This is a genomic window from Marinobacterium sp. BA1 (assembly GCF_041155135.1).
In the GTDB taxonomy this organism is placed as follows: Bacteria; Pseudomonadota; Gammaproteobacteria; order Pseudomonadales; family Balneatricaceae; genus Marinobacterium; species Marinobacterium iners.
Genome location: NZ_BAAFHC010000001.1, coordinates 1,602,947 through 1,660,617, shown reverse-complemented (window position 1 = coordinate 1,660,617; position 57,671 = coordinate 1,602,947). Strand labels below are relative to the sequence as shown.

The 57,671-nt window shown below is 55.4% G+C and carries 39 protein-coding genes (1 of these 39 cut by a window edge); 21 read left to right on the top strand and 18 right to left on the bottom strand.

Translation table 11 applies throughout. The annotated features are described in order from the left end of the window. The first annotated feature begins 101 nt into the window (after window positions 1-101). Window positions 102-2,252, top strand: a complete 2,151-nt coding sequence (locus ACAM29_RS08050; RefSeq protein WP_369623811.1) for a methyl-accepting chemotaxis protein — start codon at window positions 102-104, stop codon at window positions 2,250-2,252. A 39-nt stretch (window positions 2,253-2,291) separates the two neighbouring features. On the opposite strand, the gene yaaA is transcribed toward ACAM29_RS08050, so the two are convergent. Further along, window positions 2,292-3,071 (bottom strand): peroxide stress protein YaaA, encoded by a 780-nt coding sequence (gene yaaA / locus ACAM29_RS08045; RefSeq protein WP_369623810.1) that lies wholly within the window; start codon window positions 3,069-3,071, stop codon window positions 2,292-2,294. 72 nt (window positions 3,072-3,143) lie between these two features. Then, on the bottom strand, window positions 3,144-3,374 hold the full coding sequence (locus tag ACAM29_RS08040; protein ID WP_091827066.1) for a DUF2789 domain-containing protein: 231 nt from the start codon (window positions 3,372-3,374) through the stop codon (window positions 3,144-3,146). A 229-nt stretch (window positions 3,375-3,603) separates the two neighbouring features. Between ACAM29_RS08040 and ACAM29_RS08035 the strand changes: the two genes are divergently transcribed. Together ACAM29_RS08035 and ACAM29_RS08030 are read left to right on the top strand one after the other, a co-directional pair. Further along, a complete protein-coding gene (locus tag ACAM29_RS08035; RefSeq protein ID WP_369623809.1) occupies window positions 3,604-4,881 on the top strand; it encodes a tryptophan--tRNA ligase in 1,278 nt (425 codons plus the stop codon). Window positions 4,882-5,067: 186 nt separating this feature from the next. Continuing rightward, window positions 5,068-5,271, top strand: coding sequence for a hypothetical protein (locus ACAM29_RS08030; protein WP_242530142.1), 204 nt, complete (start codon window positions 5,068-5,070; stop codon window positions 5,269-5,271). A 72-nt stretch (window positions 5,272-5,343) separates the two neighbouring features. Here the strand turns inward: ACAM29_RS08030 and cysK are convergent, their stop codons facing one another. Next, on the bottom strand, window positions 5,344-6,312 hold the full coding sequence (gene cysK / locus ACAM29_RS08025) for a cysteine synthase A (RefSeq protein ID WP_354409171.1): 969 nt from the start codon (window positions 6,310-6,312) through the stop codon (window positions 5,344-5,346). Window positions 6,313-6,471: 159 nt separating this feature from the next. On the opposite strand from cysK, the gene ACAM29_RS08020 reads away from it, so the two are divergent. Further along, the gene (locus ACAM29_RS08020; protein WP_369623808.1) at window positions 6,472-6,981 is read left to right on the top strand and encodes a tetratricopeptide repeat protein; all 510 of its coding nucleotides are present in this window, start codon (window positions 6,472-6,474) and stop codon (window positions 6,979-6,981) included. On the opposite strand, the gene ACAM29_RS08015 is transcribed toward ACAM29_RS08020, so the two are convergent. The 8 genes from ACAM29_RS08015 to ACAM29_RS07980 all read right to left on the bottom strand — a co-directional run bounded on the left by ACAM29_RS08015 (window position 6,956) and on the right by ACAM29_RS07980 (window position 14,298). After that, window positions 6,956-8,371, bottom strand: coding sequence for a DUF4139 domain-containing protein (locus tag ACAM29_RS08015; protein WP_369623807.1), 1,416 nt, complete (start codon window positions 8,369-8,371; stop codon window positions 6,956-6,958). The genes ACAM29_RS08020 and ACAM29_RS08015 overlap by 26 nt on opposite strands. An 11-nt stretch (window positions 8,372-8,382) precedes the next feature. Further along, window positions 8,383-10,788, bottom strand: a complete 2,406-nt coding sequence (locus ACAM29_RS08010; protein WP_369623806.1) for an SUMF1/EgtB/PvdO family nonheme iron enzyme — start codon at window positions 10,786-10,788, stop codon at window positions 8,383-8,385. An 84-nt stretch (window positions 10,789-10,872) separates the two neighbouring features. Then, entirely contained in the window at window positions 10,873-11,721 is an 849-nt protein-coding gene (gene kdsA / locus ACAM29_RS08005; protein WP_369623805.1) for a 3-deoxy-8-phosphooctulonate synthase, read from the bottom strand. A gap of 35 nt (window positions 11,722-11,756) precedes the next feature. Then, on the bottom strand, window positions 11,757-12,158 hold the full coding sequence (locus tag ACAM29_RS08000; protein WP_091827073.1) for a hypothetical protein: 402 nt from the start codon (window positions 12,156-12,158) through the stop codon (window positions 11,757-11,759). A gap of 69 nt (window positions 12,159-12,227) precedes the next feature. Further along, window positions 12,228-13,160: a GIDE domain-containing protein gene (locus ACAM29_RS07995; RefSeq protein WP_369623804.1), complete on the bottom strand. Its 933-nt coding sequence runs from the start codon at window positions 13,158-13,160 to the stop codon at window positions 12,228-12,230. Between the two features lie 3 nt (window positions 13,161-13,163). Then, window positions 13,164-13,736, bottom strand: a complete 573-nt coding sequence (locus ACAM29_RS07990) for a LemA family protein (RefSeq protein ID WP_369623803.1) — start codon at window positions 13,734-13,736, stop codon at window positions 13,164-13,166. Window positions 13,737-13,810: 74 nt separating this feature from the next. Then, window positions 13,811-14,020 carry a DUF2788 domain-containing protein gene (locus ACAM29_RS07985; protein WP_206840802.1) on the bottom strand — a complete coding sequence of 70 codons (210 nt, stop codon included), beginning with the start codon at window positions 14,018-14,020 and terminating at the stop codon, window positions 13,811-13,813. An 89-nt stretch (window positions 14,021-14,109) separates the two neighbouring features. Then, window positions 14,110-14,298 carry a CopG family transcriptional regulator gene (locus ACAM29_RS07980; protein WP_091827077.1) on the bottom strand — a complete coding sequence of 63 codons (189 nt, stop codon included), beginning with the start codon at window positions 14,296-14,298 and terminating at the stop codon, window positions 14,110-14,112. Window positions 14,299-14,418: 120 nt separating this feature from the next. Between ACAM29_RS07980 and dauA the strand changes: the two genes are divergently transcribed. Continuing rightward, entirely contained in the window at window positions 14,419-16,173 is a 1,755-nt protein-coding gene (gene dauA / locus ACAM29_RS07975; protein ID WP_369623802.1) for a C4-dicarboxylic acid transporter DauA, read from the top strand. On the opposite strand, the gene ACAM29_RS07970 is transcribed toward dauA, so the two are convergent. After that, window positions 16,094-18,739 carry an EAL domain-containing protein gene (locus tag ACAM29_RS07970; protein WP_369623801.1) on the bottom strand — a complete coding sequence of 882 codons (2,646 nt, stop codon included), beginning with the start codon at window positions 18,737-18,739 and terminating at the stop codon, window positions 16,094-16,096. The genes dauA and ACAM29_RS07970 overlap by 80 nt on opposite strands. A gap of 197 nt (window positions 18,740-18,936) precedes the next feature. On the opposite strand from ACAM29_RS07970, the gene ACAM29_RS07965 reads away from it, so the two are divergent. Beyond that, on the top strand, window positions 18,937-20,151 hold the full coding sequence (locus tag ACAM29_RS07965) for an NnrS family protein (RefSeq protein ID WP_369623800.1): 1,215 nt from the start codon (window positions 18,937-18,939) through the stop codon (window positions 20,149-20,151). 10 nt (window positions 20,152-20,161) lie between these two features. Here the strand turns inward: ACAM29_RS07965 and ACAM29_RS07960 are convergent, their stop codons facing one another. Beyond that, complete coding sequence (locus ACAM29_RS07960) at window positions 20,162-21,961, bottom strand: DEAD/DEAH box helicase (protein WP_369623799.1); 1,800 nt, start codon at window positions 21,959-21,961, stop codon at window positions 20,162-20,164. A 44-nt stretch (window positions 21,962-22,005) separates the two neighbouring features. Between ACAM29_RS07960 and ACAM29_RS07955 the strand changes: the two genes are divergently transcribed. Then, window positions 22,006-22,845, top strand: a complete 840-nt coding sequence (locus ACAM29_RS07955; RefSeq protein WP_369623798.1) for a sterol desaturase family protein — start codon at window positions 22,006-22,008, stop codon at window positions 22,843-22,845. Here the strand turns inward: ACAM29_RS07955 and ACAM29_RS07950 are convergent. Next, window positions 22,840-23,943: a DUF3524 domain-containing protein gene (locus tag ACAM29_RS07950; protein ID WP_369623797.1), complete on the bottom strand. Its 1,104-nt coding sequence runs from the start codon at window positions 23,941-23,943 to the stop codon at window positions 22,840-22,842. The genes ACAM29_RS07955 and ACAM29_RS07950 overlap by 6 nt on opposite strands. Before the next feature lie 107 nt (window positions 23,944-24,050). On the opposite strand from ACAM29_RS07950, the gene ACAM29_RS07945 reads away from it, so the two are divergent. From ACAM29_RS07945 to ACAM29_RS07905, 9 genes are all read left to right on the top strand, one after another. After that, entirely contained in the window at window positions 24,051-24,749 is a 699-nt protein-coding gene (locus tag ACAM29_RS07945; RefSeq protein ID WP_369623796.1) for an SDR family oxidoreductase, read from the top strand. A gap of 85 nt (window positions 24,750-24,834) precedes the next feature. After that, window positions 24,835-28,947: an EAL domain-containing protein gene (locus tag ACAM29_RS07940; protein WP_369623795.1), complete on the top strand. Its 4,113-nt coding sequence runs from the start codon at window positions 24,835-24,837 to the stop codon at window positions 28,945-28,947. Window positions 28,948-29,047: 100 nt separating this feature from the next. Next, window positions 29,048-31,900: an EAL domain-containing protein gene (locus tag ACAM29_RS07935; protein WP_369623794.1), complete on the top strand. Its 2,853-nt coding sequence runs from the start codon at window positions 29,048-29,050 to the stop codon at window positions 31,898-31,900. 102 nt (window positions 31,901-32,002) lie between these two features. After that, entirely contained in the window at window positions 32,003-35,833 is a 3,831-nt protein-coding gene (locus ACAM29_RS07930) for a PAS domain-containing protein (protein ID WP_369623793.1), read from the top strand. Further along, entirely contained in the window at window positions 35,833-39,462 is a 3,630-nt protein-coding gene (locus tag ACAM29_RS07925; protein ID WP_369623792.1) for a response regulator, read from the top strand. The genes ACAM29_RS07930 and ACAM29_RS07925 overlap by 1 nt, the downstream gene beginning before the upstream one ends. A gap of 149 nt (window positions 39,463-39,611) precedes the next feature. After that, on the top strand, window positions 39,612-42,674 hold the full coding sequence (locus tag ACAM29_RS07920) for a response regulator (protein ID WP_369623791.1): 3,063 nt from the start codon (window positions 39,612-39,614) through the stop codon (window positions 42,672-42,674). Window positions 42,675-42,824: 150 nt separating this feature from the next. Then, complete coding sequence (locus tag ACAM29_RS07915; protein WP_175527665.1) at window positions 42,825-43,976, top strand: hypothetical protein; 1,152 nt, start codon at window positions 42,825-42,827, stop codon at window positions 43,974-43,976. Beyond that, a complete protein-coding gene (locus ACAM29_RS07910; protein WP_369623790.1) occupies window positions 43,960-44,868 on the top strand; it encodes a metal ABC transporter substrate-binding protein in 909 nt (302 codons plus the stop codon). The genes ACAM29_RS07915 and ACAM29_RS07910 overlap by 17 nt, the downstream gene beginning before the upstream one ends. Next, window positions 44,858-45,637 carry a metal ABC transporter permease gene (locus tag ACAM29_RS07905; RefSeq protein WP_369623789.1) on the top strand — a complete coding sequence of 260 codons (780 nt, stop codon included), beginning with the start codon at window positions 44,858-44,860 and terminating at the stop codon, window positions 45,635-45,637. The genes ACAM29_RS07910 and ACAM29_RS07905 overlap by 11 nt, the downstream gene beginning before the upstream one ends. On the opposite strand, the gene ACAM29_RS07900 is transcribed toward ACAM29_RS07905, so the two are convergent. From ACAM29_RS07900 to ACAM29_RS07885, 4 genes are read right to left on the bottom strand one after another with little or no spacing between them, the layout of a single operon-like run. Further along, on the bottom strand, window positions 45,595-46,167 hold the full coding sequence (locus tag ACAM29_RS07900; protein WP_091827089.1) for a DUF3299 domain-containing protein: 573 nt from the start codon (window positions 46,165-46,167) through the stop codon (window positions 45,595-45,597). The genes ACAM29_RS07905 and ACAM29_RS07900 overlap by 43 nt on opposite strands. A gap of 11 nt (window positions 46,168-46,178) precedes the next feature. Further along, window positions 46,179-47,435 carry an ABC transporter permease gene (locus ACAM29_RS07895; RefSeq protein ID WP_369623788.1) on the bottom strand — a complete coding sequence of 419 codons (1,257 nt, stop codon included), beginning with the start codon at window positions 47,433-47,435 and terminating at the stop codon, window positions 46,179-46,181. Then, window positions 47,429-48,118 (bottom strand): ABC transporter ATP-binding protein, encoded by a 690-nt coding sequence (locus ACAM29_RS07890; protein ID WP_369623787.1) that lies wholly within the window; start codon window positions 48,116-48,118, stop codon window positions 47,429-47,431. The genes ACAM29_RS07895 and ACAM29_RS07890 overlap by 7 nt, the downstream gene beginning before the upstream one ends. After that, window positions 48,115-48,675, bottom strand: coding sequence for a DUF2796 domain-containing protein (locus ACAM29_RS07885; protein ID WP_369623786.1), 561 nt, complete (start codon window positions 48,673-48,675; stop codon window positions 48,115-48,117). Before ACAM29_RS07885 ends, ACAM29_RS07890 begins: the two co-directional genes overlap by 4 nt. Window positions 48,676-48,929: 254 nt before the next feature. Between ACAM29_RS07885 and ACAM29_RS07880 the strand changes: the two genes are divergently transcribed. The 5 genes from ACAM29_RS07880 to ACAM29_RS07860 form a co-directional block, all read left to right on the top strand. After that, the gene (locus ACAM29_RS07880) at window positions 48,930-50,246 is read left to right on the top strand and encodes a methyl-accepting chemotaxis protein (protein WP_369623785.1); all 1,317 of its coding nucleotides are present in this window, start codon (window positions 48,930-48,932) and stop codon (window positions 50,244-50,246) included. Window positions 50,247-50,330: 84 nt separating this feature from the next. Continuing rightward, entirely contained in the window at window positions 50,331-52,973 is a 2,643-nt protein-coding gene (locus tag ACAM29_RS07875) for a GAF domain-containing protein (protein WP_369623784.1), read from the top strand. Beyond that, window positions 52,970-54,706, top strand: coding sequence for an EAL domain-containing protein (locus tag ACAM29_RS07870; RefSeq protein ID WP_369623783.1), 1,737 nt, complete (start codon window positions 52,970-52,972; stop codon window positions 54,704-54,706). Before ACAM29_RS07875 ends, ACAM29_RS07870 begins: the two co-directional genes overlap by 4 nt. Before the next feature lie 19 nt (window positions 54,707-54,725). After that, entirely contained in the window at window positions 54,726-55,982 is a 1,257-nt protein-coding gene (locus ACAM29_RS07865) for a DUF2254 domain-containing protein (RefSeq protein WP_369623782.1), read from the top strand. Between the two features lie 188 nt (window positions 55,983-56,170). Then, window positions 56,171-57,671, top strand: partial view of an autotransporter assembly complex family protein gene (locus tag ACAM29_RS07860; protein WP_369623781.1) — the 5' portion only. It continues 242 nt past the right edge of the window; only the first 1,501 of its 1,743 coding nucleotides appear in the window; it begins with the start codon at window positions 56,171-56,173; the stop codon falls past the right edge of the window.

The following is a 57,671-nucleotide window of genomic DNA, read 5'->3' as shown; positions in this document are numbered from 1 at the left end:
TTTTATGGATCAAATGAGTGATTCTTTGATCCCATTCTGCACTGTTTTTTTGGCGCGTTTTTTGCTCCGGTCATTCTGTTGTTTTGTCTGGAGAGTTGTAAATGGCCGTTCTGAAAAGCACCGCAATGCAGTTGTCAGCTGCTGAACGTCACTGGCTGCCATGGTTCGGGCCGACCGGAAAGTTGGCCATGCGCCGTGCCTGCTGGCTCAACCGTCGGACTTTGCCGGTGGTGGAGCAAACCTTTGAAAGCATCGCGGAAATACGCGTTAGACTGCTCACCGGCTGGGCCCAGGCCAAGTGGGATATGCTGGCCGATCTGGCACAGCAAGTGGGTGAGTCTTTTCCGGACTGTGACAGGGCGCTACTGGAGCACAAACGGCGCCAGGCTCAGGATCTCTCAGAACTGGCATTGATCGATCTGGAAGGCCGAGTAATCTGTTCGACAACACCGGCCCGTTCAGGCTGCAAGGATCTGGACCCGAAAGCGGTCAGCGCAGGACTGCAGGCTCCTTTTCTGCACGGCCCCTATATCGACCCGGTGACGCTTGAGTTGGGTGCCAGCTCTTCTCGCTTCCATGACGAAGTGACATTGATGTTCTATCAGCCGGTTAAACAGGATGGCGTTGTCGTGGGCGCACTGTGTGCCCGTGTGCCCAACGATGTGCTGGGTGACCTGATACAGCGAGAGGCGGGCCACATCTTTCCGGAGTCCGGCGATAACTACCTGTTCATGGTGGAGTCGCGGTTTGATCCCACTATCGAAGCGGGAACGGCGCTGTCACGCTCACGTTTTGAAGATGGCACCTTCAGCCACGGTGAAAACCTTAAAAGCGGAATTCATACCGCCTGGGGAACTGTTAAGGTTAACCGTCATACTGAATTCGAAATCCGTTTCACCGATCCCGCCACCGGTCAGTTACACCCCGGTGTGCGGGAGACGATCCGTAAGGGTGGAAATCTGTTTGTGGCTTACCCGGGCTATTCCGATTATCGCCACATCCCCGTGATCGGTAAGGGAGTGACCTTCAGCATGCCGGGCTCGCAGGATCGGTGGGGCATGATGTGTGAGTCCGATCTGGAAGAGGTCTATCGCCGTCGTTCGCTCAGTGTGCGCATGATGACCAGCTTGGCGGGGTCGCTCGCAGTGGGACTTGGCGCCAGTTACGGTCTGCAGTATTGGCTGAATCTGCCGGCACTGCCGGGCATGTTGCTCAATTTTGTGTTTGTGATGCTGTCGGTAATGCTGTTCTGGCAGGTGGGAATACGTCCCCTGTCGCGCCGATTGGGAGCGATGACCGAAGTGATCCGAAATCTGGCGGAAGGACAGGGTAATCTTAGTCAGCGATTGGACAGTGACCGCATCGTGGCGGATGAAACCGGTGATATGGCCCGCTGGATCAACAGCTTCGTGGATAATCTGGATGGCATTGTGGCGCAGGTGATTCGGGCTGCCGATGATGTGGGTGAAAACAGCCAGACCATGCAGGCGCGCAACCGCATTGCACTGGATTCCGCAACCTCGGTTGATGAAGCCGCCGAGACCATGTTGAGTCTGGTTGAGTCGCAACTGGTGGCGATCAGTCAGGCCTCCGGTACGGCTGAGGTCATGAAGTCTGCCATGGAGGAGGTTGTCGCCAAGGCGCGAGAACAGTTCGAGTCGGTACGCTCGGGTACGCAGGCGATTCGCGATATCGTCCAGACCTCCGCGAGGCGAGTACAGGCACTGAACCAGCGCACGGTGGAGATCGATGAAATGGTAGCACTGATCACCGATATCACGGCCCAGACCAACCTGCTGGCACTCAATGCGGCCATTGAAGCGGCACGTGCAGGCGAACATGGGCGTGGATTCTCGGTGGTAGCCGATGAAGTCAGGGCGCTCGCGGCGCGCACTGAAACCGCCGCGCATGAGATCAGTGCCCGTATCGAGCGGATTCAGAAAGAGAGCGTCGACGCGGTACGTTTCATGGAGTCCGGTGTGGAAGACGTGGATCGCAGTCTGCAGCTGGCGGAGCAGTCCACTTCGGATAACACGGAGTTGCATGACAGCGTGGCGCAGATGTTTGATATCATCAAGCACATCGACCGTCACAGCCAGGAGCACGGCGGCCATGCGCGATCAGTTGCTGAAATCACCACACGCATGCATCAGGCGGTGGGAGAGTTGCAGCTAAGCTCAGATCAGGTCAAGGGAACGGCAGCCAAGCTGCAGCAGCTGGTGGGCGCGTTTGAAGTCAGCTCGGCCAAATAGCGCTCAGCCCGCTCGCCACCGTGGCGGGCGGGCAGCGTCTCAGCTGGCGGGCACTTCATCTCGCAGGAATACCCAGGTATCGCCCTTGCTTTGTTCAGGGCTGAAATAATATCCCTCCAGATCAAACGCCTTGATCGCTTCAGGCGCATCGATGCGATTCTGGATGATGTAACGGCTCATCAGGCCGCGTGCCTTTTTGGCATAGAAGCTGATGATCTTGTATTGACCGTTCTTGAAATCCTTGAACACCGGGGTGATCAGTCGGGCGTTGAGCGCCTTGGGCTGTACCGACTTGAAGTATTCATTTGACGCCAGGTTGACCACTACGTCATCGGATGCTTTCAATTCCTCGTTCAGTGCGGCGGTAATGCGTTCGCCCCAGAACTGGTAAAGGTTATCGCCGGAAGTAGTTTTCAGTCGAGTCCCCATTTCAAGGCGGTAGGGCTCCAGCAGATCCAGCGGACGCAACACGCCATACAGGCCTGACAGAATGCGCAGATGCTGCTGGGCGAAGCTGAAGTCAGCCTCGCTGAAGCTCTCGGCATCCAGGCCGGTGTACACATCTCCCTTGAAAGCCAATACGGCGGGGCGGGCATTGTCCGGCGTATGTTTGGGCTCCCAGCTCTGGTAGCGTGCCACATTAAGACTGGCCAGCTTGTCACTGAGTTTCATCAGCTCGGCAACATCCTGAACCGAAAGCTGACGCAGTGTCTCGATCAGCTGTTGTGACTGCTCGGTAAAGCGTGGCTGGGTGTAGGTATCGGTAGCGAGAGGGGATTCATAATCAAGCGTTTTGGCTGGTGAAACCAGTGTCAGCATGAGTTGGGTCTACCTTGCACAATAAAAGAGAAGGGGCCGCACCTGACCGGCCCCGGCGGATCTAAAAGGGAATTAATGCAGGCTGTTGTTCAGTTCGTCAACTATTTCAGCCCAATCAGAATCACTGCTGATCGCTTCACGCAGAAACTCGGCCTGGGTTTCGTTCCAAAATGACGCCTCATGCAGCTGAATTTCGCTGCTGAACAGCCGATGGGTGCGAATAAACTGCTCAATCGAGTCATTGTCTGCCGGCAGGCCGAGCTGTTCAAACAGGGCGCTGAAGGTGTGAGCGGATGTATCCATGTAAACCTCCTGTGGCAATATCAGACGTAGCCGTATCTGTCTCCATTATGGTCAAGCCTGCAGGATTGTCAAAACCTGACTATTTTGATTGGTTTTTTGTGTCGAGTCGCTTTTCCGGCAATGACAGCGATAACATGGGCTTGCAAGCCTCTCCGCGCATTCTGAGCGGCAGCGACTTAACAAGTTGTGTATCATAGCGTTTTAGGACAGACCGACTGACGAGTACGCAATGAGCAAACAGACCGTTCTGACCGGTATTACCACCACCGGTACCCCGCATATTGGTAACTATCTGGGCGCCATCAAGCCCGCCATTGAAGCGAGCGAAAACCCCGCTTTCAACAGCTACTTCTTTCTGGCTGATTTCCATGCGCTGATCAAGTGCCAGGAGCCTGACCGGGTGGCGCGTTCAACCCGTGAAATTGCCGCAACTTGGCTGGCATTGGGGCTGGACACCAATAAGGCGACTTTCTACCGTCAGACCGACATTCCTGAAATCACAGAGCTGACCTGGATTCTGACCTGTCAGACCTCCAAGGGACTGATGAATCGTGCCCATGCTTACAAGGCCTCGGTGGATGCCAACCGTGAGGCCGGTAAGGAAGACCTGGATGACGGTGTCACCATGGGTCTGTTCAGCTATCCGATATTGATGGCCGCCGACATCCTCATGTTCAATGCCGACACTATCCCGGTGGGCAAGGATCAGGTGCAGCATATCGAGATGGCGCGTGATATCGCCGGTCGATTCAACCATCAGTTTGAGCCCCTGTTCACCCTGCCGCAGGCGCAAGTGGATGAAGAAACTCAGCTGATTCCGGGGCTGGACGGCCGCAAGATGTCCAAGAGCTATAACAACACCATTCCATTGTTCTGTTCGTCAGATGAGCTGCGCAGGCTGATCAATCAGATCGTGACCGATACCCGTGAGCCGGGTGAACCCAAAGATCCGGACAATACCCTGATGCACCTCTATCGCTGTTTTGCGACCGAAGCGGAAAGTGCCGCCATGCGTCAGCGGTTTATAGACGGGATCGGCTGGGGGGCTGCCAAAACTGAACTCTTCGAGTACCTGGACGCCCAGCTGTCTTCGCCGCGTGCCCGTTACAACGAACTGATGAATGACCTGGGTGAAGTGGAAGCGGTACTGCTCAAGGGCGCTGAGCGTGCGCGGGAATACGCAACTCCGTTTCTCGACAAGGTGCGCCACGCCGTCGGTATCCGCTCACTGACCGATACCAGCAGTACGCAGCAGCAGAAAGTGGCGAAAGAAAAGGAAAAGAGTGAAGAAGAGCTGGCCCGCGCCGAGGAAGGGCGCCGTCGTGCCATCCTGATGCAGATTAGTCCCCTGCTGGAGCAAGTGAAACAGGCCGAAGACAAGACCGCTGCAGCGGTAACATTGATCGCTGAAAAGTCGGCTGAAGTTGAAGCGTTGAAGAAAAAGGCACGTCAGAAGGCTCAGAATGAGCTGGATCTACTCAAGGAGGAGCTGGCGGCCTATCTCTAGCCCCCTTCCCATATCTCTTCCTGCATGACCTGAAACAGCCTTTCCTGACCGGAAAGGCTGTTTCATTTCCGCTGTCCTCTCTTTGTCATCAAATGACAAAGAAAGCCTCACGCACTTGTTATATTCCGCCATTAGGCTATGCTTCTTGTAATAAAACTACAAAATAAAACCAACAGGAGGAAGAGCATGGATATTCAGGTAAAGGCAGAAGAACGGACTATCGCCATTCTGGGTGTGGATGGCGAAAATTTCGTTGTCAGCGGCGTGTACAAGGGCACCGCACGCAAGCCAAGCTCTTATATCGTAACCCGCAGCAGTGACCGCAGTGTCACTGTACGCGACCTTAGCACTTTCCCGAGCCATCAGCAGGTACGCGAATTAATGAGCTGATATCGACACCCGATTCAGCAAGAGAAACTGCCGCCTTGTGCGGCAGTTTTCGTTTGGGTGTGGTCAGGAGAGCTATTGCACCGTTTCGTTATCGCTGAACATGCCTTCAAACAGAATTGAAGACAGGTAGCGTTCACCCGAATCAGGCAGAATGACTACAATCTGTTTGCCTGTATTAGTTTCCAGTTCTGCCTGACGCAATGCTGCCGCCAGGGCGGCGCCACAGGAAATACCGCACAGAATACCTTCTTTCTGCATCAACTCACGTGCGGTTGTGATCGCATCTTCATTGCTGACCTGCTCAACCTTGTCGACCAGTGAAAGGTCCAGGTTCTTGGGTACAAAGCCGGCACCAATACCCTGAATTTTATGCGGAGCAGGTTTGACCTCATCACCAGCCAGGGTTTGTGTAATCACGGGGGAGTCGACAGGTTCAACTGCGACGCTGATGATCTGTTTGCCCTGAGTGCGCTTGATATAGCGTGAGATGCCAGTCAAGGTGCCACCCGTGCCGACACCGGCAACCAGCATATCAATCTTGCCGTCGGTATCGCGCCAGATTTCCGGGCCGGTGGTTTTCTCATGGATGTCCGGGTTGGCCGGGTTCTCGAACTGCTGCAGCATTAGGAAGCTGTCCGGGTTTTCGTCCACCAGTTGTTGGGCTTTTTCGATTGCGCCTTTCATCCCCTTGGCCGGTTCGGTCAGCACGATTTCGGCTCCAAGGGCCTTCATCAGTTTGCGTCGCTCCAGCGACATGGAGGATGGCATGGTCAGCATCAAGCGGTAGCCCTTCGCGGCTGCCACAAATGCGAGCGCAATACCGGTATTGCCACTGGTCGGCTCAATCAGAGTCATGCCGGGCTGCAGACGGCCATCCTGTTCTGCTGCCCAGATCATGCTGGCGCCGATGCGGCATTTGATCGATCCGGCCGGGTTGCGCGATTCGATCTTGGCGTAGAGATTGCCGGCTGGCCAGAGATTTTTGAGTCGTACCAGCGGTGTGTTGCCGATCGTCAGCGCGTTGTCTTCATATATATTCATCAGCTTTTCAACTCCATGACGGCTTGAATCAGGGTCAGCAGGCTACTCCAAGCTTGCTGACAACAGGTATAGTTCAGTGTACCGCCGACTGCGGTAAAATGTGAGACGATTTTTTCATATCTGTATAAAGATACGATTTCTAATGCCTTGGGGGTATATATGCATTGGCTGATGCGGCAACTGGCACCTTTGATCGCCTGGCTGGCAGATCGCCTGTTTCATTTGTCCCTGTTCAAGCGGTCCCGTCAGCGTCACCGGTTGGTCATGCGGCTGTTCCGGTTTGCTGCGGATAATGGCAGCCAGCGGGCACTTTCGGTATACGGTCATCTGCTGCACTTTCGCGGCGAAGATGTGGCCAGCCGCATTCAGGGCGGGATCTATCTGCAACGTGCGGCCGATGCCGGTGATCCCAAGGCACAGTATCAAATGGGCAGAATTTTCGAGAATGGATTCGAGCATTACTTCACGCCTGATCTCGGCAAGGCGTTACACTACTACCGCCAAGCGGCGGAACAGCTTCATCCTCTGGCTATTCAACGCATGATTGAGGTTTACGAAGAGGGCGCCCTAGGTGTTGCCATCGACCCGGCGCGGGCCAACTGCTGGCGTCAGCGCCAGCACCAGGTGCCCTCGGTCGAGGCGCTCAGCGTGTCGTCAGAGTCGCGCTGAAGCTTAGTTCCTCTTCACTTTCGGCAGGGATTTCCATCTGCCAGCTGGCAGATGCACCGCTGACCTGTGTGGTTGGTCTGCTGGTGAGTGTCAGCTTAAACGGCAGTGGAAAGTGAGCAGTCAGTTCCAGAGGTTTGCTCTGTTCCGAGCGGTTACGCACACTGATCCGGTACTCCACCTCATAGCCTTCAAACACCTTTCTGAAGCCTGTTTGGACCTGTTCGATCCCCAGGTCAAAGGCTTCACCCATAACCACTCTGACCTTTTCGCCTGCGGCGGTTGCTGGTACCTGAGTGCCCCCCACAAACTGCAGTTGGCCGTCGGCATCAGGCCGGAACACTCGCGCCTGTCCGCTGGGCAAGGGCAAGCGTGATCCGGATGTGGCCGGTGCGGTGAAATGCAGCTCAGTCAGAGCCTGATCCAGCTGTGGCGGCATCTGTTGATGGGCGTTCACCTGAAGTGCGTAGGTGTATTGAATGTTTGCGGGCAGCTGGGTGTTTGGAATCAAGGGCACCTGTTTCTGCTGCTGATCTTGCAGGTTGTGTAGCCCGGGCAGGGTGTAGAGGTGATAGTCCTGTACCGATCCAGTTTCAACTCCGCTGCCTTTCATGTCGGCTACGGCCGAGCGCATCAGCATGACTTCAGGTCGAGTCTGTTGAGGCTGGTTGACCTGTCCCGCCAGCAGCTTGATGTTTGCCTGGGGCCAGGCCAGGCCGCTGTGGTTGTTCAGAGTGGCGAGGCCTTCCAGGTCTAGCTGTTCACCAGCACTGTCGAGGGTCAGCAGGTAGTCCATCTGCCAGCTGAGGCCTTGTGTTAGATAGCTGATTTCGGCTTCGGCCGCATTGCGGGTGCCCTTGGTGCGAAATGAAAGGCGTGGCTGCAACTGATAGTTGGGACTGTCCGGTTTTACAATCAGTCGCCACTGGCCCTGGTGCAGAGGCAGGGTTTCGATCTCTCCTGCTTCGTTTGCTATCAGTGCCGTGTTGCCTTCAACACGCAGCAGACGCACTTCGGTGCGTGTTTCGGACCCTGTGACGGGGTTGAAGCGGGCGAGGGTAATTGTTTTGCCCATTTGCGTCTGCAGCAGGCTGCCAAGACTGAGCAGGTCTTGTTCCAGGTTTTGTTCCAGAATCTGGCCCATACCGCGCAGTTTAAGCGTTTGAGCCTGCATCTGTGGGCTCACGGCTTGCAGCAGAATCGGGGTATCAGCCGGAAGTGCCGGAACCTTGCGCTGTTCCTGAACCAGTGCGAGGTTCTGCTGGTACAAAGTGAGATCAAGACGGGTACGGCTGTCGTCCGCAATACTGATCTCGTCGGCAGCCTGTATCAGTGGGCTCACAAGCAAGCCACCGACCAGAGCGGTGGACAAAGAGAGTTGTCGAATGATCATGGGGGCTCCTGTTATTGCATGCTGGCCGGCAGATCCAGGGCAACCCTGAATCCCCAGCTGTTGCGGGAACTGGTGGCGGGGTGACGGTAGCGGCTTGCCGGGCGAGCGACCCGAGGAATGTCAAACCATGAGCCACCGCGCATGACTCTGTGTGTGCAGTCGCTGGTGCGCGTGGCGCTGCCATCATTCGGCGCGTTGCTGTAGTCGGGCTGGTAGCAATCCAGCACCCATTCATCCACATTACCACTCATGTCATGCAGCCCCCAGGGGTTGGGCTTCATCGAGCCGACCGGGGCTGTCTGCTGACCACCCCATTGGGTGTCACAGCCATCACAGACGGCATATCCCTGGCCCGGCTGGTTGCCCCACCAGTAAATCGATTCGGTCCCTGCGCGTGCGCTGTACTCCCACTCGGCTTCTGTCGGCAGTCGATAGGGTTGTCCTGTCTGTTCGGCCAGCCAGCGGGTGTAGGCATTGGCATCATTCCAGCTGACATTGATGACCGGCCGGGTGCCCCGTCCCCAGCCTTCATCATCCGGCAGGGGACGGTCGGTTGCGTTGGCAAAGCGGTCATATTCCTCGAAGGTGACCTCATGACGGGCCAGGGCAAAACTGCTGCTGATGAGAACTTCATGGACCGGGCGCTCGTTGTCATCTCCGTTACCATGCAGATCGCCCATGCGGAAGCGTCCGGCAGGAATGACGGCCATTTGCGGACCGCGACCGCCTTCCTGAAGCTCATCCTGAAACAGGGTCAGGTTGTCGACGGGGCGATTGGCTTCCCGCAAGGCGCTGGCCGATTCTACTCCGGCAGAAGGTTTCTCGTTGGTGGGCTGCTCTGCAGCTGTGTGCAGGCGATCAAGTTCCTGCTGCTGGCGCTGATGTGCCAGCTCAAGCGATTCGAACGCGGCCCGCAATTCACGGTTGTTTTTCATTTGCGTCAGGGCCTGAGAGCTGATTGCATCAAGCTGCCCTTGATAAAACAGCAGTGCCAGCCAGAAGCCGGCTACAAAACCAAGCGCAAAGATCAGGCCGCGCCTGGACCAGCGGCGAACCGGCTCGGGCAATTGTGTGAGTGAACGCAATCGAGTAATCAGAGAACCTGTGCCGGTTTCAGGCTCTTGTTCGGCATCGTTGGCACCGTCGTGTGGGTGTTGCTCTGGCGTGGGATTCTTCTTGTCTTTGGCAGCTGGCGTATTTTCTATGGTTTCAGCATCCGGTTCAGCCTCAGGTTTCGGTACCGGTTGGGGTTCCGGTGCAGATGTTGGCTCGGGGTCTGGCGTCGCTTCGCTTTGGGGCAGTTCCTCAGGAGGTGGGCCGACGCTGTTCTCGGTATTGTCAGAGGCAGGTTCTCGCACAACAACCGCGTCATCAGTAGCATCTGCTGCCGGCAGGTCTGGACGCTCAGTGACGGGCGCGGGTTGAGCTGGAGTGGGCTGAACTTCAGCTGCCGCCTGTTTGATCGCGGTCGCCGCTGGCGGGTCCGGCTCTACCGCTGGTGTCTCGCGGGGCGTCTCGCCGGGACTCTCGCTGCGCATGTCCGGAATCGTGCTCTGCTCCGGGCTGGTTTCGGTGGCAAACAGCTCCCGAACCAGCGCCATGCAGCTGGCAGGGCGGGGCTCTGTTTCAGGGCTCAGGGCACGGCTGAGGCTTGACCACTGTGCCTTGTTGAGCCCGCCAGGAGACTTGAACTCCTTGCGATAGCGCGCCGCTTCACCATCGGCAGGCTGAAAGGCACGCTTGCCGCTGTACAATTCCCAGGCGATCAGGGCCAGCGCGTACACGTCAGATCGGGCGGTCTGGTTCTGCGGGTGAAAGGCTTCGGGGGCCTGATAGCAGGGGTAGTCCGGCTGCTTCGGCAGCAGGGTTAGCAACGGATCGAGAATGCTGCGCCAGCCAAAGCCAGTCAGTTTGACGCCGCCGCCTGCATTCAAAAAAACCAGGTCTGGTGCCAATAGCGAGTGAGGTTTTCCCAGTTTGAGCTGGCCACTGTCCACGGCTTTGGCAAGCTGAATCAGCAACCCCTGTTTCTGGCGATCATTGAGCTTGCGTGCCTGATTGCGTTGAAACAGATCAGAGAGAGTTTGCCCGTCAAGGTGTTCCAGTGACATGAACTCCAGCCCGCGCCAACTGAAATAACCGTAGCAGGTGGCGATATGAGGGTGGCGCAGTGCCGAGCGCAGTTTTGTAACCAGCTTGCGCATCTGGTCGGCAACTCCTTCGTGGCGAACCAGCTCAGGGCGCAATATAAGCAGGCTGACTTCAGTGCGAGCAGCCGTGGATATATCTTCGGCCAGCCAGAGACTGCCCATAAAATGTTCGCGCTGCTTGCTGATCAGCTGAAAACGATGATGGCTGGGCCCAATGACCAGCTCTTCCTTGAGGCCTGCGTAGGCGGTTTCGATCGGGTTAGCCATCTTGATACCGGGTCCTTGCTGCAAACATCCTTATCATAGCCGACATGTGTGTGGCTTACAGCTGTGAGCTACACACTGCTTGAATCAAGCGCTGGTATCGAGTGGGTCAAATGATTTGACCAGCTCGTCTACCGCTTTCATTTGGGCCAGGTAGGGCTCCAGCCTATCCAGCGGCAGGGCGCAGGGGCCATCGCATTTGGCTTCGTTGGGGTTGGGGTGTGCTTCGAGGAACAGACCAGCGATGCCCTGAGAAAGGCCGGCCCGTGACAGTTGCGCCACCAGGGCACGACGGCCGTCGGCAGAGTCCGAGCGTCCACCCGGCATCTGCAGCGCGTGGGTGGCATCAAACATGACCGGATAGCCGAACTCCTTCATCACGCTGAAGCCAAGCATATCCACGACCAGGTTGTTGTAGCCGAAGCTGCTGCCGCGCTCGCACAGAATCAATCGATCATTACCGGCTTCTTCACACTTGTGCAGGATATGTTTCATCTCCTGCGGCGCAAGAAACTGGGCTTTCTTGATATTGATCACAGCTCCCGTTGCGGCCATTGCACTGACCAGGTCGGTTTGGCGCGACAGAAAGGCCGGCAGCTGGATGATATCGCATACCTCGGCGGCAGGGGCGGCCTGATGCGGTTCGTGCACATCGGTGATAAGCGGCACGTTGAAGGTGTTTTTTACCTCTTCGAGAATTCTCAAGCCTTCATCAAGACCCGGGCCACGAAAGGAGTGCAGAGAAGAGCGGTTCGCCTTGTCGAAAGATGCCTTGAATACATATGGAATGCCCAGTTTTTGGGTCACTTCAACGTAGTGTTCGGCGATGCTCAGAGCAAGATCACGCGACTCCAGTACATTCATGCCTCCAAACAGAACCATCGGCTTATCATTGCTGATCTCGATGGAACCGGCACGCACAACCTTCTGCTGCATAACACCCTCTCGTTACTGGCGAATCAAAACGAGGATTATAAGCCATTCGAGGGGAAATGTGCCGCTTGATGCGCAATCCACTCCAGGGCACGTTTTTCGGACTCTTCAGCAGGCGCCTTGCGCTGGTAAAGCGTAATCTGACACATCTGCTCAAGCATGCGAGCTCTGAAAAGTTGCTCCTGGGTCAGAAAAGCGAGTTTCAGTGTGTAGTGATCGCCCTCATGCGTGCATTCAGTGACGAGAGCATTGATGCAAAAATCAGATGAAAGTGCCGGGGCGCTGATGCGCAGCCATTCACCACTGGGATGGGGGCCTGGTGCCTTCAGGCTCAGGCCCAGTGGCAGGAGAGAGGTGCAGTCGGAAGGGGCTTTATCCAGCGGCAGCAACCTCAGCTCTATCTGATCCGGATGTTGCAGGTAGCGTTGTGGATTATGCATGATCCCAGCCTTTTGAACGGGTACAACGGGTCTGTCGGCCTTGATACCTGTATCTTGAGTGCTATTGCTTCATCCTGCCAGTAAAACCTCAAGAAAAAGCCAGAAGGCGACACCGGTCAGTGACAGGCACCAGATAGATATCCAGCGGTAGCGCCGCATCAAACGCTCTTCATCGTAAGTCGATAAGAGGTACGGTTGGCGCCGGCTTTGTGAGTCTGTCAGTACGTTCATGCTGGGTAGTTGGTGCAACTCGCGCTGCTGCGCCCTGGCTTCTTGAAGGGCTTCTTTCTGAGCCCGCTGCCACTCCTGAAGATCAATCTGGCCATCACCATTCTGGTCAAAGCGCTCGCGAAGCCGATCCGGGTTCTGCTTCCAGTCGCGCAAAAGATCACGGGCGGTGGCTTTCATATCCAGTTGATCGCGGCCACCGCCCACTGTGTGGAAACGTCCCAATGCGTAGAGTTGTTCGTGTTCGAAAATCAGACTTTCGGTATAACGGTAGTGACCACTGACACTGTTGCTGGTCAGAATCGCGGCAATCCCTTTAGCGGAAAGACCACTGGCATCAATGGAAGGAAGTTCGGTGTTGCCGCGCCAGCTTTGTTTGTGCAGGGTTGTTACTTCGGCGCCTGCTGGATCGACCAGGCAGGTGCCGGTCCCATCGTTGATCTGAAACCAGCTGTCGGAGCGGCCACTGCGGACGGTCTTCCACTGCTTGCGTTCGCCCCCGCTTTGCTTCTCTACTTTGTAGGTATACCAGACACAGGGTCGGCCCGACAGTGGGGCGCTCAGCATGCCGTTTTCACCGGCGATCACATGACCGATCAGCTCCACATATCCTTGCGGTGCTGACCGGATACGTGCGGTAGGGGTGTCTGCAATCAGACGGTAGTGGCCGAGTTTACGAAATACGAACCAGAGGGCCACCAAGGCGGCCAGTGCCAGTGCAAGCAAGGCGATCAGTCGTTCCGTGGAGCCCAGGGGGCCGATATCCAGAAGCATGGTTTAGTTGAACAGTTGCTTCATATCAACATCAGCAAGTTCTGCCTCGTCAAACTCAAGCAGCTCAGCCGCCTTGAAACCGAAACGGCGCGCAATGATGACGTCGGGGAACTGTTCGATACGAACATTCAGCCGGTTTACCGAGTCGTTGTAATACTCACGGCGGTCGGCGATACCGGATTCGAGCCCGGTGATGCGGCTGTGAAGATGATGAAAGCTCTCGCTGGCGGTCAGCTCAGGGTAGTCTTCCGCCACGGCGAACAGATTGCCGAGTCCTAACCGGAGCTGGGTTTCCGCCTTGCCTAAGGCCCCCACATTGCCTGCCTCACGTGCATTGGCAACCGCAGAGCGTGCCTGCATGACGGCTTCAAGGGTTTTCTGTTCATACTCCATGTGCTGCTTGCAGGTTTCCACCAGCTTGGGCAGCTCGTCATGACGCTGCTTCAGCAGCACATCGATGTTGGCCCAGGCACGCGATACACCATGCTTGAGCTGCACCAGATGGTTGTAGAGTGATATGAAATAGAAAACGGCAACAGCAAGAACGACCAGCGTAACAATGAACGAAATATCCATGTGTGAACCTCGGAAATGATCCTTTGGCTCACACTATAAACGCATTTCATCGCGGGTAGAAATGGTGCTGATGATCAGATGCTTCCGCCACCGATGATCTCGACTACTACTGTTTTGATCAGGAAGGCGACCAGCCCAAGTCCCAGTGCGAAAAACAGAATAAAGGTGCCGAATTTGCCGGCATTGGATTTTTTGGCCAAGTCATAAATGATGTAGAAAATCGCTGCTGCGAACAGTACCAGGCCAACGTTGAGCATGATGGCTTCGATTTCTGCCAGACGCATGGACGTATCTCCAGATTTTTAAGTTGTATAAATTATGCATGATTGTGAATTGGATAAACACAGAGACTATGTAGGGGAAAATGGCGCTTTTAGAGCAGATCGTCCTTGCCGTAGACCTTTTCCTGCCATTCAGGGCCCAGCTCCTGCTCGATAAAGTCGCGAATGAACTTGCGCACCATCTGGGAGGGGGTAACGTCCTGCTCATTGCACAGGCGTTCAAAGGTGGCTTTTTTCTTGGGGTCGATCAACAGGGTGAGGCGGGCAGTACGGTTTTCCATGAAGCAGTCATTACCTTAAAGTCGAGTATATGTTAATCATATTAACATTGAATCATATTTGAGCAACCGTTAATGTGGTTGAATTGTACTTATCGCTTTACTTTCTAAAGGGAACGCCACATGTCCAGACATGCCCGGTTGCACTCGCTTTCCTTCGCCAGCGCACTGCGTGAAGTGCTTCGTGAAGGTTATGATCGCCGAGCGCTTGGACAGGATCTGCTGGCGGGGCTGACTGTTGGGGTGATCGCGATCCCTTTGTCGATGGCGCTGGCGATTGCAAGTGGCGTGAGGCCTGAGTACGGCCTGTATACGGCGATTATTGCGGGCTTTCTGATTGCGCTGAGTGGTGGGTCGCGTTTCAGTGTATCCGGGCCAACGGCGGCCTTTGTGGTGATCCTTTACCCGGTAGCGCAACAGTTTGGGCTGGCAGGGTTGCTGGTAGCGACGCTGATGTCGGCCGTTATTTTGCTGCTGTTGGCATTTGCCCGGCTTGGCAGGTTGATCGAATATATTCCCGAACCGGTGACGCTGGGGTTTACCTCAGGTATTGCCATTGTGATTGCGACCCTGCAAATCCCTGACTTTTTTGGCCTGCAGCTGGCCGAGATGCCTGAAGCCTGGTTGCTCAAGCTGGCGGCGCTGGGGCAGGCCCTGCCTGCATTCGATGGCGCAACGCTACTGGTGGCGGCCCTGACTCTTGCCACATTGATTCTTTGGCCCCGTTTGCGTTTGCCGATTCCGGGTCACTTGCCTGCCTTGCTGATCGGGGTAGGCGTGGCGTGGATTGCATCAAGCCTTGGCTGGAGCGTTGAGACCATTGGCAGTCGCTTCAGCTACCTGTTGCCGGATGGTTCAACCGGACAGGGCATCCCTCCCTTCTTTCCAGAGTTTGTCTGGCCCTGGCAGCAGCCGGGTCCTTCCGGTGAGCCGCTGGACTGGTCATGGGCGCTGGTGCGTGAATTGCTGCCGGCCGCGTTTTCCATCGCCATGCTGGGTGCCATTGAGTCGCTGCTGTGTGCAGTGGTGCTGGATGGCATGACCGGCAAGCGCCACCATGCCAACGGTGAGCTGCTGGGGCAGGGGATGGGCAATCTGGTAGCCCCCTTCTTTGGTGGCTTTACCGCCACGGCGGCCATAGCGCGCTCTGCAGCGAATTACCGGGCCGGTGCTCGGTCACCCATTGCCGGCATGGTGCATGCTTTGGTGGTACTGGCAGGTCTGCTGGTATTGGCACCCTTGCTGGCATATCTGCCCATGGCGAGCATGGCCGCTCTGCTGCTGATCGTGGCCTGGAACATGAGTGAGGCACCCAAGGTGGTTCAGCTTCTCAAGCGTGCGCCGCGAGGTGATGTACTGGTATTGCTGACCTGTCTGTCGCTAACAGTGCTGTTCGATATGGTGATCGCCATTTTTACCGGCATCATGCTGGCTTCGCTGCTGTTCATGCGGGATCTGGCAGGCATGACGCGCTTCACCAATATCAGTCAGCAGCAGAAACATGTGCCGGGACAGCTGCGGTCAGGCTGGCAGGTCTACAAGCTGAGCGGGCCACTTTTCTTTGCGGCCGCCGAGCGGGTGTTCGACGAACTCCACGAGCAATGCCAAGGGGCGAAAGGCGTGGTGCTGTACATGGATGCTGTGCCGTTGCTGGACGCCGGTGGTCTGAATGCACTGGAGCACTTCATTCGTGCCTGTGATCGAGAGGGGATTGAGCTGGTAGTGGCTGACCTGCAATTTCAGCCGTTGCGCGCGCTGGCTAGGGCCGGCATGGTGCCGGTGCCCGGGCAGCTGAGCTTCACTTCGACTCTGGTGGAGGCGTTGCAACCCTTGATTGTTGAACACGCTGCGGCTGATAGCTCTCCAGCCACGCATTAAGCTCTCCAGCCGGCAGTGGGCGGCAGAACAGGTAACCCTGCATGAACTGACAGCCCTGTTGAGCCAGGGTGGAGCGCTGGGCTTCGGTTTCCACCCCCTCCGCGATCAGGCGCAACTCAAGGCTGGCTGCCATGGATATGATGGCGCTTACCAGTGAGTCACCGTAGCGGTCGGTGTTGAGGTCACGCACAAACTCTCGGTCAATCTTCAGCGTATCGACCGGGAAGCGCCTCAGGTAGCTCAGAGATGAGTAACCGGTACCGAAGTCGTCAATGGCCAGGTTAACGCCCACCTGCTTGAAACCGTTGAGCCAACCGATGGTTTCTTCCGAGTCTTGCAGCAACAGCCCTTCAGTGATCTCAAGTACCAGCTGAGACGGATTAATCCGGTTGCGTTCCAGAATGTCGCGCACCACTTCTGCTTCCAGTCCCAGCTCGCGCTGGCGCTCGGAAATGTTCACCGACAGATACAGGTTCATGCCATTGTCTGACCAGTGTCGCAGCTGGGCACAGGCCGTTTCCAGTACCCATTCACCGATGTTGCCGATCAGACCGGTCTCTTCTGCCAGCGGAATGAAAGCGTCCGGTGGTATCATTCCTCGTTCAGGGTGATGCCAGCGCAACAGGGCCTCTACCCCGGTGATGCGCCCACTGCGGCCATGAACCACAGGCTGATAGAACACTTCCATCTGTTCTCGGTCCAGTGCGTGGCGCAGGTCCTGCTCCAGTGTCATGCGCTGATTGGCATGTTCCTGCATGGCAGCAGTGAAGAAGTGAGTTTGATTGCGCCCGGACTGCTTGGCCTTGTACATCGCCAGGTCGGCGTTGCGAATCAGGGTCTCGGCGGTATTGGCGTCGCCTGGGTGCATGGCGATACCAATGCTGGCACCGATGATCACTTCCCGCTCAGCCAGCAGGAAGGGTTCACTCAACTGATCTATCAGCTTGGCTGCAACATGGGCCGCGTCGGCATCCGACTTGACGTTGTGTAACAGGATCACGAATTCATCTCCGCCGAAACGGGCAACTGTGTCGGTTTCGCGCACACAGTTGTTCAGGCGTTTTGCCACCTGTTTGAGCAGATCGTCTCCGTATTCATGGCCCATGGAGTCATTGACGAATTTGAACCGATCCAGGTCGATGAACAGCAGGGCGATCATCTGTTCGTCACGGTCGGCGGTGATGATGGCCAAATTAAGTCGATCCGACAGCAGGGTTCGGTTGGGGAGTTCCGTCAGCTCGTCATAGTAGGCCTGACGCACAATCTGAGCTTCGTCATTCTTGCGTTTGGTAATGTCCGAGAATACGGCAACATACTCACTGACCTTGCCTTCGCTGTCGTGAACCACCGAAACCGACAACCATTCTGGATAAATGGTGCCGTTCTTGCGCCGGTTCCAGATTTCGCCACTCCAGGAGCCGTGTTTGAGAATTTCCTGCCACATGTCTTGGTAAAAATGTTCGTCGTGGCGGCCGGAGCTGAGCATGCTCGGGTTCTTGCCCTGAACCTCTTCAGGGGCATAGCCGGTGATGCGGCTGAAGGCGGGGTTGATGGTCTTGATCAGACCATTCTGGTCGGCAATCATGATCGCTTCGTTACTGGTGCGGAACACCGTTTCGATCATTTGCAGCTGTTCTTCGACCTCTTTCTGCTGAGTGATGTCTTCTTTCACTGCAATGTAACTGAGGACTTTGCCTGCTTCGTCCCTTACAGCGGAGATGGAGGCTGATTCCCAGAAAAGGCTGCCATCCTTGCGTCGGTTCAGCAGCTGGCCATGCCATTCTTCACCCTGCTCCACGGTGGCCCACAGGTCACTGTAAACCTCGGGCGACATCTCGCCCGAGCTGAGCATGCCGGCACTCTGCCCCAGTGCCTCCTCGCGGTTGTAACCGGATATCTGACAGAATTTCGGGTTTACATACTCGATGCGGCCCTGGGTGTCGGTAATCATGACGGATGCAGGACTTTGTTCCATGGCGCGGCCCAGGTTGCGCAGCTTCTGCTCAATTTTCTGAGTATGAGTAATATCCGTACGCACGCAGGCAAGGCCGCCTTCACGGGTGCGACAATCACTGGCCATGATGGAGTGACCGCTGTCCAGATGTTCAATGTAGCTCTCGGCGCCGGGCTGCTCGCTGCCGATCTGCTCGCGTCGAAGCACATGGGGCTGCAGCTGGTGTTGAAAGTCGTCCCATTGCTCTAGTTGCAGCTCATCCATCCAGGGGTAGACCTGACGCCAGCGTCGGTTGCACACCATCAGGCGGCCCGCTGGGCTGAACAGGGCAAAGGCTTCCGACAGGCTCTCAACCGCATCGTGCATCCGGTCGCGGGAAGTTTCGGACTGGCGGCGCAGCAACATGAAGCGACGCAGCAGGTCACCCATAAGCAGGAAGACCAGCAGGAAAACTCCAAACAGAGCAACGCCGAGGGCACGGGCATCCATGTTGGCATCTGAGCCACTGAAGTGATTGCGATCCCCGCTCCATAGGATATAGAACAGCAACAGCAGGTTCATTCCGGTCAGAACCAGCATCAGCTTGAGTGCGCGGGAAGAAACTATTCTCATTTAATCCTGTAGTGAATGAAGGGTTAAAGGGGGCAAAGTGTAGCGCCTGGCAGACTCTTTGCCATAGCTAATTCTGCCTATTTACCTAATTGTCCGTCAGTTTTGGGTGCTTGTCAGATTTTTTCCAGCCTGAATCGACCTTAATAGTGTACAATAAATACATTTAAATAGTCGGATGACGCACCAGAGGTCCAGTCATGGCAGTTGTTAATCTCGAACATACACCGTGCAACCATTATGAAGTGATATTCAGCAACGGCTTTCGCCCCATGTTTACGCTGGTTGCTTTGCAGGCGTTGCTGGCACTTGGTGGCTGGCTCGCGTTCTGGAATGGCTGGCTGGCCGCTCCGGAAACACTGGGTACGCCATTGCTCTGGCACGGACATGAGATGCTGTTCGGTTTTGTCGGCGCCGCGATAGGCGGTTTTTTGCTGGCTGCAGTGGCCAATTGGACCGGGCGGCGACCGGTTCATGGCGGTGCGCTGGTGCTGCTGGTGCTGTGCTGGCTGCTGGCTCGCGCCGTTGCGTGGCTGGGTGCGGACTGGCCAGCGCTGTTCAATGCGTTGGCAGCCTCACTGTACTGGGTGGTGCTGGCAATTTTGTTCGGACGTGAACTGATAGCGTCAGGCAACCGTCGCAACTTGAAGGTGCTGGTTTTGATCGGTCTGTTTACCCTGTTCAGTCTGGCGTTTCATCTGCAGTGGCTGGCGCCTCTTGATATCCTGCACCTGACTCTGGTGCTGGTACTGATGCTGCTTACATTGATTGGTGGGCGCATCACGCCAGCCTTTACCCGTAACTGGCTGAATCGTCAGTCGCCGACGCCCGAACGGTTACCGGCAGCATTTGGTCCGCTGGATGCAGCTGCGGCTGTGATGACGGCGATTTCCGGTCTGGTCTGGGTATTCTGGCCCCAGTCGATGGTTGCCGCAGTGCTGCTGGCACTGGCGGGTGGGTTGCAGCTGGTACGGGTACTGCGCTGGTGTGGCTGGCAGACGCGCTCGGAACCGTTGCTGTGGGTGCTGCACCTGGGCTATGGCTGGATCGGTATCGGCCAGTTGCTGCTGGCCGGTGGCAGTGCCGGTTTCTGGCTCTCCAGCGCCGGTTTGCATGCGCTGACCATCGGTGCCATGGGCGGCATGATCATGGCGGTTGCGTCGCGTGCTGCACTGGGGCATACCGGCCGCGCGCTAGAGTCAACGCCGATACTGACTCTGGCGTTTTTCAGCCTGCACCTGGCGGCGCTCACGCGGATTGTTGCCGCGCTCTGGCCAGCCGTGATGCCACCGTTGATTACGTTGTCAGCGTTGCTGTGGCTACTGGCCTTTGCGCTGTTCAGCTGGCGTTATCTGCCGATTCTGCTGGGGCCATCGGTCAGCTTCAGTGACCGCCTCAAGGCGGGACAGGGCTGATCCTGCCGGCTTACAGGCAGTTGGCCTTGCGGTAGCTGCCCTGATAATCAAACAGGCGCTCACGGACCTGCCAAAAGCCACCCCCTTTTGCGGAGCGGCCTTTCTTGCCGCTCATGCGGGCGATTACGAAATCGGGTGCTGGCAGTAATGCTTCACTTGCGACGACCTCGGCTGCGGAGGTGAAGCGGCGGGGCTGTCTGCCCTGACCGCAGCGGCGACCGAACAGGTTATTGAACAGGGCCTTTTGTGCGGGACGATCCATGTGGAAGCGCTCCTGCAGTTCCTCTCCCTGTTCCTCGTGGTAGGTCAGCGTCAGACACTCGCCGCTGGCACTGACACTGATGCCGGCGCAGCGAATCACTTTGGCGTCCTTCAGCTGCAGCGCACGCTTGAGCAGGTCATCCGGGTCGATGATCGCTTCATTGCAGCTGTGACAGCGACGGGCGGCGATGTCGTTTTCAGCCCCGCAGTGGGGGCATTGCTTGAAGCGGAAGCGATAGTCGCACTGCTGTGGTTTCTCGCCTTCCATTTCCAGCAAACCCTGACAGCGGCGGCCATGGTGTTCGATCACCTGACCGCTGTCGTCTGTCTTGCCCCAGAAAATGTTGGCAAAACCGCAGCTGGGGCAGAACACCTGTACCGGCTCACTGTCGGTTGAGGGGCGCGGTGTGCCTACCTCCGGGTGGTGCAGGTTGAAGCCATTCCCTGCGTAATCGACCACCAGACAGTCCCGCTTGCCCTCGCTCAGGCGCAGGCCACGGCCCACAATTTGCTGATACAGGCTGACCGAAGCGGTAGGGCGCAGGATGGCGATAAAATCCACATGGGGCGCGTCAAAGCCGGTGGTGAGAACGGCAACATTGACCAGATATTTCAACTGGCGCACCTTGAACGCCCGAATCAGCCGTTCGCGCTCCTCACTCGGTGTGGTTCCGGTGACGATGGCGGTCTGCTCGGCAGGCAGATAACTCTGAATTTCGCTGGCATGCTCGACCGTGGCGGCAAACACCATCACCCCTTCACGCTGCGCCGCCAGTTCGATGATCTGCTCGCAGATGGCACGGGTAACACGCGGGTGTTTCAGCAGCAGGCTGTTCAGTTCTCGTTCTGGAAAATGACCGCTTGAAGAGGGTGTCAGGGCGGAAAAGTCGTAGTGGGCGATGGCGGCGTCCACCAGTTTGGGGGGGGTCAGATAGCCTTTGCGGATCATCCAGTTCAGCGGCAGTTCATAGATGCAGTGTTCAAACACACGGGGCTCTTCGCTGCGCACAAAACCGCGATAGTGAGTGCGGTAGATCCAGCCATAACCCAGTCGGTAGGGGGTTGCGGTCAGGCCGAGCAGTTTCAGCCCCGGGTTCTGTTGCCGCAGGTGGCCGATCACCTGCTGATACTGGGAGGTATCGTTTTCGCTGACGCGGTGGCATTCGTCGATGATCAGGAGCGAGAACTGATCCGTAAAGTCCTCCAGATTGCGCGCGATCGACTGTACACTGGCAAAAGTAACCTGGTGATTGAATTCGCGTCGGCCAAGACCGGCGGAGAAAATGCCCGCTTCCAGCCCCAGGGCGGCATATTTGGCGTGGTTTTGCTCGACCAGCTCGCGTACATGGGTGATTACCAGAATGCGCTTGCGGGCCAGTCGCGCAAGCTCGGCGATAACCAGGCTTTTACCGGCGCCGGTTGGCAGTACAATCACCGCCGGGTCATCGCCGGCGCGAAAGTGTTTCAGGGTGGCGTCGACCGCTTCCTGCTGGTAGTCACGCAGGGTGAACGCGGTGTTTGTGGGGCGTTTGGCTGTCATGGCGGCCATGGTAATGCGCGGCCTGAGCAAACTCCATCGGTAGGGGGAAATGAATGACCTTTGAAGTCTGGTTACGGCTGTCGGCTTTTCTGTTGGTGCTGCTGTTGTGTGCCCTGTTCGAGTGGCGCATGCCAAGGCGCAGCTGGCGTTTTCCCAAAGGCTCACGCTGGCTGACCAACCTGACTCTCACCCTGCTGAATACCGTATTGGCCCGACTGACGTTGGGTGCCTTTGCCATCACCGCCGCTATCTGGGCCAGTGATCAGGACATCGGATTGTTCAATCAGGTTGCCGCCCCCCAGTGGCTGATTCTGCTGATCGGGGCTGTTGTGCTGGATGCAGCAGTCTGGCTGCAGCACCGGGTTACCCATCGGGTGCCGCTGCTGTGGCGACTGCACAGGGTGCACCATACCGACCCGGAGCTGGATGTGACCACGGCGCTGCGTTTTCATCCGGTGGAGATCGGTTTGTCATTGCTGTGGAAGGCGTTGGTGGTGATTCTGCTGGGGCTGACACCGGCCGCAGTGATTTTGTTTGAGCTGTTGCTCAGTATCTCGGCCATTTTTACCCACGCCAACCTGCGCCTGCCTGCAGGGCTGGATCGGCGCCTGCGCTGGCTGATCTGCACCCCAGACATGCACCGCATCCATCACTCGGTGTATCAGCCGGAAACCGACAGCAACTACGGCTTTTTTCTGTCGATCTGGGATCGCGCCTTTGGCTCCTATCGCCACAAGCCCGCCGATGGGGTCGAACAGATGCGGCTGGGGCTGCTGGAATTTACCGAACCGCGTGAGCTGACGCTGGGACACTTGTTGCTGCAGCCTTTGAAAAATATCAAACGGATCAACGATAACGGGCCGTTTGAAAAGCCGAATCGGCCCGTGTCATAGAGACGGCGCGCCGCCTTGGGTCAGGGTTTCAATGACCCGACCCCAGCTCGCCTTCAGGGCAGGCCAGCCAAGATGTTCTACAGCAGGTGTCCTGATCGGCTCGCCGCGGTGTTTGGAGGCCGAAAGCTCGCCCAGCATTCGGGCCAGTGCTGAGGTTTCCTGCTGCTCGGCATAGCGATATTCGGCTGCAAACAGTTCACGGTAGGCCAGTCGATCCGGCACCACCGGGCGACAGCCTGCCGCGACCGCTTCTAAAACAGCAATGCCCTGAAAATCGTGCAACGCGGTCGACAGCACCACGTCAGAGCGTTGCAGCAACCGACGATAGGCTTCGGTACTCTCGATGTGCCCCCAGTACCCCAGCTGCCCGCCGGATTCAAGTCGCTGTTTCAGTTGATCGAACACTGGAGGCACCCGGCGAAACTGCTGCCCGACCACATGCAGGCGAAAATCGACGTGATCGGTCTGCAGGCGCTCCACTGCGGCCAGCAACAATTCGGGGCCCTTGTCGAACTCCCAGCGGTGATTCCAGACGATCTCCAGTGGGCCTTCAACCGGTGCGGCAGGCAGGAATACCTGCTCGGGCAGAGGAACGTGCAGCACCTCCGAGCGAGCTCGTATCTGCTCCACCAGGCCGGGAGGAACCTGATCGGGCAGCTTGCGCAGCAGTCGGTCAGCACCCTCCAGCAAGGTGTCTCGGTTGTAGCCGGAATTGAACAGCACGCGATCGGCACAGAGCGCGTTATAGAGATTCAGTATCAGGGGCTCGACACTTTGATGTTCATGCCCGGACGCGGGGTAGGCAAACTGATTTTCGTGGAAATAGATCACGCAGGGCGTCTGAGCCAGTGACGGAACAAAGCCACGCAGGCTGGTCAGGTCCACCATCGAGGTGGCAATGATCAGGTCATAGGGTTGTTGCAGACGTTCTCTTTCGCCGAAGGCCCAGCTCAGGCTGTTGCCGCGAATGCGCCAGCTGAAATAACGCGCGGGCAGGCTCAGTACCGTCCAGTCATGCTCGGGCAGAGCATTCACCAGCCCCTTGCGCCAGTACTGATGACTGACCGCATCGTAGGCTGACAGCAGAAGAATCCGCATCTCGGTATCCAGGCAGAAAAAGAAACGCATTGTGCCAGAGGGGTCCGAACTTGTCAGACCGTGATCGGCCTGCTTGACTGAAGGTAGATGTTTCAAGGAGAGCACAGATGGCCAGAACAGTTTTGATTACCGGTTGCAATCGTGGTCTGGGGCTTGAGTTCGCCTATCAATATGCACGGGATGGCTGGCAGGTACATGCCTGTGCGCGGGATCTGGTGCATGCCGAGGCACTGCAGGCGCTGGAGGCGCGTTTTCCCGAGCAAATCAGCCTGCATACGCTGGATGTTAACAAGGATGGTCAGATCAAGGCGCTGGATCGTGTGCTGGATAACATCACCATTGATTTGCTGATCAATAATGCGGGTTATTACGGTCCCAAGGGTGTGGCGTTTGGCACCCTGGAGCGTGAGCTTTGGCGACAGGTACTCGAAACCAATACACTTAGCGCGTTGATGCTGACGCAGGCGCTCTATCCGCGCATCGCGGCCAGTGAGCTGAAGACGGTTGCATTTCTCAGCAGCAAGGTTGGCAGTATCACCGATAACACCGCGGGTGGGGGGTACTACTACCGCAGTTCCAAGACGGCACTGAATCAGGTGGTGCGCAGCCTGTCCATCGACCTGTCGGGGGCCGGGGTAAAAGTGGTTGCATTGCACCCAGGTTGGGCTCAGACAGACATGGGCGGCAGCAATGCTCTGATTACGCCGGAAGAGAGCGTAACCGCTCTGCGTTCGCTTTTGAATGGGCTGACACAGGAACAAAGTGGAGACTTTATCAATTACGATGGCTGCGCTCTTCCCTGGTGAGCTTTAATACAGAGGTCTGATTGCTATGGGTTGGCCGGACAGGTAGATTTTATTCTCAATGCTTTTGGGCAGGGAAGGTGACAGGATGCTACTTTCACAAATGCGATCCCCGCAGATATTGACGCTGCTGTATGCCTTGCTGGGGGTTGCGTGGATTGTGTTCAGCGACCAGCTTGTCATTTACCTGGCCGGCGATCTTCACCGATTTGCTGAGGTCAGCCGCTACAAGGGTGTGGCCTTTGTGCTCATCAGTGCTGCCCTGATTTTCCTGGCCCTGACCCATTATCGCTTTGACGAGCGCTCCAGCCACGGAGCGCCTGGGCGTCAGCGTCACCTCGTGTTTGCCTTTGTTACGCTGCTGTTGGTGGTACCGTTGCTGGCTGTGTCGGTCACCCGGCTTTATGGCCCCGAACTCCAGCAGCGTGAGCTTGATCGGCTAGGCCAGGTTTCCGAGCTGAAAAGCTCGCAAATCAGTCAATGGCTGGAGCAGAGCAGTCGGGAGTTGGGTGCCATTGAGCAGCTGCTGGAAGCTGGCGGCAGTACAGTTATTCCCGATTCAGAGCGCTTTGCACACATGCAGCAGGCCGTTTCCAGCCTGTTGCAGGGGCTGGGCTATTCCGGGGCCGAGATCCACTTGCCGGGGAGGGAGCCGCTTCAGCTGGGAGTGGTCCCTCGTATAGAGGCTAATGGTAATACGCTCAAGCCCTTCAGAATTAGCCAGAGAGATTGGCTGCAGCTGCTGCAGGATGAAGAGGCGACAGCTTGGGTGCGCCTGTCTAGGCCCAGCCATGGTGATCGCATCGCGCTGGAGCTTTATCGACCGCTTGAAACTTCGTTGCAGCCGATACTGTCTGAATGGCTGCTAAGTGGAAACAGTGCGGAACTGTTGTTGCTGCAGGCGAAAGGGGACCGAGGAGTCTATATTTCACCGCTGAAGCACAGCGATGCTCGGCCTATGACGCAAACCATTTCTCTGGCCGAGCAAACAATTCCTGGAGCCATCGCACTGGTTTCAGGTGGCTCGGGTGAGGTTGCTGGAGAGGACTACCGGGGTGTCTCGGTGCTGGCGGCTTACAGAACCGTCGCCAATTCTCCTTGGGCGTTGGTAATCAAACGTGATCGTGATGAGGTGCTCGCGCCACTTGATACCCTGCTGCACTGGATGTTGCTGCTGGGCATGATATTCATGCTCACGGTGGGGCTCATCCTGTTGCTGCTCTGGCGCCAGCAACGACTGAGGTTGAGTTTGCAGACCAAGGCGGACCTGGATGCACGTGACCGAATTCTGCAGCGCTTTTATGACATGCCGCTGATCGGGATGGGCATCTATGACCCCGTCGCCCGGTGCTGGGTGCGCGTCAACGATGAGCTACTGCGGATGCTGGGCTATGAGCGCGATCAATTCATGGCAACAGACTGGCGTGAGCTGACCCCAGGTCACCTGCTTGAAGAGGAAGAGTACCAGTTTCAGGCTTTATTGGACGGCCTGAGGGATGGCTATCAGATCGAAAAACAACTGCGCCACGCAGAAGGCCATTTGGTGGATATCCGGCTTGATGTTCAGATTGAGCGTGAAAACGGTGGCTGGATGCTGGCCATCATGCAGGATATATCTGAGCGTAAGCGTAACGAGGCCCTGATCCAGCGTCAGGCCAACCTGTACAATATGCTGTCGCAAACCAACCAGATGATTGTGCGACGCCACTCCCCGGATCGGATCTTCCAAAGCGCCTGTGATATTGCCGTTCGTTTTGGCAAGCTGAGATTTGCCTGGATGGCTCAGCTGGATAAAAGTGGCCAGCTGAAACCACTGGCCAGTGCCGGCTTCGGCGGAGAAAGCTTGCCAATGCTGTTGCACTTGTGCCGTAACTATCCAGAACAGGGGCTCACCATGGCCGCTATCCGGCAGGGTGAGCGCATGCTGGCAAACAATATCTTTATCGATCCCGGCTTCCAGCCCTGGTATCAGCTGGCGCGGCGTCTTGATATCCATGCCGCCATTGTCCTGCCCTTGAATGATGCCGGCGGCCGGCCGATGGTGATGACGTTGTATGCCGGCGAGGCTGACTTTTTCACCGATGAAGTTGTGAATACATTGGATGAACTCAGCCATGACATCAGCTTTGCCCTGGCCAACCACTCGCGTGATCAGGCACTGGAAAAGGCCAATCAGGTCATCAATGCAAGCCCTGTTGTGCTGATGCGCTGGGAGAACAGTCATGGCTGGCCCGTGTCCTATGTGTCCGATAATGTGCGCCGCTGGGGGATTGAGCCTGCGAGCCTGCTTAAGGGGGAAATCAACTATGAGCAATTGATTCATCCGGATGATCGGGACACGGTTAATGCTGAGATTGAAGGATACCTTGAACGCAACGAAAATGAATATCACCAGTTGTACCGACTTCAACTGGGCTCGGATGAGGTGATTTGGGTAGAAGATCATACTCATGTGCAGCGGGACCGTCAGAACAATGTTCTGCACATCGAAGGTGTATTGACCGATGTGACCGAGCGCCAGCAACAGGAAGTACGTCTGGAGCGTGCCTCGGCCGTACTGGACAGTACCCGTGAAGCGGTAGTCATCACGGATGCTCGCCAGCACATTATCCAGGTCAACCCGGCGTTCAACGAGGTGTTTGGCTGGACGGAGGAAGAGCTGGTTAATAGCACGCCGCACCAGTTTGCCTCCGGTCGTCATGACAGTGCCTTTTACGAACAGATGTGGCACGAGCTGGACCAGTGCGGCCACTGGCAGGGCGAGATCATGAGTCGACGCCGTGATGGTGAAGTATTCCCGGCTCTGCTCAGCATCAGCGTGGTACGTGGACCGCGTGGCAACATCAATCACTACGTGGGTGTGTATACGGATCTGAGTCGCTTGAAAGAAAGTGAGTCCAGGCTTGAGTATCAGGCACTGCATGATCTGTTGACCGGCTTGCCCAACCGACAGATGCTGTTCAGCCAGTTGGGGCACTGTATTCATTACAACCGCCGCCACAAGCGTATCTCGGCATTGCTAATGATCGATTTGGATAACTTCAAGGATGTAAACGACAGCTTTGGTCACCTGGTGGGTGATCAGTTGCTGGAGCAGGCAGCGCAGCGATTGAAACTGCGTCTGCGTGACGAAGATATGCTGTTCCGTTTGGGCGGCGATGAATTTGCGGTATTGCTTGAGGATGTAACTTCAGGCAGCGATGCAGCCAATGTGGCCTTAAGCTTGATTCGACAGTTTGACGGCAGCTTTACGCTGAGCGACGGTGTGGAGGTTCGGGTCGGTGCCAGTATCGGCATCAGCCTGATCACCAATCTCAAACAGAAACCGGAAGACCTCTTGCAGCAGGCGGATGCGGCTCTGTTTCGAGCCAAGGAGCGGCGCGGCAGCCTGAGCTTCTATAGTGATGATCTCACTCAGGCTGCTCGCCAGCGTCTGGAGCTGGAGCAACGCTTGGGCCACGCCATAGAAGCCAATGAACTTCGACTTCATTATCAGCCGCAATGGTCTTTGGAAACGGGTGAAATGACCGGGGTGGAAGCGCTGGTCCGCTGGCAGGATCCTGAGCGTGGGCTGATTTCACCCATCGATTTTATCCCGATCGCCGAGCAAACGGTCTTGATCGACCATATTGGCCGCTGGGTGCTGAACGAAGCCTGTGATCAGATTGTCCGCTGGCAGGAAGCGGGGCTGCATATCCCACGTGTGGCAGTCAATGTGTCACCGCAGCAGCTGCGTTATCACAGCTTGCCGGATGAGGTTGCCAAAGCACTGAAGCGGACCGGTATTGCACCAGAGCTGCTAGAGCTGGAGCTGACCGAAAGCGCACTGATGGCGCCCAACCTTGAGCCGGTGGCCATGTTGAAGCAGCTGCGCGCACTGGGCGTACGGCTGGCAATCGACGACTTCGGTACCGGCTACTCTTCTCTGGCTTACCTGAAACGTTTCCCACTGGATCTGCTCAAAATCGACAAATCCTTCACGGATGACCTGCTCGAAAGTGATGAGGCCCGTGCCATCGTCGAAACCATTATCGTACTGGGGCGCAAGCTTGGCTTGAGGGTGCTGGCAGAAGGGGTTGAAACCGAAGCTCAGCGCAGCCTGCTCAACACGCTTGGCTGTCACCAGTATCAGGGCTACTTGGCCAGCAAGCCTCTGCCCGTGGCAGAGCTGGAGGTGTTGCTGGCAGCACCGCAAGGTTGATCTGTAACAACTGGAGAAGATACCCAGTCTTGGCTTTTGATGTATGATCGAGCAAATGTTTAATACCCGGGTCTCAACCTTCTGACCTGCAGGGAGTGCAGTGGATACTGTGAATTCATCAGTCGTGTGTCACAGCTCCAACAGAATTGCTACCAATCTGTTACTGGCCGTCGCTTATGCGATCCTTGGACTCGGCTTCTCCACCACTGGACTACACGACCAGATCGTACCCTTGTGGTTGCCGGCAGGCCTCGCACTTGCTGTTGTACTGCGTTTTGGTACGAAGATGTTGCCGGGGGTGTGGCTCGGCAGTCTGTTGGTCAATTTGATTTTGCCCAACGGTTGGAGCCTGCCAGAGACGGGACACCTGCTGACCGCACTGGTGATTGCCAGCGGGGCTGCCTTGCAAACCGGCCTGGCGGCATACCTGATACGCCGTTTCGGTGTTGATCCACTGTTGCCTGTCAATGAGCGCTGGATGCTGCGCTTTCTGCTCTTTGCCGGGGTGCTGACCTGCACCCTGAATGCCACGTTGGGAACGCTTGCGGTCACGTATATCAATCAGTCCGGTGGCAGTCTGGGACTGCTGCTGGATTGGGTCAGCTGGTGGCTGGGCGACAGCTTTGGTGCGGTTTTCGGTACCCCTCTGTTTCTCTCGCTGCTGCCGGCACCCCAGTCTGACGCTGCCTCTCGCCGTTGGGTATTGTCGGTACGGCTGTTGGGAACCTTATTGGCGTTGGTCGTGATCAATCAGTACTACCTGTCTCACCTGTCCAGCTTGCTGGAGCGCAGTTTTCGTCAGGACGTTCAACTCATCGATGCACGCATACAGGCAACCATCCAGCAGAATCTGCGTGATCTGACCCGTTTGGAGCAGCAAATTGCGAGCCGACCCGATCTGAAGCCAGAGGAGTTTCGAGAGCTGGTATTTGCTCATATGCAGGACAACCCTGCGCTGCGCGCCTACTCCTGGGACCCGCTTGTACCGCGTTCGCAACGGACCGAATTCGAGCAGCGTACACGTGATCTGTTGGGTAACCCCGAGTACGCCATTTATGGTGAGTCCCCGCCGTCTGAAGAGGTCTTGATTCCGGTGCAATATGTCGAGCCGCTGGAGCAGAACCGGGCCGCACTGGGGTTCAACCTCTACTCGCTGGAAGATCGCCGTCGCTGGGTACTGCAGGCTGAGTCACGCGGTCAGGCGGTGGCAACCGGTATTCTGAATCTGACCCAGGCACCGAATGAGCCGGGTTTGCTGATTTTGCAACCGGTTTACCGTCAGACGGGGGCAGAGTTGCTGCAGAGTCGGCGTGAACTGCTTGGCTTCATTGTGGGCGTCTTCACGGTGGCACAGTTTTTTGATGCCGCGTTGCAGGAGTCAGGCATCGAACATGTGGGCTTGAGAGTCTCCGAGCGATTTGGTGGTTCGTTCTACGACACAGTCAAGGCCGGCTCCCAGGGGGTGCGCCTGAGTCAGGGGTTTCCGGTGCTGCTGACGCAGCAGGAGTGGCAGGTGGAGGCAGTGGCCGGGCCTGACTATCTGGCCGCTCACCCGATCAGTCAGGCACTCTATCTGCAGGTTTTGCTGGTCGGCCTTGGCGCTCTGGCCTCTTTGCTGATCCTGTCGATGTACAATCGTGAACGCCTGCTGGTCGCGCGGGTGCAGCAACAAACACTGGATCTTGCCTGGCAGGCCCGACACGATGACCTGACCGAGCTGCCCAATCGCACCCGTATGCAGGAGCAGCTGACAGAGTGGCTGAAAACACCTGACCGTCCCTTTGCGTTGCTGTTCATCGATCTGGACCGATTCAAGCTTATCAACGATAGCCTGGGGCACCAGGTAGGGGACCGTCTGCTGCAGGAGCTGGCGTATCAGATGCGTGTGGAAACACCAGAAGACTGTAAGTTGTGCCGTATGGGAGGGGATGAGTTCATTCTGTTGGTACCCGGTGCCGCGCAGCGTGCCATTGCCGAGGCTCAGCGGATCCTGCTGATTGTGGGCCGTCCCTATATGGTTGCCGAGCATAGCCTACAGCTGACCGCGAGTATTGGTATCAGCCTGTGCCCGTCACATGGGCGTGATGCCGACAGCCTGATCAAGCATGCTGATACGGCCATGTACCGCGCCAAATCGCGGGGCAAGGATCGTTATGAGTTGTACTCCGAGCAGTTAACCTCGGATGCGGTGCAAAGCTTTTCAGTCGAACAGGATCTGCGCCAGGCACTGCAGGAACATCAGTTGGTGCTGCACTATCAACCACAGTACCGCCTGGATGATGATCGTCTCTGTGGTCTGGAAGCATTGGTGCGCTGGCAAAACCCGGAACGTGGACTTTTGGGGCCAGACCAGTTCATCCCACTGGCGGAAGAAACCCAACTGATTGTGCCGTTGGGGTGGCAGGTGATCGAACAGGCCTGTCAGCAGATGTCTCGATGGCTGGAGCAGGGGCTGGATGTTCCGCTGGTTGCGATCAATATTTCACCGCATCAGCTGTTACAGGCCGACTTTATCCCGCGCCTGAATGCACTGGCAGACGGGTTTGGTCTTGAACGCAAGCGCATTGAACTGGAAATCACCGAGTCGATGATTCAACAGGACCCTGATTTTGTGATTCAACAGCTGCAGCGCTTGCGTCTATCGGGGTATCACTTGGCGTTGGATGACTTCGGTACCGGTTTCTCCTCACTGGACCGTCTCAAGTACCTGCCGCTGAATCGACTCAAGATCGACAAGAGCTTCACCCGCGACATCGGCCGTAATCCCAAGGATGAAGCGGTTATCCTGACGGTAATCGCATTGGGCCGAAGTCTGGGTGTAGAGGTGCTGGCCGAAGGGGTCGAAACTGAAAAACAGCGCGATTTCCTCAAGACTCACCAGTGCAACAGCATGCAAGGTTTTTTGATGGGCAAGCCTGTTCCGGCAGAGTTGGTCAGCTTGCAACAGTCTTAATTTACTGACAAAGACAGGGGAAAGTGATTCAATAGCGGTCCACAGACCTGACACAAGGCAGTCAAGTCTGGTGTGTATTGACGTACCAGCTCTGGAGTAGTGATGCTGCTTGCCCCCCTATCGAGCATCGCCAGTCGTGACGTTGTCACGTTGGCTGAATCCGATACTATCCATGCTGCTGTCAGCCTGATGGCTGCGCACTCGATTCATGATGTGGTCGTGGTTACGGCGGATGGGCTACGTATCATCACGACGCAAACCGTGATCAGGTTACGTTTGGCAGAGGCGGATTTCTCTGCTCCGCTGTCACAGGCAGGTCTGCCTCGGGTTTCATGCGTTAAACCAACCGAAAGTGTAGCTGATGGTCTTGTAGCCTTGCGAGGCTCCCCAAGTGAACACCTGTGCCTCGTAGACGAGGATGAGAGTTTGGTTGGTATTGTCAGCTACACGGATCTGATAAGCCGAATTGACCCTCAGAATATGGCAGAAACTGTCCGTATCAAGGATCTGATTACACTTACGCATTATTCTCATCTCGAACCAGGCGATACTCTAAGGGCGGCCATGCAGAAAATGCATAGCGCTGGCCATTCTGCAGCCTTGATATCGCTGCCTAATAAAACAATCGGCATCATTACTCAAAGCGATATTACACGTGCATTACAAACTCATGCTGACTGGCAGCATCCGGTGACTGAGTTCATGTCGGCACCTGCGTTTACAGTTGAGGAAGACTTGACCATCCAGCAGGCCATAACAGTGAGTCAGGAACGCCGGTTAAAGCGGTTGGTGGTCACGGATAAACGGGGTGAGGTGGTAGGCCTGTTGCATCAGAAAGATTTGGTGGGGCTGGCTTATGAAAGTTGGCGTGAGCTACTTAAACGACATGAAGAAGACGTTCAAGCCGCCCTCGATGCCACAGAAAATGAACAACGTTGGCGAGCTGTGCTTGAAGGCACGCAACAGGGTGTCTGGGACTGGAACGCCCAGACAAACAAAGTGTTTTTTTCGCCGACCTGGAAATCGATGCTGGGCTACTCTGAGGATGAAATTGGAGACTCGCTCGATGAGTGGGACTCGCGTATTCATCCGGACGACAAGGCGGCAACCTATGCAGACCTTGAGCGACATTTTTCAGGGGAAACATCCGTTTACGAAAACACACACCGCGTGCGCTGCAAGGATGGCAGTTATAAATGGATTCAGGACAAAGGCAAGGTGTTCAGTGCTGACGCTGACGGCAAACCGTTGCGTGTTATCGGCACACATACCGATATAACGGCTGAACATGAGCAAAAACAACAACTGAACCGGCTTGCAGAAAACGTGCCGGGGGTGTTGTACCAATATCGGCTGTATCCAGATGGCAGCAGCTGCTTCCCTTTTGCAACTGCGAATATCAGAGACGTTTATGGAGTGTTTCCCGAACAGGTAGCCAAAGACGCTCGAATTGTACTGGAGCGTTTACACCCTGATGATGCTGAACGGGTTGCCACGAGTATAGGGGAGTCTGCTGATAGGCTAACGGTTTGGGAAGAACAGTATCGATATAACCACCCCGAAACAGGCGAGCGCTGGCTCGAAGGGCGTGCCACGCCCGAAAGGATGGTTGATGGCTCAAATATCTGGAACGGTTATATCTACGATATTACCGAGCGAAAACAGCAGGAGCTGAAACTGGCGGAAACCACGGCTCAATTCCAGCTTACCATGGAGGCAACGGACACAGGCCTGTGGGCCTGGGATTTGTTAACCAATGCGGTTAACTGGTCCCCAGAAGCCTACTCAATGCTGGGCTATGAGCCTGATGAGTTTGCAGTGACGCTCGAAAAGTTCCAGGCGCTGATACACCCTGATGATCTTCAGAACATGATGTCTGATGTGATGAGCAGTATCGAGCAGGACGATGGCTTCAATGTTCAGTTTCGGTTACGCCATGCCGAAGGACATTGGCTTTGGACTCAAGGGCGAGGCAAAGTTACGGGACGTGACGATGCTGGAAAACCCGTTTTCATGATGGGGACGCACGCCGATATTTCCGAGATCAAGCAGGTTGAACAGGCGCTTGCTGAAGCTCGTGCAGCTGCAGATACAGCGAGTCGTGCCAAGTCCGAGTTTCTCGCCAATATGAGCCATGAAATCCGTACGCCCATGAGTAGTATTATCGGTCTTAGCCAAATCAGTGTGGATGAACAGGATTTGACCACTCTGCATGACAGGCTACGAAAAATACATCACTCCGGGCGTTTGCTGCTTGGAATTATTAATGACATTCTCGACTTTTCAAAAATTGAGGCGGGTAAGCTTTCGATCGATCCCCAGCCATTTTTCTTAACGGGTTTGGTGGATAACCTCAACAGTCTGTTTGCCGATATGGCGAGTCGCAAAAATTTGCAGTTATCAATGCGTATTGATGAAGTGGTGGGTGACTCCTTTGTCGGTGACGAGTTGCGTCTGAGACAGGTGCTGACCAACTTGATCGGCAACGCCATCAAGTTTACTGAACAGGGAAGCATCCAGCTTGTAGTTTCTACACACCAGTCGTCAGTGGATCGACAATGGCTTAAATTCAGTGTCTTGGACACTGGCATCGGTATTACGCAAGAGCAGCGGCAAAAACTGTTTAATGCTTTCAGCCAAGCTGATAACTCGGTAACCCGCAAACACGGTGGCTCCGGGTTGGGGCTTGTGATCAGCCAACGCCTGGTGGAAGTGATGGGCGGCAGCGGTATTGAGCTTGAAAGTCAGCCGGAGCAGGGGTCTGTTTTCACTTTTATTCTTCCCTTGCGTGCCTGTGACGCTTCTGAGCAGGAAATGCTGCTGCACAAGAAGTCAGAGACGTTGGACGAAAATCATTCGCTGCAAGGCAGAGTTCTGTTGGTTGAAGATAACCCGATTAATCAGGAGGTCGCCAGATCTTTGCTTGAAAAGCTGGGGCTTGAGGTAACAGTGGCGCAACAGGGGGCTGAGGCGTTGGATCTGGTTGAACAGTCTGATTTCAACCTGCTCCTGATGGATATTCAAATGCCGGTCATGGACGGCTACGAGGCCACCCGGCAGTTGCGCGCGCGTGGTTGTGAATTGCCAATCATCGCTTTGACGGCTGCAGCAATGGCTGAAGATCAGGCCAAAGCATTGGCTGCGGGTATGAACAGCCATCTTTCCAAACCCATCGATCCTCAGGCGCTGCAGCAGGTGTTGGCACAGTGGCTGAAAGCGGAAGCAAAAGAGTCCAAGGCGGTCCAAAGTGTTGCCACCGATACACGGTCTGACCCGGCCCTAACGTCTTTTGAGTCAGTGAGGGAGGCTACACCTTCCAGTTGTTTTGATGCAGGTGCCGGTCTGGCCATGCTCAGTGGCAACCGGCAGCTGTACAGGAAGGTTCTGAAGGAGTTCCTGCAGCAGCTTGGCTCGGATTACCAACAACTTCCTGGCAAGCTTCGCCATTTGCAAACCAAACCCTCTCCTGAGGCAATCGCCTCGTTGCAAAAGTTGGCGCACAGTCTTAAAGGCGTTGCCGGTAATCTGGCTTTGCAGGCGCTTGCGGCTTTGGCAACCTCACTTGATCGCGCATTGAAACAGTCTGAGGTCCCAACCGAAACTGAGGTCAGTGCGTTAGAACAGTGCCTGCAGCAGACGACAGCGGAGATAGAACGATGGCTTGTAAATGAAGAGTCTGTCGAGCAAGCTCAGCCAGGGCGGAGTAATACGCAGAACAGGTCAGTCCAATCTGAGTTGCAGGCCTTGCTGGCGGCAATACAAAACAGTCAATTTATTGATGAGTCTGAGCTGCAGGCACTGGCTGAGCAATTGCCGGAAGAGGCTCATGAGCATTGGCGTAATTTGTGTCAGGCACTGGATGATTTCGAGTTTGAGCAGGCTGCAGAAATCCTGTCTCGGCTGATACTTCAGCCAACACAGAGTAGCCAATAATGCCAAGGCTAGTATCCAGCTCATTAAGCAAACGATTGCTGCTGACTACGCTGGCGTCTGTTCTTGTGACGACGCTATTGCTTACGGCAATGGTCGAGTGGCTGGTGTTACAGCATAACCGTAGCCTCCTGCTAGAGCATCAAAAAAGCTACACGGACCTTGTGGCACGCCGTATTGATCACGGGCTGGAAGTGCGCACGCGTACGCTGAAAGGCTTGGCCGGGTTGCTCAATGATGGTGAGCAATTACTGCCGCTTGATGCCATGCAGGCTGTTCTGGACTCACGCCTGCAGCTTCATGAACATTTTAATAATGGCCTTTTGGTGCTCAGTAAAGAGGGTGTGCTCTCGGTTGACTCCCCGGTACTAAAAGGGCGTGTTGGCATTGATCTGAGAGACCGTGAACATTACCGACACGTATTGCGGACGCAACAGCCGTATATTTCCAAGCCACTCATTGGTAGAGGTGTCAACTCGCCGGTTTTTCTGATCAGCGTACCCATATTGAACCGGCGCAACCAATTGCTTGGCATGACGCTTGGTTCAACTCGCTTGGCTGAAGACAACCTGCTGACCGAGATATCACTGCAAACCATCGGTGATGAAGGTGAACTGTGGGTGTTGGATCTCGAAAGCGATCTTGTAGTCACCAGCTCAAAGCGAGAATACGTCATGGGACATATCTCGCAGTTGGGTTTTAATACGTTGCCCAATCGCCTGAAGCAAAAAGAGTGGCAGGGTCAGATGACCAATGGCGGCGGGAAATCACTGTTGTATACAGCGACACCGTTACAGCAAACGGGCTGGGTTGTGGTACATACCTTTCCTGCGGCCATGGTATTGGAACCGGTCAAAGCATTGCTGTTGCAAGTTGTGATGGCTGTCACAGCGATGCTGGTCGTGGTGGCATTACTGGCGTATTGGCTGATCAAGCGGCAGCTGCGCGACCTGAAAAACTCAGCGACCCAAATAGCCAGCATGCTGAAAAACGTTTCTGAAGTTAAACCGTTAACGGTTGCACGAAAAGATGAAGTGGGGTTGCTGGTAAGTGCCTTCAATCAGCTGCTGGAAAAACAGGAAGTGCAGGCCCAGCAGTTGTTAGCTGCGAAAACTAAAGCTGATCAGGCCAACCAGGCCAAGTCCGAGTTCCTGGCTAACATGAGTCATGAAATTCGCACTCCCCTGAACGCCATTATCGGACTGAGTGAGTTGCAGCTAGGAGAGGAACAGCCTCTGCACATGCAGCAGCGTACTCTTCAGATTCATCACTCGGGCAAGCTGTTGCTTGGAATCGTGAATGACCTGCTGGATTTCTCCAAAATTGAAGCCGGTAAAATGGAGTTTGAATCGCACCCGTTCAGGCTGAGTGACGTGTTGCAGCAGCTTGCGTCGCTGTTTGCGCTTCCCACTAGCCAAAAGGGTCTTGAACTGGTGTTGCACCTGCAGCCGGACTTGCCTGAGGCGTACGAAGGGGATTATTTGCGCCTGACCCAAGTTTTGACCAATCTGATGGCTAATGCCGTCAAGTTCACCGAGCAGGGCACGGTGGAACTGCTGATAGAAGCGAAAGCGATACAGGATAAGCAAGCCGAGCTTGTTTTCAGCATCTGTGATACCGGGATCGGTATGACACCCGAGCAGCAGAAGCGGTTGTTTAAGGCTTTCAGCCAGGCGGATACCTCAATCACGCGGCGTCATGGTGGCACTGGATTGGGGTTGATTATCAGTCAGCGGCTGGTAAGGCTAATGGGCAGTTCTGGAATTCACCTTCACAGTGAAGCCGGTGTGGGCAGTTGCTTCAGCTTTGAGCTGTGTTTGCCTTTGGCTGTAACCAGTGAGCAATCCTTACAACAGCCACTTCGCTGTAAAAACGGTGCATGTCATGCGCTCGTGGTGGATGATCAGCCCATAGCACGCCAAATTCTACGCGAAATCCTTGAGTCCTGGCAGTTTGTGGTCGACGAAGCTGAAGACGGCATTCAGGCGGTAGAAAGGGTGCAACAGCGACTCAAACATCAGCAGAGCTACGATGTTGTACTGATGGACTGGGAAATGCCGAGAATGAACGGCCTTAATGCGCTGCGCACGATCCGCACGGTGATGCAGGAAGCCGGTATGTTGCGTCAGCTGCCGGCAATGCTGATGGTATCGGCGCATGACCAATCAGACATCCAGCTCTATGGTGAAGATGATATTGAGTATCTGCCCAAGCCGGTGCATCGCTCTTCACTCTACGATGCCCTTTCGCACCTGTATCAACAGAACCAGGTACAACTGCCGTCGCTTGCCGAGCGCTTCTGTAGTCAAAAGGTGCTGGTTGTAGAGGATCACCCGATCAATCAGCAGGTTGTTCAGTCACAGCTGGAGCAGATGGGGCTGACGGTCAGCCTGGCTGGAAACGGTGCCGAAGGTGTGGAGCAGGCTCGCCGTGAACAATATGACCTGGTATTGATGGATATCCAGATGCCGGTTATGGATGGCTATGAGGCAGCTCGTACGATTAGAACCTTCAATACAGAGGTTCCGATCATTGCCCTGACCGCGGCAGCACTGGTTGAAGACCGTGAAAAGGCTCTTCAGGCTGGCATGAATGATCACTTGGGCAAACCGTTCTCAGCACAACAGCTGTTTGACCATCTGCGCCCATGGCTGCAAACCCGCCAGGTGTCTGCAGAACCTTCAGCTGCGGCTGCTGAAGCAGCAGAAAAACCAAGCACTGCACAGTTGACGGTTGCACAAAAACGGTCACTGCTGATTGTGGATGATATGGCGGCCAATATTCGGATTTTGGCTAACCTGTTGAAAGATGACTACACAATTCAAGTAGCCAACCGAGGACAAAAGGCTCTGGATATTGCCCGTGGAAGTCATCCTCCGGATCTGATACTGCTGGATATCATGATGCCGGAGATGGACGGTTACCAGGTGTGCCGTGAGCTTAAAAACAATGCGATCACCAATCACATTCCGATCATTTTCGTGACGGCAATGGATGCAGTTGAGGATCAGAAAAAAGGCCTGAGTTTGGGGGCAGTTGATTACATCACCAAGCCTTTCGATGCTGATATCGTGAAGGTGAGAGTACGCAATCACATGAACCTGAAGGTCAAAACGGACATGCTGGAAGATATGTCGCATGTGGACGGTCTGACACAGGTGGCTAACCGGCGCAACTTTGATCGATCACTGCAACGGGAGCTGAAACGTCTTGAGCGCAGTGGCAAGCCGCTGGGCCTTGTTATGCTGGATATCGACTATTTCAAGCCGTTCAATGACCACTATGGTCATGGCAAAGGGGATGAGTGCTTGATTAAGGTGGCCGCGGCACTGCAGCAGGTGATTAAGCGCCCCGGTGATCTGTTGGCACGTTACGGTGGTGAAGAGTTTGCAGCCATTTTGCCTGAAACAGATGCAGAGGGCGTGGCACGGGTGGCTGAAGCAATGCGCGCTGCTGTAGAGGCAATCGATGTCGAGCATGGCTATTCACAGGTTGCTGATCATGTGACGATCAGTGTGGGCTGCTGTGCTCAAATCGTTACAGCTGAAACAACGGCAGAGCAGCTGCTGAACAGGGCGGATACCGCACTTTATGCTGCCAAACGGCAGGGGCGCAATCGGGTTGTGATTTAAGCCATGAGGCTGAAGCTATTATGACGGTAAAAGTGGAACTGATGTGTAATAGCGTGCAGCTGTATATAACTGCGCTGATACTGGGATTGCTTTTATACCCGATTTCAAACATAAGTTATGCGGATGAAGTGGATCTGGATGCCGTGTTTATGAAACACAGTGTCCCCATGTACTGGCTGGATCCGAGCAGTGGCGAAATTATAGAAGCAAACCCGGCTGCTGTATCATTTTACGGCTATGAAGCTGCCCTTTTTGAGGGTATGAAGATAGATGAAATCAATACACTTAGCCCCAAACAAGTGGCTGAAGAGATGGCCTTGGCAAAGCAGGAGGGTCGTAACTATTTTATTTTCAGGCACCGTTTGGCAGACGGAGATATACGCACGGTCGAAATACATTCGCATCCATTTAAACGACATGGAAAGCTTTTATTGCTTTCAGTCGTACATGATATTACACCTGGCCGGAACCTTGATCACGGACTTTGGCATTACAAACAACGCCTTGAAGAATTGGTAGAAGAACAGACGGCCGACGTTAACCAGCGCAATCGTGTCATTATCCTGCTGCTTCTGGCAGGGCTTGCGTTGTCGGTGTTTACGATTGTGGTTTTAACCTATTTGATGCGACAGCGGCAAAAGGCAGAAGCGGAAACCCGGCGTTTCAGATCCATTGCTGAAAGCGCGATGTATGGCAATGTTGTTACGGACTTGCGGGGTCATGTCCTCTATTGCAATCCTTTCTTTGCCAATATTCATGGCTATACGGTGCAGGAGCTGAAGGGAAAACATCTGTCTGTTTTTCATTGCCCTGAGCAGATGCCGGCAGTAGAAACACTTTTATCCCAACTGAAGCAACAAGACTATTTTCCACCGACTGAAGTGTGGCATTACAGTCGTAACGGTTATGAGTTCCCGATGCTGATGAGCGGTATCGTCATGCCAGATGAGCATGGTCAGCCGGCTTATCTCGCTACAGCAGCCATCGATTTAACGGATCATTTCAATGAGCGCCAGCAGGCTGAAAGGTTATTGATCAGTGCCAAGGAAGAGGCAGAAAACGCCAGCCGGGTGAAGTCAGAATTTCTTGCCAATATGAGTCACGAGATCCGGACTCCGCTCAATGCCATTATCGGGCTCAGCGAGCTGCAGATAGCCGAGTCTTTGCCAAAGCGGGCGCATCATCGTGCACGACAGATTTACCAATCCGGCAAGCTATTGCTGGGGATCGTGAATGACCTGTTGGACTTTTCAGAGATAGAGTCGAAAACATTGGCGATTAAAGCCGATTTTTTCAGGCTTTCTGATGTCATCAGCCAGCTGGATACCCTTTTCGGTCCATTAAGTCGGCAAAAAGGGATGGAGTTGTTATTTACGATCCAGCATGACCTGCCTCAGTGGTATACAGGCGACCGAGTACGCCTGACACAGGTGATGACCAACCTGTTGGGTAATGCCGTGAAGTTTACAGAACAGGGCAAAATTGAGCTGCAGATTGAGGGTGAATGCCTGTCAGACGAGCGTGCGAGGCTTGTGTTCAGGGTAAAGGACAGCGGTATTGGCATGACTCAAGAGCAGCAACAAAAGCTGTTTCAGGCGTTCAGTCAGGCCGACACCTCTATCACGCGCCGTCATGGCGGTGCCGGTTTAGGACTCTCAATCAGTCAACGTCTGGTTATGTTGATGGGTGGAGAAAGCATCCATGTAGAAAGCGAAGCAGGTGTCGGCAGCTGCTTCTGGTTTGAGTTATGCCTGCCGATCGCACAGCTGCAGACATCCTCGGATGATCAGTCCGAAACCGAGTATCTCTGTGATGAGACTGCGCCTGTCGGGGATCTTATAGAGCCTGGCTCATGGAGACCCGTTAGCCTGTTCAAGAGTCAGCGAGTGCTGGTGGTGGAAGACAACCCGGTTAACCAGCAGGTGGTGCAGTCCCAGCTTGAACAGATGGGGCTTGGAGTTGAGCTGGCCAGTGATGGTGCCGAGGGTGTTGAGCGTGTGCGGCAGGGTGGTGTGGATCTGGTATTGATGGATATACAGATGCCTGTAATGGATGGTTATGAAGCGACCAAAGCCATACGCAGCTTTAACCAGGATATACCGGTTGTCGCATTGACGGCAGCAGCCTTGATTGAAGACCGAGACAAGGCACTGAATGCCGGAATGAATGACCACTTGGGCAAACCCTTTTCGGGACAGCAACTGTTCAAGATATTAGAACAGTGGCTTGAGTTGGCGCCAATGGTTCAACAGCCGGAGGAGAGTGCGTCGGCGCTGGAACCGCAGCCTACTGCAGGGCAGCCGGTCAACCCAGCTGCCAAAAACAGGTTGCTCATTGTTGATGATGTTGCGGCGAACATCCGTATCTTGGCCAACCTGCTCAAGGATGAATATACGATTCAGGTGGCCAACAATGGCCAAAAAGCGCTTGAAATAGCGCAAGGCAATCACCGGCCTGACCTGATCCTCCTGGATATTTTGATGCCCGATATGGACGGCTACGCTGTCTGTCGCGAATTGAAGCAAAAGCCGGAAACCAGCAAAATTCCGGTGATCTTTGTGAGTGCCCTGGATGAAGTTGAGGATGAGTCCAGGGGGCTTGCGCTGGGTGCAGTGGATTACATCACCAAGCCTTTTCAAGCTCAGGTTGTGAAAGCGCGTGTGCGTAACCACATGAACTTGAAACTCAAAACGGATCTGCTCGAAAATCTCTCGAATTTTGATGGGTTGACTCAATTGGCCAACAGGCGCCGTTTTGATGAAGTATTACAGTCTGAAGCGAGACGTTTGTCACGCAGCGGTAAGCCTTTGGCATTGATCATGCTGGATATCGACTTTTTCAAACCTTTCAATGACAACTACGGCCATGGCAAGGGTGATGAATGCTTGATCAAGGTTGCAACAGCCTTGCAGCAGGTAATACAGCGCCCGGGTGACCTGGTTGCACGTTATGGCGGTGAAGAGTTCGTGGCCGTTTTGCCGGAAACTGACATCATCGGTGCAGCCAAAGTTGCTGAAGCGATGCGCCGTGCAGTTGAGAGTTTGAACTATCCGCATGAATATTCATCCATCGCGGATCATGTAACGGTAAGTGTTGGTTATGCGGCGGCAGAGTTGAAACAGGGTCCAGCTGAGGCGCTGTTGGAGCAGGCAGACCACGCATTATATCGTGCGAAGAGTGCCGGACGTAATCGTGTAGTCGGTACAAGTTAATCGGCCCGAAATCCCTTTTTACAGCCTGCACACGTCTGCGAGTTCGATCAAACAATCATGCTCTCCTTCCCTATTGGCTTTTGTTGTTATGTTATAACAAAGGTTATAGTATACACATCCCTTTCTCCAACGTACTAAAGCTGTAAAACCATGAAAATGAAATCAACTTTACTTCGCACATTGCCCTTGGCTGTATTCGTGGCCGGTACCGCTCAGGCGGAGCTGTCGGCCCCCGATATCAGCCTCACGATTGATGCCTATCACAAGTCTACGGATACGGCTTTGGGTGGCCGTACAGAAGGCTGGGGGCTGAGCCATACGGAGCTGGCGCTCAAGCAACAGTTTGGTAACCTGATGAGCGGCAAACTGACCGCCGTTATGGAAGCCAATGAGGAGGAAACCGATTTCAGTATTGAAGAAGCCTACCTGCAGACGCTGTCATTGCCGGCAGGAATGACGCTGCGGGGTGGCCGCTTTCTGTCGGATATCGGCTATCTGAATGGTCAGCATCCGCATGCTGACAGTTTTGTTGAGCGCCCGCTGCTGTATCGCGCCTTTTTGGGTGGTCACTATTACGACGACGGTCTTGGGTTGAGCCTGGTTATGCCCACGGATCTTTACTGGCGCATCAGTGCCGAGGCATTTGATGGCGACCAGCTGAGTGAAACCGATAGTGGTCGTACGGTGGGTACCTGGGCTCTGTCGACCAGCCTGGGCGGTGATTTGAGTGATTCTCAAAGCTGGCAGGCCGGCTTCAGCTACCTGCGTAACCGCACACTGGAAGCGGGTGAGCATGATGAACATGACCACCACGACCATCACGATCATGAAGAAGAAGGGCATGGTCACAGCCATGGTGCCGAATATACCGGCAAGCATATGTACCTGGCCGATCTGGTGTGGAAGTGGGCGCCTCAGGGCAACAATCGCAACCAGCAGCTGACACTTTCAGCCGAATATGCCCGCGTAACCGACCCGAACGAATATGCCAGCAGTCAGGAATACCACGAGGGCTGGTATGGTTCTGCGGTGTATCGTTTTGCACCCCAATGGAGTGCAGGGCTGCGACATGGCCGAATAGATGTACAGATGGGGCATGATGATCACTTCCATGAGGGTGCGCTGGAAGAGACCGCTGTGATGCTGGCCTGGAATCCGAGCCACACCCAGACGCTTCGACTGCAGTACACTCATCAAAATGTACTTCAGGACTGGGATGATACTTTTGATGCGGCAGCCGATGATGTCCTGACGCTGCAGTACATCATCAGCTTTGGTGCTCATGATGCGCATTCGTTCTAGTTTGACAGGCCTTGCGCTGGTAGCGGCATTACTGCCGCTGCCGGCTCAGGCACTTGAGATCTTTGCCTGCGAACCCGAGTGGGCAGCACTGGCTCAAGCACTGGCGCCGGAGGCACGTATCAGCAGTGCAACCCATGCCTATCAGGATCCGCACTATATTGAAGCGCGGCCGAGTCTGATCGCCCGGTTGCGCCGTGCGGATCTGGCCATCTGCAGCGGTGCCTCGCTGGAGGCTGGTTGGCTGCCGGCGTTGCAGCAGCGGGCGGCCAACCCAAAGGTACAGCCGGGGCGTGCGGGCATGCTGTTTGCGGCTGAACATGTCGAAACGATTGATCAGCTCGATCATGTACCTTTCGGTGCCGGTGATGTGCACCCGGAGGGCAATCCGCACCTGCACCTTGATCCGGAACGAATCCGGCAGGTGGCAGCGGTACTGAGTGAGCGTCTGGGTCGGGCTGATCCTGAGCAAGCCGCCCAGTACCGTGCGGCCTACCTGCGTTGGTCCCTGAGTTGGCAGCAGCATGTGGATAAGTGGCGTGAACGAGCAGAGCCGCTGCGCGGTCGTACGCTTGTGGTTCAACACAGCACCTTCGATTACTTCTGGCGCTGGCTGGGACTGGAGGTAGTGGCCGATCTGGAACCCAAGCCGGGTGTGCCGCCGACTCCGGGTCATCTGGCATCACTGGTCGAGGATGTGAAGGCAAAACAACCGCTGGCCATTGTGCACAGCTGGTATCAGGACCCGCAAAGTGCTCAGTGGTTGGCGCAGAAAACCGGGCTGCCGGTGTTGGCACTGCCGTCCACAACCGAGCCAGAGCAGGGGATAGAACGGCTGGATCAGTTGTTCGATCATCTGCTGGCGCAGCTACTGGAACAGGTTGATGCTGGCTGAAGCGGGGCTGTTACTGGTTCCGTTGGCGGCAGGGCTGCTGGTACTGCTGACCCATCTGCCGCTGGGCGAGCAGGTGCTCAAACGTGGCATTCTATTTATCGACCTGGCGGTGGCTCAATTGGCTGCGCTGGGAGCCTTGCTGGCGCAGCAAGGGTGGCCGGAGGTGCCATGGGCCGCGCTGGTGGGTGGCACTTTGCTGGCTGTGCTGGGTGCCGGTCTTGTGGGCTGGTTGGCTGCACGGTATCCAGCCCAGCGGGAGGCGGTTATCGGGTTGCTCTATGCCGGGGCAGCCTGTTCGCTGCTGTTGTTGCTGGCATCCGATCCCCATGCGGGGCATCAGCTGGCCCGCAGTCTTAACGGTGATATTCTTTGGGTCAGTTGGAATGACCTGTTGCCGCTGGCGCTGCTGACTGTCGCTTTCTGGACTGTACAGTGGCGGTACTCAAACTGGCTTGGTGCTGCAGGGTTCTATCCCTGTTTTGCGCTGCTGGTCAGTTTTTCGGTACCGCTTCTCGGCGTCTATCTGGTGTTCGTGACGCTGATTGCACCGGCGCTGGTGGCGCAACTGGCGGGTGGTCGCAGCGCTGCGCTGCTGTGCGGTTGTGTTGGCTACCTGCTGGGGCTCGGCCTGGCATGGCAGCTTGACTGGCCGGCGGGCGCCACTCTGGTGCTCAGCCTGTTGCTGGCAAGTGTGATCTGGGTGGTACTGTATGGCCTGAGAGCAGGTTACTCTTCAGGCCAGTCTTCCGCATCATCCGGCAGTTCATAGGGTTGGATGCGGTAGGCTTCCAGTCGGTAGCCTGCCGTTCCCATCTCATGGCTGAACACTTCAGTCGTCAGCCGGCCGCTGATCAGCACCGCATCGTACAGACTTTCAACCCGTGTGCCGGGCTGGTAGTGCACGTCGATGATCTGGTTGGAGGGCGGTGGCGGCACATGAATACAGGCGCCGAAATAAGGCACCAGAAAAAAGCGATCAACCACGTCACCCACCCCTTCAAGTGGTACCACAAAGCCTGGAATGCTCACCATGCGGCCATCCATCGACTCCACGACTGGGGCTGAAGCCAGTGTCTGCATCATCTGGTCCATGATCTGCTGCGCTTTCGGGCTGTAATCGTCCAATGCATCCAGCTCGGGGCTATTGAACAGCTCTTCAAGTGAGAGGCCATAGTCTTCCGGCATCAAATCATCCCAGCGTATCTCGGCCGCGGTTTCGCCATTGACGATGATCTCGTCATTGGCCTGCAGTGGCTGCAACAGCGAAAGGCCCAGTATCAGAGTAGTCAGTACACGCATTGAGTTCTCCATCAGTTGCGCCGGATCAGACTGTTGGCCAGTGCCATGCGGTAGGCCATGAGGGCCGGTATCAGTCCGCTGAGCAGTCCCAGCATCAGGATGATACCACCAAGTGCCCATTGCTCGGGTGACAGCTTTGCAGGTACCAGCCGCAGGCCAAACAGATCCAGCAGAGGCTGTTGCAGCAGTGTCATCCCGCCCCAAAGCAATAACAGCCCCAGCAACAGGCCACTGAGAGTCAGCAGCAGGCTTTCAGTCATCAGCAGGCTGGCGATGCGCAAGGGGGATGCCCCCAATGCCCGCAGTACGGCAATCTCATGTCGGCGCTGCTGCATGCCACTGAGCAATACGGCCAGCATGCCACACAGGCCGATCAGCAGTGCAGCACCGGACACGGCCAGCAATGCTTTTTCGGCCACGCTGACCACTTGCCACAGTTCCTGCAGCGCCACGCCAGGCAAAACGGCAGTGAGGGGATCGTCCCGTCGGTTGTTCAGTTCGCGCTGCAGATGGAAGGTCTGCAGGCGAGATTCAAGGCCCACCAGAACAGCCGTAACTTCTCGGGGTGTCAGGTTGCGCTTGCGGGCCTGCTCGGGCGTGACCTGCATACCCGGCAGGGGGATGCCGGCACGCCAGCCGAGATGAACGGCCTCCAGCCCCTCAAGTGATACCAGCAGAGCCCGATCCAGTGGTGTGCCGGTGGCGGTCAGAATGCCGCTGACCTTGAAGGGCAGATTGTCGTGACGCTTGAAACTGGTGTTGCCGGCACCGTGTGCGATCACCAGGCGGTCATCAAGGTTGTAGCCCAGCTCGCGTGCCACCTCGGCACCGATTACTACCGAGAACAGGTCATTCAGCGGGCCACCCTGAGCGAACTCAAGCGGTTGTTTGGCGCCGTAGCGGTAATGTTCAAACAGGCTGTTGTGAGTGCCAACAACACGGTAGCCGCGGTGCGAGTCGCCCAGTGACAGCGGGACTGTCCAGGCGATGCGCGGGTCATCACTCAGGGCTTCGTAGCTGCTCCAGCGGATATTGCTGGTCGCTGAGCCAATATGAAACACGGAATAGAGCAGCAGTTGTACGGGCCCGGAGCGAGCACCGACAATCAAATCGGTACCAGAGACCGTATCGAAAAAACTCAAACGGCTTTGTTCGCGAATCTGCTGTACACCCAGCAACAGAGCAGTGCTTAGCGCCAGAGTGAACAGTGTCAGCAGTGCGCTGGCGCGGCGGCTGGCCAGACTGCGCAGTGCAAGTCGGATCAGCATGAGCTGGCTCCTTCCAGTGTAAGGTGGCGTGAGAAATACTCAGACAGCGCGGGGTCATGGCTGACCAGCAGAAGGGTGGTATTACTCTGATCCAGTTCTTCCAGCAGTAACTGCATAAAGCGGTCACGGCTGACACCATCCAGCGCCGAGGTGGGCTCGTCCGCAATGATTAACTCCGGTGCGCCAATCAGAGCACGGGCAGCGGCCACGCGCTGCTGCTGACCGATCGACAACTCGGCGACGGTGCGGCGCTGAAACAGTTCGGCGGGCAGCTGCAACCGTTCCAGCAGGCGATGTGCTTCTGCCTGAACACTGTCACTGCGGCGGATTGCGGCTTCGCGCCGGGGGGCTGAAAGTGTACAGGGCAGACTGACGTTATCGATCAGGCTCAGGTAGGGCAGCAGGTTGAACTGCTGAAACAGTACGCCAATATGGTCTGCACGCAGGCGATCACGCTGGCGCTCTGACAGGCTCGCCAGGGATTGACCAGCAAGGCTGATTTCTCCTTCGAAACCGCCCAAGACACCCGCTATCAAGTTCAGGAGGGTGCTTTTGCCGCTGCCGGAAGGGCCTTGAATGAACAGGTGCTCTCCGGCCTGCAGCTGCAGTTGTTGAATCTCCAGCATGGGCGCTTGTCCGGGCCAGGCAAAACGCAGGTTGTCGATACTGATGATCGGTTTCATGGCAGTTCAAGCAGGGTTTCGCCCTGCCGCAGTTGGCTCAGGTGCTGGCCTGATGGCGTGATCAACTGAACATCCAGTCTCTCGATCCCCGGATAGTGCTTCATCAACGGTAACTGCAATTGTTTCAATTGTGCCGAGTCGGCACAGAGATAGTGATATTCCACCATCAGATCGGCATGTTCCTGATACTCATCATCCGCACTGTGATCATGCTGGTCGTGGGAATGTGAGTGCGCATCATGAGTATCCGTTTCTTTGAATGGCTGGTGCAAGGCGACTTTGCTCAGACTGCAATCGGCTGCAGCCGGAAGTTGCAGCAGATGCCCGGCCTGCTGCAGTTGTTGCTGCAGTGAGGTCCAGTCAGCCTGCTCCTGTTCAGACATTGGACGATGCTCAAACCCGACCAAGTTAGCCAGGGGCGAGCGTATTGAAACGGCGAGCATGGGAGGGTCCAGCACCAGATCGAGCTGGGCAACACCGTGTTGGTGTACACCGGCCGCAACAGCCGTCTGAAGCGGGAGAAGGGCGCATAACAGCAGGGGGGTGATCAGTCGCATCTTGGTCTCCGGATACCATCTGTCAAAAATGAAACGTTATTTTATAACATTATTCAGTGCACTCAACGGCACCTGTGACAAGAAACGAAACAAAAAGATCAGCCGTTACAGCAAAAAAACGCTTTGAAGTAAACATAATTTAATGTAGCGATGATCTACCTTTATTTCCCTGTTGTATAACTCGGTGAGAGTTTGCAGCCACGCGTTGAACCGCTTCTGGTTGTTCGGCACGATCCCATCCCCGAGGTTAATACATGTTGTTCAATCGCCATAAATCAGCCCTGCTCAAGGCCAAGGTTCAAGTCGCCCATCAGCAGGAAATCCTGAGCGCACTGAACCGACACATGGCGCTGATAGAATTTTCACCTCAGGGTGAGATTCTTGATGTCAGTGCACCTTTCTGCGAGGTGATGGGCTACGACCGAGAACAACTGATCGGTCGGCATCATCGTATTTTCTGCAGCGAGCAATATAGCGGCAGCTCGGCTTATCGGGGGTTTTGGCAGAGCCTGTGTCGGGGCGAAGGTTGCAGTGATCGCTTTCAGCGCTTCAAGGCGTCCGGTGAGGAGATTTGGCTGGAGGCGACCTATTTCCCCGTACGCAATGAGACGGGCCAGGTGGTGCGTGTTGTCAAAATAGCGTCGGATGTGACCGATGATGTCAAACGGGAGCAAGGGCAGGCAAGTACTCTGGGCGCTATTGACCGTTCCATGGCGATTATCGAATTCAATCTTGATGGCAACATCATCAAGGTGAACCGCAACTTCCTTAACACCATGCGCTACAACGAAAAGGAGCTGCTCGGACAGCATCATCGCCTGTTCTGTGATGCCGATTATGCTGCCAGCGAGGCCTATCGTGATTTTTGGCGCAAGCTGAACCGTGGTGAGTTTATATCGGATCGTTTCCGTCGGTATGACAAGACGGGGCGGGAGATATGGCTACGTGCCAGCTATAACCCGTTGTTCGATGCGACCGGAAAGCTCTACGGTGTGGTGAAAATTGCTTCTGATGTGACCGATCAGGTGGAACAGCAAAAAGCAGAGCAGCGGGCAGCCCGTATGGCGCTCGAAATTGCAGCCGAAACCGACAGCAATGCTGCACAAGGTGCTGAAATCGTCAGCGCGACCGTCAGCATGGTGCAGGGAATCGCCAGCGGACTCAATACGGCTGCAGAAGAAATAGGAGCGCTGAGTCATCAGTCAGACGAGATCGACAGCATTGTCCATGTGATTCAGGGAATCGCCGAGCAGACCAACCTGCTGGCCCTGAACGCCGCAATAGAAGCCGCACGTGCCGGCGATGCGGGGCGCGGCTTCGCCGTCGTGGCAGATGAGGTGCGCAAGCTGGCATCCCGCACTCACGATGCGACTGAAGAGATCAAGCGTGTCGTGGCTCAGAATGGCACTCTGTCGCAAAAAGCGGTAGCCCATATGAGTGGCAGTCGTGATCAGGTTGAGGCTGGTGTAATCAAGGCCGAGCAGGCTGGACAGATGATGCAGGGGATTCGTGCCGATGCCCGGCGCGTGGTGGAGGCGATCGGGCAGTTTTCAGATACTTTAAGCGGCTGATGTTGTTCAAAGACAGTAAGTGCAGGCTACCGTATAATCCAGTCCAGTGATTTCTGTCGATTTTGACAATGGAGTGGAGGCAGTATGACGGCCCCCCTGATACCGGATAACGAGAACCAGCGCCTTGCGGAGCTGTATGATTTAAATCTGTTGGATACAGCGCGTGATACGTCGTTCGACAGTCTGACCCAACTTGCTGCCGAGCTGTTTGATGTTCCCATTGCGCTGGTGTCTCTAGTGGACAGAGATCGGCAGTGGTTCAAATCATCCTATGGTTTCTGTGTTACGGAGACCACTCGAGATGTGTCGTTTTGCAGCCATGTAGTCTATAACCAGTCCCCTCTGGTCGTGCAGGATGCAAGTCTGGACTCCAGGTTTGCCGACAACCCACTTGTAACGGGTGAGCCTCATATCCGGTTTTATGCCGGCATGCCGATCCGCTCTCCTTCGGGTTTTATTCTGGGAACGCTGTGCCTGATTGATACTCGACCGAGAAACTTTGATACAGAATGCCTCGAACGCCTGAAACTGCTGGCCAACCAAGTCGAGCCGTTGATCAGCCTGCATCGATATACATACTCGCTGGCTGAAGAGGCGGATAGTAACCGTGCGGTTTCGGCCCGTTATCAAGCCATTATCCGGGGTGCAGCAGCCGGCGTAGTGCGCATTAATGGCCGTGGGACCATGTTGGAGGTCAACCACTTCGTCTGCGATATGCTTGGCTACTCTGAAAGAGAACTGCTGGGCAGAAATGTCAAAATGCTGATGCCGCAATCGGTAGCTTTGGCGCATGATGGCTTTTTACACGCCTATCAGACGAGTGGCGATGCCAAAGTCATTGGCAAGGGGCGTGAAGTTGAGGCGCAGCATAAAACAGGAGAACTCATCCCGGTTCACCTGGCGGTCAGCGAAGTACAGCTCGGTACAAAAACTGATGATCATGAACGGCGTCACTTTATCGGCATCCTGTCCGATCTGCGTGATGTCCATGCTGCGCGCAAGCGTGAGCAGAAAGAGCGTGCTTTGCTTGAAGTCTTGCATCAGGGCTTGACCGACTACCGGGCGTTGGTATCCGGAAATACGCTGTGGCGCTTTTTGAAAGAGGCTTTGAAGGAGCTCACACAGAGTGAATATGCACTCATCGGTGAGGTCGTTACTCAGGATGACAAGCCGGCACTTAAAATCCATGCCATAACTGATTTGTCCTGGAATGATGAGTCGCGGCGTTTGATGGAGCTTTTGGTCAGTGGCGACATGATGCTGGGTAATCCGCATACCATGCTGGGCCGGGTATTTGCTGGCGGTGAAACCGTGTTGAGCAACGATATGCTGCATGATGAGCGTAACGGGCACTTGCCACAGGGGCATCCGGTGTTGACTCGCTACCTGGGTGTGCCGATCATTGATCGTGGGCAGTTGATTGGCATGTATGCCATTGCCAACGCCCAACACGATTACGATGAAGCCTTGGTCGAATGGCTGAAACCCTTTACCTCGACCTGTGCCTTGTTGATCAATTTGCACCGCCAATTGCGTGAGCAGGAGCGTTTTACCGAAGAGTTGAGGCTTGCCAAAGAACAGGCCGAAACAGCCAGTCAGGCCAAGACGGACTTCCTTTCCTCCATGAGTCATGAGTTGCGCACACCTTTGAACTCAATCCTTGGGTTTGCGCAGTTGCTTGAAAACAGCCGTACCCCTTTGCCAGAGCGCCAGAGGCGTCAGGCGCAGCAGATTATTCGCAGTGGTCGACATCTTTTGGAACTGATCAATGAAGTGTTGGATCTGGCCCGTATAGAGTCTGGCAACATGCAGGTCTCTCTTGAATCCGTCCGGGCGCAGGATGTACTTCAGGATGCAATCGAGATTATCAGACCTCTGGCAGACGAGCGTAACCTCAGTCTTAATCTACCGGATGTGGGGCAGTGTGACGTTTGTATTTTGGGTGACTATACCCGCGTGAAACAGGTGCTGATCAACCTGCTCAGTAATGCTGTTAAATACAACCGTGATGGTGGTTCCATCAGCCTTTACTGTGTGCCCGATGACGGGGTGTACCGCATCACGATATCCGACACGGGCCATGGTATACCGGAATCGCGTCTGGATGAGTTGTTTCAGCCCTTCAATCGCCTGGGGGCTGAATCTGGCAGTATCGAGGGGACCGGGGTAGGCCTGGCCTTGACCCGTAAAGTGGTAGGTTTGATGAATGGTCAGATGGGCGTTGTCAGCCGAGAAGGAGAAGGCAGTGATTTCTGGTTTGAGTTGCCGCTGTGCGCCGGCCATGAGGTGGCATCGACCGAAGATGAGCCATCCATGGTATCGAGGGAAATAACGGAACCTGTTCGCTATCAACATGTGCTGTACATAGAAGATAATCCTGCCAATCAACGTTTGATGCAGGATCTGTTTCATGATTTGCCAGACGTGCAGTTGACCTGTGTTATGGATGCCGAGCAGGGGCTGGAGTTGGCCTTTTCAGAATCACCGGACTTGATCCTGATGGATATTGATCTGCCTGGCATGAATGGTTTTGCTGCCCAGCAGATTCTGGCTCGAAACCCCATGACCCGAAACATTCCAGTGCTTGCCATATCGGCTGCAGCCTCCTCATCCAATCGGCGCCGTGCGCGCGAAGCTGGTTTCGTCGACTATTTGACAAAACCCTTTGATATTCAGGCTCTGGTCGATCAGGTGCGGCATATTCTGTCACAAGGAGAGTCACATTGAGTCTTGCAACCCCGCTGCATATCGATGCTGATATTCTGGTAGTGGATGATAATACCGCCAATGTGGAGTTGCTGCTGGCGCTGCTGGAAGATGAAGGTTACAGCCGAGTTGAAGGCATCTGTGACCCCAGAGAGGTTCAACCGCGAGTCAAAGCTCGCCGTCCTGATCTTGTTCTGTTGGATGTGCGCATGCCCTATTTGAGCGGCTTTGATGTGATGCAGCAACTTAATACGTTGGGAGAGCAAGTACCTGCGGTGATTATCCTGACGGCTCAGGTTGACGATGCGACCCGCTACCGTGCACTTGAGCTTGGGGCTCGAGACTTTCTGACCAAGCCTTTTGATCACTTGGAGGTGCTGCAACGCATTAACAATACCCTTCAGTTACAAAAACTGATGACTGAACGGCTTGAGCGGGCCAATGAGCTGGAGTATCTGGTCCAGGAACGGACTCAAGAGCTGGCACGCAAAGCCCGGCAGGAGCCATTAACTGGCCTGCCAAACCGTCGTGCCCTGTGCGATGTGTTGCAGCAACAGCTGAATGCGGGTTACGAAACCATCGTCATGTTCCTTGCCATCGAAGGTATGGATGAAATCGCCCGTCTGCACGGCTTCACCATCGCGGATCAATTGGCTGCCCAGCTGGCGCAGCGGCTGCAGGCCCAGCCTGACCTCTGTGATTCAACACTTGGAGTCTGGAACAGTACGGAATGGGTTATCCTCTCGCCCTGCCAGCATCGAGATCAAGCGGTTGAGCCACTGGGACAGGTTGTGTTGAGCTGTTTTGAGCAACCGTTCGAGATAGAGCAGATGTCACTGCACCTGAGTGTTCGGATCGGGGTCAGTGCAAGCTTCCCGGGGCGCAGTACCGACCAACTGTTTCGTATGGCAGCGTTGGCGCTCCCTTCAGTGGCAGGACGTTGGCGTGGCTATGACGACCAGCTCGAGCAGCAACTACAGCGGCGAACGGGGATGCGCAATGCCCTGCGCACAGCGGTAGAAAATGGGGAGCTTAAGCTGGCCTATCAGCCCAAAATTGATCTTCAATCCAATCGTATTTGTGGTGTGGAAGCACTGCTGCGCTGGGAAAGTCCCGAATATGGGCGGGTATCACCAGCAGAGTTCATCCCTCTGGCTGAAGCGAGTGGTGACATTGTACCCATCGGCGGTTGGGTGGTACAGGAAGCTGTTGCTGCACTGGTTCGCTGGCGTACTCATGGGCAGGTGGGAGATGCTTTCTCGGTGGCTGTCAATGTGGCGCCATTGCAGCTGGCACAACCGAATTTTTCAAACTGGCTGATGGATTCAGTATCGGCAGCGGGCCTGCCATCGTCATGCCTGGAAATCGAGGTTACAGAGTCGGGTTTAATGCAGGATATGGAGCTTGCATTGAAACAGCTGCAGTCTTTGAGCGATGAGGGGTTCAAAGTCGCCATTGATGATTTCGGTACCGGCTATTCTTCACTGGCATATCTGAAAAAATTGCCGGTTTCGATACTTAAAATCGATCGTGCATTCATCCGTGAATTGGAGACCAGCGAGCAAGACCAGAAGCTGACAGAAACAGTGATAGCCATGGCCTCTCATTTCGGTTTTTCGACAGTAGCCGAGGGAGTTGAAGACAACGCCCAATTGGTGTTGCTCAGGGCAATGGGCTGCGACCAGGTGCAGGGGTTCTATTTTGCTCCTCCCCTGAAAGAGTCGGCTTTGCTGAACATGTTGAGCGCGTTATAAACTCCGAGAGGTAGCGAAAATGCAAAACACGGGACGTTACCTTTGGCTGCTGCACAACATCTTGAGGAAGATCTGGGTACGAGTTGCAGGCTTTGCGCTGCTGGCCATTCTTTCACTTGTGATAGCGCATCTATTCTCGGGCCGGCTACCTGTTGAATTGACACAGCGTTCCGGTGCGGCTGTGGTTGAAGACCTGCTGACCATCTTGGCCACTTCCATGTTGGCAGTCACCACCTTCTCGTTGTCCATTGCCGTTTCAGCCTTCGCTGCTGCGGCGAATTCAGCAACGCCTCGTGCCACTGCACTGTTACAGGAAGACAACACGACCCAAAATGTGCTGGCCACATTCATAGGGTCTTTTGTGTTCAGTCTGCTTGGCTTGATCGCGCTTAGTGCTGGCTTGTATGACGAATCAAGCCGATCTGTTCTGTTTGCGTTTACCATTGTGGTCATTGTATGGGTGATTGTTGCACTGATTCGTTGGACAAATCACCTGATGAATTTTGGCAGGATGGGTGACACTCTTGGTCGTGTAGAAGCGGCAGCCAGCGATTCACTTGCTGCTCGTATTCAAAACCCATATCTGGGAGGGAAACCTCTTCTCAGTAGTTTGCCGCAGGGACAGCGGGTGTGTGCTGCTTCGACGGGCTATGTACAGCACATTGATATGCCTGCACTGCAGGCTATTGCAGATAAGAGCGGTGCAAACATTTATCTGTGTCAGCTGCCCGGCCACTTTGTTTATAACGGCAAACCTCTCATGGTGATTACGGGCGCCCAACTGGACAGCGAAGCCGTTTCGGCGGCCTGTGCTGCGATTGTGTTGGGTACGGCTCGTACCTTTGCAGAAGATCCTCGGTTTGGATTGATCGTGATGGCTGAAATAGCCAGCAGGGCTCTGTCACCGGCCGTCAATGATCCAGGAACAGCGATTGACGTTGTTGGACGCCTGCTCAGAGTGCTCTCGCGGTGGTCCGAGAAAAACGAACCTGAGCCCAGCTTTCCAGACATCCATGTGCCTGTCGTATCCGTAAAAGATCTGGTAACCGATGCCTTCAGGCCCATCGCCAGAGATGGTGCAGCACTGATTGAAGTGCAGTGCCGCTTGGTCAAGGCACTTTTGGCACTGAAAGACCAGGCTCCGGAAGTGTTTGGAGAAGCGGTAAATGCGATGCTTGCTTACATACTTGATTGCATGAGTGTGGCAGGTGTTGTCTCTGCCGACATGGACGAGGTCATGAAGATTGATGGGATGGCACAGCTTTTTAACAATTGAGCGATGTGCCCCTGCTGAATCAAAACGAAAATGCCCCGCATCGTCGGGGTGTCATGGTTCGAGCAACAGCCTTGCTCCTTTGGCTTGTGCTCCTTGAGTTCCTGCTGTGTCGGCGCGTCAGCGAGGGAAGATTTTCAATGCCTTGGCAGGTTAGAATGGTGCCAGACTCGATCAAAGGAGCTGTGTGAGTGCCTCTGTTTTATCGTCCCCGACTGCTGTTGTTGCCCGCTTTGTTATTGTGCGGCACATGTGGCCAGCTCCAAGCTGCCCAGTTTGAGCTCGATGGGGTTGAGGGTGAGCTGGCTGACAACGTGCGTGCGATGCTGAGCGTTGACGATGCGCTGTTACAGGCACCACCGCCCACTGTCAGCCGGCTTCGCTACCTCCACCGTCAGGCGCCAGAAGAGATACGCCGGGCGCTGCAACCGTTCGGTTACTACAATCCGGTGCTGCAGCTGGAGATCAATCTGGATGGACCGGCAGAGCAGTGGGCGGCTCGCTATCAGATTGATGTCGGTCCAATCACCCGCATCCGTTCTGCACAGCTGGTGCTTGAAGGAGAGGGCGCCCAAGACAGTGTACTGCAGCAGGTGCTCACGGATACAAATATCCGAACCGATGAGCCATTGCGGCATGCAGACTATACCGCCCTTAAAAGCAGCCTGCAGTCGCGGGCAGCCGAGCGGGGTTACTACGAAGCGATGCTCAGGGTCAGTGAGATCCGGGTTGACCCCGAACAAAATCTGGCCGACATCGAGCTGGTGTATGACACCGGAATCCGAGCCCGGATCGGTGAAATTCGTTTTGACAAGGCACCGGTGTCGGAAGCGCTGCTGCGTCGTTACCTTCCCTTCGAGTCGGGTGACCCGGTTAATACCGCGCATCTGATCGAGTTGCAGCGTAACCTGATCAACAGTGATTATTTTGCCGATGTAGAGGTGAGACCTCAGCTGGCGGAGCTGGACAATGCAGAACTGCCGGTCGATGTGAAACTGACACCGCGCAAGCGCAGTCTCTACCAGGCCGGTTTTGGTTACGGAACCGATACAGGGGCGCGCATGCAGGTGGGTCTTACGCGGCGTTGGGTTAACAGTCGGGGACACACGCTGAACAGCCGTCTGCGGCTGTCTGAAATCCGCCAGCAGTTCACGACCAATTATGAAATCCCCGGCTTTCAGCCAACCACTGACCGCTTTGCACTGAATCTGAAACTGCAGGACGAGCAGTCGGATACCATCGATGCCCGCAGCTACGGCATCGGTGGCAGTTGGCAGAAGCAGATTGGTGACTGGGAACGACATCTCTCGCTGGATTGGGAGCAGGAAAGCTGGGTGTTTGAGGGGGATGAACAGGACTCCACACTGCTTATTCCAAGAGCCCGTTTCAGCCGAACCATCGCGGACAACCGTCTTAACACCCGTAAGGGACATCAAATTAGCTTTGGCGTCGGTGTGGCTTCACAAAACCTGCTCTCCGATACTGACCTTTTGCAGCTGGATCTGCGTGGAAAGCGTGTCGACAGCCTGTCTGATCGCTGGCGTTTGCTGTCCCGTGCCGAACTGGGTATCACATTGATCGACTCGGTCGATGACCTGCCGGCCACAATGCGTTACTACGCTGGCGGTGACAACAGTGTAAGGGGGTACGACTACCAGTCGCTGGGACCAGTCGGCGGTGATGGTGATGTGA

What these genes read in the sequence shown, in the direction of transcription:
- ACAM29_RS08050 (WP_369623811.1), top strand. Translation starts at nt 102, where the DNA reads ATGGCCGTTCTGAAAAGCACCGCAATGCAGTTGTCAGCTGCTGAACGT.
- yaaA (WP_369623810.1), bottom strand. Translation starts at nt 3,071, where the DNA reads ATGCTGACACTGGTTTCACCAGCCAAAACGCTTGATTATGAATCCCCT.
- ACAM29_RS08040 (WP_091827066.1), bottom strand. Translation starts at nt 3,374, where the DNA reads ATGGATACATCCGCTCACACCTTCAGCGCCCTGTTTGAACAGCTCGGC.
- ACAM29_RS08035 (WP_369623809.1), top strand. Translation starts at nt 3,604, where the DNA reads ATGAGCAAACAGACCGTTCTGACCGGTATTACCACCACCGGTACCCCG.
- ACAM29_RS08030 (WP_242530142.1), top strand. Translation starts at nt 5,068, where the DNA reads ATGGATATTCAGGTAAAGGCAGAAGAACGGACTATCGCCATTCTGGGT.
- cysK (WP_354409171.1), bottom strand. Translation starts at nt 6,312, where the DNA reads ATGAATATATATGAAGACAACGCGCTGACGATCGGCAACACACCGCTG.
- ACAM29_RS08020 (WP_369623808.1), top strand. Translation starts at nt 6,472, where the DNA reads ATGCATTGGCTGATGCGGCAACTGGCACCTTTGATCGCCTGGCTGGCA.
- ACAM29_RS08015 (WP_369623807.1), bottom strand. Translation starts at nt 8,371, where the DNA reads ATGATCATTCGACAACTCTCTTTGTCCACCGCTCTGGTCGGTGGCTTG.
- ACAM29_RS08010 (WP_369623806.1), bottom strand. Translation starts at nt 10,788, where the DNA reads ATGGCTAACCCGATCGAAACCGCCTACGCAGGCCTCAAGGAAGAGCTG.
- kdsA (WP_369623805.1), bottom strand. Translation starts at nt 11,721, where the DNA reads ATGCAGCAGAAGGTTGTGCGTGCCGGTTCCATCGAGATCAGCAATGAT.
- ACAM29_RS08000 (WP_091827073.1), bottom strand. Translation starts at nt 12,158, where the DNA reads ATGCATAATCCACAACGCTACCTGCAACATCCGGATCAGATAGAGCTG.
- ACAM29_RS07995 (WP_369623804.1), bottom strand. Translation starts at nt 13,160, where the DNA reads ATGCTTCTGGATATCGGCCCCCTGGGCTCCACGGAACGACTGATCGCC.
- ACAM29_RS07990 (WP_369623803.1), bottom strand. Translation starts at nt 13,736, where the DNA reads ATGGATATTTCGTTCATTGTTACGCTGGTCGTTCTTGCTGTTGCCGTT.
- ACAM29_RS07985 (WP_206840802.1), bottom strand. Translation starts at nt 14,020, where the DNA reads ATGCGTCTGGCAGAAATCGAAGCCATCATGCTCAACGTTGGCCTGGTA.
- ACAM29_RS07980 (WP_091827077.1), bottom strand. Translation starts at nt 14,298, where the DNA reads ATGGAAAACCGTACTGCCCGCCTCACCCTGTTGATCGACCCCAAGAAA.
- dauA (WP_369623802.1), top strand. Translation starts at nt 14,419, where the DNA reads ATGTCCAGACATGCCCGGTTGCACTCGCTTTCCTTCGCCAGCGCACTG.
- ACAM29_RS07970 (WP_369623801.1), bottom strand. Translation starts at nt 18,739, where the DNA reads ATGAGAATAGTTTCTTCCCGCGCACTCAAGCTGATGCTGGTTCTGACC.
- ACAM29_RS07965 (WP_369623800.1), top strand. Translation starts at nt 18,937, where the DNA reads ATGGCAGTTGTTAATCTCGAACATACACCGTGCAACCATTATGAAGTG.
- ACAM29_RS07960 (WP_369623799.1), bottom strand. Translation starts at nt 21,961, where the DNA reads ATGGCCGCCATGACAGCCAAACGCCCCACAAACACCGCGTTCACCCTG.
- ACAM29_RS07955 (WP_369623798.1), top strand. Translation starts at nt 22,006, where the DNA reads ATGACCTTTGAAGTCTGGTTACGGCTGTCGGCTTTTCTGTTGGTGCTG.
- ACAM29_RS07950 (WP_369623797.1), bottom strand. Translation starts at nt 23,943, where the DNA reads ATGCGGATTCTTCTGCTGTCAGCCTACGATGCGGTCAGTCATCAGTAC.
- ACAM29_RS07945 (WP_369623796.1), top strand. Translation starts at nt 24,051, where the DNA reads ATGGCCAGAACAGTTTTGATTACCGGTTGCAATCGTGGTCTGGGGCTT.
- ACAM29_RS07940 (WP_369623795.1), top strand. Translation starts at nt 24,835, where the DNA reads ATGCTACTTTCACAAATGCGATCCCCGCAGATATTGACGCTGCTGTAT.
- ACAM29_RS07930 (WP_369623793.1), top strand. Translation starts at nt 32,003, where the DNA reads ATGCTGCTTGCCCCCCTATCGAGCATCGCCAGTCGTGACGTTGTCACG.
- ACAM29_RS07925 (WP_369623792.1), top strand. Translation starts at nt 35,833, where the DNA reads ATGCCAAGGCTAGTATCCAGCTCATTAAGCAAACGATTGCTGCTGACT.
- ACAM29_RS07920 (WP_369623791.1), top strand. Translation starts at nt 39,612, where the DNA reads ATGAAACACAGTGTCCCCATGTACTGGCTGGATCCGAGCAGTGGCGAA.
- ACAM29_RS07915 (WP_175527665.1), top strand. Translation starts at nt 42,825, where the DNA reads ATGAAAATGAAATCAACTTTACTTCGCACATTGCCCTTGGCTGTATTC.
- ACAM29_RS07910 (WP_369623790.1), top strand. Translation starts at nt 43,960, where the DNA reads ATGCGCATTCGTTCTAGTTTGACAGGCCTTGCGCTGGTAGCGGCATTA.
- ACAM29_RS07905 (WP_369623789.1), top strand. Translation starts at nt 44,858, where the DNA reads ATGCTGGCTGAAGCGGGGCTGTTACTGGTTCCGTTGGCGGCAGGGCTG.
- ACAM29_RS07900 (WP_091827089.1), bottom strand. Translation starts at nt 46,167, where the DNA reads ATGCGTGTACTGACTACTCTGATACTGGGCCTTTCGCTGTTGCAGCCA.
- ACAM29_RS07895 (WP_369623788.1), bottom strand. Translation starts at nt 47,435, where the DNA reads ATGCTGATCCGACTTGCACTGCGCAGTCTGGCCAGCCGCCGCGCCAGC.
- ACAM29_RS07890 (WP_369623787.1), bottom strand. Translation starts at nt 48,118, where the DNA reads ATGAAACCGATCATCAGTATCGACAACCTGCGTTTTGCCTGGCCCGGA.
- ACAM29_RS07885 (WP_369623786.1), bottom strand. Translation starts at nt 48,675, where the DNA reads ATGCGACTGATCACCCCCCTGCTGTTATGCGCCCTTCTCCCGCTTCAG.
- ACAM29_RS07880 (WP_369623785.1), top strand. Translation starts at nt 48,930, where the DNA reads ATGTTGTTCAATCGCCATAAATCAGCCCTGCTCAAGGCCAAGGTTCAA.
- ACAM29_RS07875 (WP_369623784.1), top strand. Translation starts at nt 50,331, where the DNA reads ATGACGGCCCCCCTGATACCGGATAACGAGAACCAGCGCCTTGCGGAG.
- ACAM29_RS07865 (WP_369623782.1), top strand. Translation starts at nt 54,726, where the DNA reads ATGCAAAACACGGGACGTTACCTTTGGCTGCTGCACAACATCTTGAGG.